Source organism: Aquabacterium sp. (genome assembly GCF_014378415.1).
In the GTDB taxonomy this organism is placed as follows: domain Bacteria; phylum Pseudomonadota; class Gammaproteobacteria; order Burkholderiales; family Burkholderiaceae_C; genus Aquabacterium.
In genome coordinates, this window is sequence record NZ_JACMNS010000018.1 from 1 (window position 1) to 57,671 (window position 57,671).

Sequence of the window (57,671 nt, forward strand, 5' to 3'; positions counted from 1 at the left end):
AAAAGGCCTCGGGCATCAAGCAGCGCTATGTGCTTGAAAAGACGGGCATCCTGGACCCGGCCCGCATGTACCCTCGTTTTGAGGAACGTGCAGACGACCAGCTGTCGCTGATGGCCGAGATCTCGGTTGATGCAGCGCGAAAGGCCATGGCCCAAGCCGGCAAACAAGGCAAGGACATCGACGCGGTGTTGTGCTCGACCGCGAACATGCAGCGAGCCTACCCCGCCATGGCGGTCGAGATCCAGCAAGCCTTGGGCGCGGGTGGCTACGGCTTCGACATGAACGTGGCCTGCTCATCGGCCACCTTCGGCATCGAGCAGGCAGTCAACGCCGTGCGCTCGGGCAGCGCCAATTGCGTGCTGGTCGTGAACCCCGAGATCACCTCGGCCCACCAGGAGTGGAAAGACCGCGACTGCCACTTCATCTTCGGTGATGTGTGCACGGCGGTGATCGTTGAGCGGGCCGACACGGCCACGTCCAGCGACCAATGGGAAGTGCTGGGCACCAAGCTGGCCACACAGTTCTCCAACAACATCCGCAACAACTTCGGTTTCATGAACCGCAGTGAAGACAGCGACCCCAACGCCCGCGACAAGACCTTCCGCCAAGAGGGCCGCAAGGTGTTCAAGGAGGTTGTGCCGCTGGCCGCTGCGCACATCGAGGCCCATTTGGCCTCGATGGGCAAAGAGCCCACACAGATTCGCCGCTTCTGGTTGCACCAGGCCAATCAAAGCATGAACCAGTTCGTCATCCGCAAGCTCATCGGTGGTGAAGCCACAGAAGACATCGCGCCGCTGATCCTGGACGAATACGCCAACACGGCTTCGGCTGGCTCGGTGATTGCATTCCACGATCACCACGCCGACCTGGTGACAGGCGATGTGGGTGTCATCTGCTCGTTTGGCGCTGGCTACTCGGTGGGCAGTGTGGTGGTGCGCAAGCTGTCATAGCTTGCCGCCACGGGCGACCACGCCTCAGTGGTCGTCGCCCATGGGCAGTTCAATGACCTGCCCGATGGGGATGGGCTCGTCAAGCCCCCTCGCCGCGTCGCGCTCGGCTTTCAGCTGCGCACGGCGTTCGGCAAAAAAATCCTTCAGCAATTTGGATGCGGGCTCGGCCAGCAAACCGCCCACGATCTGCGTGTGATGATTCAACTGCCGGTGGCTGAACAGGTCCAGCACCGAACCGGCCACGCCAGTCTTGGGGTCGGGCGCGGCAAAGATCACGCGCTTGAAACGCGCGTGCATCAAGGCCATGGCGCACATGGCGCAGGGCTCCAACGTGACGTACAACTCGCAATCGGGCAGGCGGTAGTTCTCCAGCAATTGAGCGGCGTGGCGCAGGGCCACGATCTCGGCGTGCGCGGTCGGGTCGTGCGTGGTGATGGGGCGGTTGTAGCCGGTGGCAATGACCTGGCCCTCGCGCATGATCACGGCGCCCACGGGCACCTCGCCAGCCAGCCAGGCGTTGTGGGCCTGGTCCAGCGCGATGCGCATGGCACTTTCGTCGGCAGGGGTGAAGCTTTGCCCTTCCCCGCTCACGGCTTGGGCTCGATTTGTTGATCAATGTCGGCGGGGCGGCTTTGCATCAGCTTGTTGACGTCATCCTGAACTTGCTTTTGCAACTGATGCCCCTGCTGGGGCGTGCTGACCTGCGGGGCAGTGCCCGCCAAGGCATCGCTGACGGGCGATGATGATGCCGCCGCCGCTTTGTGCGCGTTGGATGCCGTCAACTGCTGCTTGGCCACCAAGCCAACGATGGCCAGAACAACCAACAATCCCACCAATGAAAACAGGCCGCGCATTTATGTCATCCTTTTTGGGCTGGGTCGTCATTCTCCATCCCTGAGGGGATTATCGCCTGGCTCCAATTTTTGCAGATGGCCTGGGCGGTAACGCTTTAAGCCACTGGCGGCAAACGATCCAGCAGCTTGTCGAGCGTGATGGGGTAGTCGCGCACCCGCACACCGGTCGCGTTGTAGATGGCGTTGGCCACGGCGGCACCCAAGCCGCAAATGCCCAGCTCGCCGACGCCCTTGGCCTTCATGGGCGAAGAGATCGGGTCGGTCTCGTCCAGAAAGATCACGTCCTGATGGGGAATGTCGGCATGCACGGGCACCTCGTAACCCGCCAGATCGTGGTTGACGAAAAAACCGTGGCGCTTGTCCACGGCGAGCTCTTCCATCAAGGCCGCTCCAACGCCCATGGTCATCGCACCGATCACCTGGCTACGCGCGCTCTTGGGGTTGAGGATGCGCCCGGCGGCACAAACGGCCAGCATGCGCCTGACCCGGATTTCGCCGGTGACCGCATCGACGCCAACCTCCACAAAGTGGGCGCCAAAAGTCGATTGTTGGTACTTCTTGTCGAGGTCGCCAAATTCGATGCTGTCCTCGACCACCAGGCCATCTGCTCCGGCCGCCTCTGCGAGTGGAACCGCGCGATCACCGCTCTTGACCATGCCATCCGCGAACACCACATCCGGCGAGGTGATGCCGAGCTTCGCTGCCACGGTCTCGCGCAGCTTCATGCAAGCCGCGTAGACGCCCGACGTTGAGCTGTTCGCGCCCCACTGGCCACCAGAACCGGCCGACACCGGGTGGGCCGAGTCACCCAGTCGCACTGCCACCTGACTCAAAGGCACGCCCATCACCTCAGCAGCGGTTTGCGCGATGATGGTGTAAGAGCCGGTGCCGATGTCCGTCATGTCGGTCTCGACCGTGACCAGGCCCCGGTTGTCCAGGCGAACGCGGGCGCCCGACTTCATCACCACGTTGTTGCGAAAGGCCGCGGCCACGCCCATGCCCACCAGCCAACGGCCATCGCGGACCTGGCCCACCTTGGCCTGGCGCTGACCCCAGCCGAAACGCTCAGCGCCAGTGCGCAGGCATTCGACCAAGCGACGTTGCGAGAAGGGGCGCCCGGGCTTTTCAGGGTCGACCTGCGTGTCGTTCAGCACCCGAAACTCGATGGGGTCAAGACCGAGCATTTCCGCCATTTCGTCCATCGCGATTTCGAGCGCCATCATGCCCGGCGCCTCGCCCGGCGCGCGCATCGCATTGCCCTCGGGCAGGTCCAGCACGGCCAGGCGTGTAGTCGTCAGGCGATTAGCGCCGGCGTACAACAGGCGGGTCTGGTTGACGGCGGTCTCTGGCTGCCCGTTCGGCAGATCGCCGGACCAGCTTTCATGGCCGATGGCGGTGATCTTGCCGTCTTTCGTGGCCCCAATGCGGATTCGCTGGATCGTCGCCGGGCGGTGTGTGGTGTTGTTGGCGATCAAGGGCCGCTGCAGCGCCACCTTGACCGGCCGCCGCGCCGCCCGCGCGCCCAAGGCGGCCAGGAGCGCATCGGCCCGCACGAACAGCTTGCCGCCAAAGCCTCCGCCAATGAAGGGCGAGACCAGGCGGACGTTGGCCTTGGGTATGCCCAAGGTCTTGGCGACGTCACCCACGCTCCACGCGATCATCTGGTTCGAGGTCCAGACCGTGAGCTTGTCACCCTTCCACGCTGCGGTTGAAGCGTGCGGCTCCATCATGGCGTGCGACTGATTGGGCGTGGTGTAGGTGGCATCAAGCTGCACGGGCGCCCCGGCGTATGCACTGACGAAATCACCCACCTTGGACTCGCGCGCCCCCCCGAAGTCCGAAGGCTTGGGCAGCTTGGCCGCGTCCTTTTCCTTGGCAAGGTCGAACTTGCCTGGCGAGCGCGCATAGTCGATTCGGATCAGTTGTGCTGCTGCGCGCGCCTGCTCGAAGGTGTTCGCCACCACCAGGGCCAACGCCTGGTGATAGTGCTGGATTTCGGGGCCGCCCAGCAGCGTGGCCGTGTTGAAATCACCTTTGCCCAGCTTGCCGGCATTGCGCGCGGTCACGATGGTGATCACGCCGGGCGCAGCGCGGGCCGCGCTCAAGTCCATCGAAGCGATGCGCCCTTTCGCGATGCCAGCGCCCACCACGTAGCCATAGGCGGCGTTGGGCGCGACGTCATGGCGTTCATAGGCATAGGGCGCGCGACCCGAGGTTTTCAGCGGACCGTCGATGCGGTCTATCGGCTTGCCGATGACCTTGAGTTGGTCGATGGGGTTGGTCGTGGCGGGCGTGTCAAATTTCATGGTCAGGTCCTCGCTTGGAGCAGCGCTGCGGCGAGCGAGCGCTCGGCCAGGAGCAACTTGAAGGCGTTGTCGTCGGTGGGCTGCGCGCCGGCCAGCAGTTGCGCCATCACTGCGGGGGCGCCACGGGGCATCGCTGCCTCGGCCGCTTCCATGCGCCAAGGCTTGTGCGCCACGCCGCCCAGGGCCACCCGCCCAGATCCATCGCGCTGCACGATGGCCGCCACGGACACGAGTGCAAAGGCGTACGAAGCGCGGTCACGCACTTTGCGGTAAATGTGGGTGCCACCCGCGGGCTTGGGGAGCGTGACCGAGGTGATCAGTTCGTCCTGCGCCAACGCTGTTTCAATGTGAGGCGTGTCGCCAGGCAGGCGGTAAAAATCAGCGATGGGAATGACTCGCCTGGCGCCGTCGGGGCGCACGGTCTCGATGCTCGCATCCAGCACCCGCATGGCCACCGCCATGTCGCTGGGATGGGTCGCGATGCAGGCATGGCTGGCCCCGATCACGGCGTGCTGGCGCGTGATGCCGCCGATGGCGCTGCAACCGCTGCCAGGCAAGCGCTTGTTGCAGGGCTGATCAGTGTCATAAAAATAGGCGCAACGGGTGCGTTGCAGCAGGTTGCCCGCCGTCGTGGCTTTGTTGCGAAGCTGGCCTGAGGCGCCAGACAACAATGCGCGCGACAGCACCGCATGGTCGCGCCGCACGCGTGGGTCGGCCGCCAGGTCGGTGTTGCGCACCAAAGCGCCGATGCGCAAGCCGCCTTCAGGCGTCGCCTCGATCTTGTCCACTGCCAGGCCGTTGACGTCAACCAGGTGCGTCGGCGCCTCAATCTGGAGCTTCATCAGGTCGAGCAGGTTGGTGCCACCAGCGATGAACTTGGCACCGGGGTGCCGGGCCACGGCCGCAGCGGCTTCGGCGGGGGATGTCACCCGCTCGTAGGTGAAGGGTTTCATGCCTGAGCTCCCGCGACCTCGGTGATCGCATCCACGATGTTGGAATAGGCGCCGCAGCGGCAGATGTTGCCGCTCATGCGCTCGCGCAACTCTTCAGCCGACAGGATGGGTCGCGCGGTGAGGTCCGCGCTCACATGGCTGGGAACACCGCGCTTGATTTCATCCAGCACACTCACTGCAGAACAGATCTGCCCCGGGGTGCAATAACCGCACTGGTAGCCGTCGTACTTGACGAAGGCGGCCTGCATGGGATGCGAACGCTGTGGGTTGCCCAACCCTTCGATGGTGGTGACCTGCGCGCCTTCGTGCATGACCGCCAGCGTCAGGCATGAGTTAATGCGCCGACCATCCACGATCACCGTGCAGGCACCGCATTGCCCGTGGTCGCAGCCTTTTTTGGTGCCGGTCAGGTGCAGGTGTTCGCGCAGCGCGTCGAGCAAGGTCGTGCGCGTATCCAGCGCCAAGGCATGGGCTTGGCCATTGATGTTCAGTGAAACTTTTGCCAAGGGCGTCGGTAAATCCGACACTGGCGCTCGTTCTCCAGCCGTGGCCGGCGGTGCGGTCACGGCAGCCGCCGAGGCAGCCCCCGCGATGAGCAAGTCGCGTCGCGAGATGGTCGCGTCCAAGTCGAAAGGGTTGTCCATGCCGGCTCCTGTCGTTCATGTCAGGGATAAGCGCAGAAAAGGGCAAATGACGTGCCGACGGATGTTCTAGACTGCACACACTCAACCCTGCACCCCTGAATGCCTGCCGCCTCGTCGCCGTTAATCGATACGCTCACGGAGATCAACATCGTCGATTTGCTGGATTCAATCGGCCTGTTGCGTTTTCAAGGCACGCCTTTGCGCCAGCTTTTTCGGCCTGCGGCACGCCGCTTTGCCCGCACAGCGAATGAGTTCGACAACCGCGTGGGCGACCACGGCCTGGCGCAAGGCAGCGCCTGGTTGATGGGCCAGATGACGGCTGGCGTGCGCACCTCTGGCCTGGAGCACATCCCGGCTCAGGGCCCCGTTTTCATCCTGGCCAACCACCCGGGCATGACCGACACGGTGGCACTTTTTGCCAGCCTGGCGTCGCGCCCTGATTTGCGGGTGATTGCCCTGGATCGCCCATTCCTGCGGGCCTTGCCCCATGTCGCGCGGCAATTGATCTTCTTGCCCGATGAAGAATCCGGGCGCATGGCCGTGGTCCGCGCCGGCGCCAAACACCTCAAGGATGGTGGCGCCCTGTTGACCTTCCCGGCCGGAGAGATCGAACCCGACCCCGCCACCTTTGGCTCGCGACGGGCAGTGGCGTCTTTGCAGAATTGGTCCAGCAGTTATGCCCTGTTCGCCCGCCTGGCGCCCCAAACGCAGTTTGTGCCGGCGCTGGTGAGCCACGTCATCTCACCCGCGGCACAGCGCCATCCGCTCACGCTGTTGCGCCGCACGGCACAACAGAAAGAGAAGCTGGCAGCAGCGTTGCAAGTGGCCTTGCCACGCTACCGCGACCTGGTCGCCAGGGTGACCTTTGGCGCACCGCTGACAGCCGATCAAAGCGATGCGAAGGCGCTCGGTGCTTGCGTCACAGCGCAGATGCGGCAACTCATCCTGGCGCAAGGATCGGTGGCCTGAATGGCCGAGACCCTTGCCCAAGCCTGTTGGCTGACCGAACCCGGCCACGCCGAGTTGCGCACCGAGACTTTGCCGGAGCCGGGGCCTGATCAAGTGCTGGTCAGGGCCCTGCACAGTGGCATCAGCCGAGGCACGGAAACCTTGGTGTTTCGCGGCGAGGTGCCCGCCAGCGAGTTTGAGCGCATGCGCGCGCCGTTTCAGGCAGGCGACTTCCCCGCGCCCGTGAAGTATGGCTACAACAGCGTGGGCCTGGTCGAGCAAGGCCCCGCCCATTTGCTGGGGCGCACGGTGTTCTGCCTGTATCCACATCAAACCCACTATGTGGTGCCCGCCACCGCCGTGCACCTGCTGCCACAAGGCGTGCCGCCTGCGCGGGCGGTGCTGGCAGCCAATGTGGAAACGGCCGTCAATGCCCTGTGGGATGCGGCCCCTCGTTTGGGTGACCGCATCGCCGTGGTCGGAGGTGGCACCGTGGGCCTGCTGGTGGCCTGGCTGGCGGCGCGCCTGCCCGGCTGCCAGGTTCAGTTGGTGGACACGAACGAGGCCAGGCGTGCTGTCGCCGAACAACTCCATGTGGACTTTGCGTTGCCCGATGCCGCACGTGACGAGGCCGATCTGGTGATCCATGCCAGCGGGCAATCTGCAGGCTTGGCCACGGCCCTCAGCCTGGCCGCCTTCGAGGCCACGGTGCTGGAGCTGAGCTGGTATGGCGAGCGCCCGGTGAACGTGCCGCTGGGCGGTGCTTTTCACTCGCGCAGGCTCACCCTCAAAAGTTCGCAAGTGGGCCAGGTGGCGACCGCGCAGCGCGCTCGCTGGAGCCACCGCCGGCGCTTCGAGCTGGCCTTGTCACTGCTGAATGACCCCGTGCTGGATGCCTTGATCACCGACGCCGCGCCCTTTGCCGCCTTGCCTGAAGTGCTGGCCCGCCTGTCGGCATCGATCACCGACACCACCTTGTGCCACCGCATCGATTATTCGCAGCACCCCGCCGAATGACAACCCTGACCTCACCCTCCGGCAACGAAGCCGACTGGCAAGTCTTGCTGCGGGGAGAAGAGACCGGCGTGATCGATGGCGAATCCATCATCCAAATGCTCTACGGCCCGCTCTGCGCCAAGCGGCGACAGGGCTCCTTCGTGGTCGGGCATCTGGCGCAAAGCCTGGATGGACGCATTGCCACCACCTGCGGTGTCTCGCGCTGGATCAGCGGCCAGGAAGACCTGCTCCACACCCACCGCATGCGGGCCATCGCGGACGCCGTCATCGTGGGCGCCAACACGGTCCTGCACGATGACCCCCAACTCACGGTGCGCCTGTGCTCGGGCAACAACCCGGTGCGGGTGGTGCTAGACCCAGAGCACCGGCTCGATCGCCGCCAGCGTGTCTTTCTCGATGACAGCGCGCCCACCCTCTTGCTCGTCGCCGCCGACCGCGCGGGGGCTGAGCGCCAATGGGGCCAAGCCGAGGTGATCCCGGTGCCACGCGGCCAGCAGGGCCTGGACCCCTTCGAGATCCGCCGGATCTTGGCTCTGCGCGGACTGTCATGGCTGTTCGTCGAAGGCGGCGGCATCACGGTATCCCGCTTCCTGGCCGCAGGTGCGCTCGACCGCCTGCAGATCACCGTGGCCCCCGTCATCCTAGGATCAGGCCGTCCCAGCCTGGTGCTGCCGGAAATCCACGATCTGACGCACAGCCTGCGCCCTCGCACACGCCGCTTCCAACTGGGTGAGGACACCATGATCGAATGCGACTTCACCTCCGACTTCGCCCCCGCCACCCACCACTAAAAACTCATCCATCACCATGTACAGCCTTGCCGTCTCTGATCATTTCATGATCGCCCACAGTTTCCGCGGCGAAGTTTTCGGCCCGGCCCAGCAACTCCACGGCGCGACCTACAACGTCGAGATCGATTTCCGCCGCCCGACACTGGACCAGCACGGGCTGGTGTGCGACATCGGCCTGGCCTTGCAGGTGCTGCGCGAAGTGCTGGGCGAGTTCAACTACAAGAACCTGGATGAGCTGCCGCAGTTCAAGGGCCGCAACACGACCACCGAGTTGCTCGCCGGTGAGATCTTTGCCCGCGTGAAGGCCCGTGTGGCCGAAGGCGCGGTGGGGCCTGGCACGGCAGGCGAGCTGGCATCGCTGCGGGTCGTCCTGCGGGAATCGCCCGTCGCCTGGGCCAGCTTTGAGGGCGCGCTGCGCTGATGGCTTTGGCTTTTCTGGTGCCCGGGCGGCTCGATCAGCTCACGGGTGGATACCTCTACGACCGCCACATCGTCGAAGGCCTGCGTGCGCGCGGCCAAACGGTCGATGTCGTGGAGCTGCCCGGGCAGTATCCGCAGGCCGATGTGCCCACCCGTGCATCCGCCGCAGCCGCACTCGCCCAACTGCCAGACCGCAGCACGGTCATCATTGATGGACTGGCATTGCCTGGCCTCGCTGATTGCTTGCAGGCAGAGGCCACCCGCTTGAACCTGGTGGGCCTCATCCACCATCCACTGTCCCGGGAAACCGGGCTGGATGCGGCCAGCGCACGCCAATGCGCCAAGCTTGAGGCCGAACTCTGGCCACGCCTGAAGGGCGCCATCTGCCCCAGCGAACACACGGCCGGTGCGCTCTTGGCGGCAGGCCTGCCAGCGGATCGGGTGGCGGTGGTCACCCCTGGCACTCACCGCCCCCCGGCCATCGCCAGAGCAACAAGAGGGGGGCCACTGCAACTGCTGGCGGTGGGCACCATCACGCCGCGCAAAGGCCACCTGCTGTTGATCGACGCCCTGGCTCAGTTGCCTCACCTGGGCTGGCAACTGACCTGCATCGGCAGCCTGACGAGGGACCCTGCCACCTCAGCTGCACTGCAAGAGCGCATCGTTGCCCATGGCCTTGGCGAGCGCATCGCGCTGCTGGGTGAGCAAGCCGCCGAGCGGCTGGCCCAGGCCTACCAGAGTGCCGATCTCTTCGTGCTGCCGTCGTACCATGAGGGGTATGGCATGGTCTTCGCCGAGGCACTGGCCCACGGGCTGCCGATCATCGCGACCACGGCCGTCGCCATGGTGGACACGGTGCCGGCTGAGGCCTCGCTGCTCGTGCCGCCGGGCGACCTGCCTGCTCTGCGCGATGCCCTTGAGCAGGCCCTGAGCGATCGCGCCCTGCGTGCACGGCTGTCGGCCGCAGCGCAGCAAGCTGCTCGCACACTGCCCGACTGGGACGGCACTGTGCTGAGCTGGATGGCCGCGCTCAACAAGGTGAGCCGATGACTGGATTCTCGGCAGACTGGCTGCGCCAGCGCGAACCGTTCGACCTGGCCGCGCGCCACCAAACGCTCGCCCTCCAGTTTCGAGAAGCGCTGACACCGCGGCCCCCTCAGTCAGCCTTGCGCATTCTGGACCTGGCCTCTGGATCGGGCGCGAACTTCCGGGCGTTGGCCCCTGTGTTGCAAACCGACCAGGAGTGGCTCATGGTCGATCACGACCCCCTGCTGCTGGCGGCACAACGCACCGAAATCGCCCGGTGGGCGGCCCAGCATGGCTGGCACTGCCAAGATCAGGAAGGCGCGCTCTCGATCCACGTTGGCACGGCCCGCTGGCTGGTCCGCGGCCAGCAACTTGACCTGGCCCGCGACCTCGAAAGCATCGACCTGGCTTCATGCGACGGCCTCGTCACCACCGCGTTTCTGGACCTGGTGTCTGCCGCCTGGCTGGATCGGCTGAGCGCGCTGCTAATGCGGACCCACCGCCCCCTGCTGGCCACCTTGACCGTGGACGGTCGACGTACCTGGTCGCCAGGCAGGCCCGCCGACTACCTTGTGGCTGACGCCTTCTTGTCCCACCAGGGTAGCGACAAGGGCTTTGGCCCCTCGCTGGGCGCGCGGGCAACACCCCATCTGGCCGCGGGTCTGGCCAAAGTGGGCTACCAGGTCAGCACCCAAACCAGCGATTGGACCATCGGCCAGGAACACCGTGAAATGCTGCTGACCATGGCCCGAGAAGCGGCTGGCGTGGCCATCGAAGCAGAGCCGACCAACGCACCCGCCGTGTCCGCCTGGTTGGCCGAAAAATTGGCCGATATTCAACAGGGCTTGCTGTCGCTGAACGTTGGTCACCTGGATTTGCTGGCCGTGCCTGCCGTGTAAATTGACACCTGCACTTCTTTCACCACATTCGCGGGTGGAAGCCCTGTTCTTGAATGGCCATCAACACAGCCATCTCGGGCTGGGTGGTCACCACGTCGACAAAGCCTTGCTGCAAATCGAACTGCACCAGCGCGGCCGGGTCGAGTTTTTGAATGGCCTGGGTCAGCCGCTGCACGCATTGCGGGCCTGCCAGGTCGTGCAGGTTCACATGGACTTCAGAACCGATGGTCATGGTCTTGCTCCTTTGAATTGATGTCATGAAACGCCTTTGGCGTGCTTGGACTTCTTTGTCGACCTTTTCCGGTTCACCGTCAAGCCAAGGCCTCACCCGAGGTTGGGAGAAAGCATTTTTTACGGCGATTCAATCAACAGGGATTGCACAACAAAATTGCTGGCACAAAGTATGCATCCACGTTGCCCTCGGGAGACACCTCGTGGACAGACAACGCGAACGGCGCTTTCAGCCAAATACCCTGTTTAGTGCCCCGCCCATGCAAGGCGGGGATTTAGCCCGGATTCAAATCACACGGGTCAATGCTCGCGTGCCCATGAACAGTGCAGAACAACGGGTGGCGCTGCTGATCTGGATATGCTCGATCTGCATGGCTTTGCTGGCCGCATCCAAAGTCTGTGAAATGCTTTATTTGGCTTGCCTGGCGATCATCCAAGCCCTTGCCGGGGAGTGACGTGGAGCGCCAACACCGCAGCGGCCGCACCAAAGAAAAACCCCCTGCAAGCACAAGACTTGCAGGGGGATCTCTGTTCTGGCGGAGACGAAGGGATTCGAACCCTTGATGCGCTTTTGACGCATACTCCCTTAGCAGGGGAGCACCTTCGGCCACTCGGTCACGTCTCCAGCAACAGCGCAGATTATAGCCGTGAAACGGCGCCAACCCTCACGCTGGGCTCAAAACAACGCAGCTGTAATCAACGATCAATCACGCATCGCGGGCTTCTTCCAGGCCAAAAGCCTTGTGCAAGGCGCGCACCGCCAACTCCATGTACTTTTCATCAATCACGACCGAGGTCTTGATCTCGCTGGTGGTGATCATCTGGATGTTGATGCTCTCTTCTGCCAGGCAGCGGAACATCGTGCTGGCGATGCCTACGTGGCTGCGCATGCCGATGCCCACAATGCTGACCTTGCAGATCTTGGGGTCGCCCACCACCTGCTGCGCACCCAAGGTGGGCACCACAACAGTTTCCAGCAACTCCATCGTGCGAGCGTAGTCATTGCGGTGCACGGTGAACGAGAAGTCGGTCTTGCCATCGTGCGAGACGTTCTGAATGATCACGTCCACGTCGATGTTGGCCTCGGCCACCTTGCCCAAGATCTGGTAGGCGATGCCGGGGGTGTCGGGCACGCCGACCACGGTGATTTTGGCTTCGTCGCGGTTGAAGGCGATGCCAGAGACAACGGCTTGTTCCATTTTTTCATCTTCCTCAAAACTGATCAGCGTGCCCGATGCGGCTTCCACATCGAGGTCAATGTCCCACGGGGTGAAGCTGGACAACACGCGCAAGGGCACACGGTACTTGCCGGCAAATTCAACCGAACGGATCTGCAGCACCTTGGAGCCCAGGCTGGCCATCTCCAACATCTCTTCAAAGCTGATGCTGTGCAGGCGGCGCGCCTCGGGCACCACACGCGGGTCGGTGGTGTAGACGCCATCCACGTCGGTGTAAATCAGGCATTCGTCGGCCTTCATCGCGGCGGCAATCGCCACCGCCGAAGTGTCAGAACCACCCCGGCCCAGCGTGGTGATGTGGCCGTTGGGGTCCACACCCTGAAAACCGGTGATGACCACCACTTTACCGGCGGCCAGATCGGCGCGCACGCGGGCATCGTCAATGCTTTCGATCCGCGCTTTGCCGAACGACGAATCGGTCTTGATGGGCACTTGCCAGCCAGCGTAACTGACCGCCTCCAGGCCTTCGGCCTGCAGCGCGATGCACAGCAGGGCGACCGAGACCTGCTCGCCTGTCGAGGCGAGCATGTCGAGTTCGCGGGGGCTGGCGCGGTCGGAGATTTCTTTGGCCAGGCCGAGCAGGCGATTCGTGTCGCCGCTCATGGCCGAAGGCACGACCACCAATTGATGGCCAGCCCGCACCCACTTGGCCACGCGCTTGGCCACGTTGCGGATGCGCTCTGTGGAGCCCATCGACGTGCCGCCGTATTTGTGAACGATCAGTGCCATGTCAGATGAAGTTGAAGGATAACGATTACTCGGTCGAGCCTTCGATTTTAGCCCGTTCAGTCACCGCCGCCCCGCTTCCCATGATCGAGACACGTTAAATTGTCAGATTGGGCACCCAAATCAGGGTCACTTGCGGCTCGCCTGGGGCGGCCAGGACACGAGCATCCACCCCCAGGCCCCGCACGAAAACCAGGCGCCCTTGGGCGTAAACCAGGGGGCCAAAGCGCTCCCACTCGGGCACCGCCTGCGCCTGAAACTGCTTTCGCAAAGCGCGCGAGGGGCGGTTAGGGCCCAGCTGAAAATTCTCGCCGCCTTCACGCGCACGGACTTGCGCATGCGCCAGGCTGGACAAGGGCACGCCACCGCTGTCCACCGCCGACACCACCAACTCGCCGCCCCATTCGGGCAAAGCATGGCGCCCTGGCCCTTCAATGCCCAGCAACACGGCGTCAGGCGCATCGTCGTTTGAGTGCCTGGCCAGCACCGCAGGTCGGCAAATCAACACGCCACGGTACAGACAGACATCAAAAGCACCCGCGCGCCACTGGATGGACCGGCCGGTGTCCACCAGCGGGGGCAACTCCTGCGTCAGGCGCGCCACCGCACTGGCGGGCAGATGCCGCGCGGTGCGGGTGGTGAACCAGTGCCGCAACAGTTCCCGCTGATGCGGCAAAGGCAGGGCCAACAAAGCCGGAGCACTCAAAGCATCCGCCTGCTCAGGCACCAGCAAGCCGGCCAGGGACTGAGTCAGCCAGTCATCCAGGCAAGCGCGAGCATCGGCGGCCCTGGAGGCCGACTGAGCCAGCGACACCTCGGCTTGCCCGAACGCGGCCTCCAGCGCAGGCCAGACTGTCAGCCTGAGACGGTTGCGGGCAAAGCGGGGGTCGGCGTTGCTGTCGTCCTCCACATGGCTGAGTCCATGTTGAGCCACATAGGCCTCGATCGCCTGGCGCGGATGGGTCAGCCAGGGCCGGGTCCAACGGATGCCATGGCGGTCTGCCACCGCCGGCATCGCCGACAAGCCGGAAATGCCAGCCCCACGCAGGGCTTGAAGCAAAAATGTTTCAGCCTGATCACGCCGATGGTGCGCCAGCAAGACCGTGTCGGCCCCGGCTTCGTGTGCCATCTCGGTCAAAGCGCGGTAACGCGCAGCACGCGCCAGGGCTTCAACGCTGTCGCCAGCGACTTGATCCAAGCTGAGCCGACGCCAGAGCAAACTGACGGGAAGGCCCTGCAGCGCCCAGGCATCGCATTGCGCCTGGGCATGCGCCAGCCATTGATCAGCCTGCTGGCTCAAGCCATGGTGAACATGCAGCGCGACAACACGCAAGCCAGGTTGCCCCAAAGCCGCCACGGCCGTGGTGTGCAACAAGGCTGTGGAGTCACGCCCGCCACTGTAGGCCACAGCAATGCACGCGCCCTCGCCCACAACGTTCATGAGGCTCAATGCTCTTTGGTGTCGTTGTAGCGGCCGTAACTTTGCAGACGGTCATAGCGTTGCTGCAGCAAGTCCTTCACTTTAAGGTCGCTGAGCTGGCGCATGGCGTCGTTCAGGCCGCGCTTGAGGTTGGCCGCCGCCTGCTTGTGGTCGCGGTGAGCGCCACCCACCGGCTCGCTGACGATCTTGTCAACCAGGCCCAGGGCCTTGAGGCGGTGCGCCGTGATGCCCAGGGCCTCCGCAGCCTCTTCGGCCCGGTCAGCCGTCTTCCACAAAATGGACGCGCAGCCTTCAGGCGAGATCACGGAATACACCGAGTACTGCAGCATCAACACTTGGTCGGCCACGCTGATGGCCAGCGCGCCACCGGAGCCACCTTCACCAATGATGGTGGTGATGATGGGCACTTCCAGGCGGGCCATCTCGAAGATGTTGCGGCCGATGGCTTCAGATTGGTTGCGCTCTTCAGCACCGATGCCAGGGTAGGCGCCAGGCGTGTCCACAAAGGTGAACAGGGGCAGGCTGAATTTCTCGGCGACCTTCATCAGGCGCAGGGCTTTGCGGTATCCCTCGGGGCGCGACATGCCGAAATTGCGCATGCCACGCTCTTTGGTATCGCGGCCTTTTTGGTGACCCAACACCATGCAGGCCTGGCCATTGAAACGAGCCAGACCGCCCACGATGGAAAGGTCGTCCGCGTAGTGGCGGTCGCCGTGAAGCTCCTGGAAGTCGGTGAACAGCTCGTTGACGTAGTCCAGCGTGTAAGGCCGTTGAGGGTGGCGCGCGATCTGCGTCACCTGCCAGGGCGTCAGGCTTGAATAAACGTCCTTGGTCAGTAGCAGGCTTTTTTTGCTCAGCCGGTCGATCTCTTCCGAGATGTCCACGGCCGATTCGCTTTGCACGTAGCGCAGCTCTTCGATTTTGCTTTCAAGCTCCGCGATCGGTTGCTCGAATTCCAGAAAATGTCGTTTGCTCATGGCAAGTTGTCCTCAGTCACGCAGCAACAGGTTTTTATGATGCAGAGGGCAGCGGGTCAAGGCTGCGCCACAGATACCACGTTCCCACTGTGCGATAGGGGGCCCAGGCTTCCGCGATGTCGCGCGCCTCGGCACGCGACACGGGTTCGCCGCTGAAATAGCTCTGGCTGATCGCCGTGATCAAGACCGTGTCATCCAGCGGCAGCACATTGGGCCGCATCAGGTGAAAAATCAGGAACATCTCGGCAGTCCAGCGGCCAATGCCACGGATGTCTACCAGCTCCTCGATGATGGTCTCGTCCTCCATGCGCTCCCAGTGGTTCACATGGACACGGCCTTCGGCGAAATGCTTCGCCAAGTCTTGCAAATATTCGGCCTTGCGCACGGACAAACCCGCCGTGCGGAGCTGGTCAACGCTCATGGCCAGCACCGCCTGAACCGACAGGGGCGCACGCGACTCGGGCGGTTGTTGCCCCATCAAGGTCAGCAAACGAGCCCAGACCGACTGCGCCGATTTGGGCGAAATCTGCTGCCCCACGATCGAGCGCGCCAGGGTGGTGAACGCATCGCGGCGGCTGTACAGGCGACCCTGCCCGTAGTCGGCCACCAGTTTGCGCATGACCCGATCGCGCTTGGACAGGTGCTTGCACGCCTCATCCCAGTAATGGGGCGTCACCAAAGCGATCGGCAGAGGCGAAGCGTCGGCATCGGCCGCCGAGAAAAAAGCTGAGGACGGCATCAGGCTTTCACCCATGTCGTGCCTTGCGGACTGTCTTTCAACACGATGCCTTGCTGAGCGAGCTCTTCTCGGATGCGGTCGGATTCGGCAAAATTTCGGGCCTTCTTGGCAGCAGCGCGGGCTTCGATCAAAGCCTGGATCGCGGGGGCCTGCAGACCACCCAAATCACCGCCACCTTGCATGTAAGCCTGGGGGGACTGCTGAAGCAAACCCAGAACGCCCGCCAAAGCCTTGAGCAAGGCCGCAGGCTGCGCCGAGCCCGAACGATTCACTTCCGCCGCCAGGTCAAACAACACGGCCACCGCGATGGGCGTGCCGAAATCTTCGTCCATGGCCACCTTGAAGCGCGCCGCCTGAGGATGCGCCCAGTCGATGTCCCCTGAGGGCGCATCGGCCACGGTGCCCAAGGCGGTGTACAGGCGGCGCAGGCCATTGCGGGCGTCGTCCAGACCGGCATCGCTGTAATTGAAGGGGCTGCGGTAGTGGGTGCGCAGCATGAAAAAGCGCACCGTCTCGCCGTCGTAGCTCTTGAGCACGTCGCGGATGGTGAAGAAGTTGCCCAGCGACTTGGACATCTTCTCGTTGTCCACGTTCAGAAAGCCGTTGTGCATCCAGTAATTGACAAAGCGCTTGCCACTGGCCCCTTCGCTTTGGGCGATTTCGTTCTCGTGGTGAGGAAACTGCAAATCAAGCCCGCCGCCATGGATGTCGAATTGCTCGCCCAGCAAGGCGCACGCCATGGCCGAGCACTCGATGTGCCAGCCAGGGCGGCCGGTGCCATAGGCCGAGTCGTATTTGGCATCCTGCGGCTCGTCAGGTTTGGCGGCTTTCCAGAGCACGAAATCCAGAGGATCCAGCTTGCCATCGGCGGTGCGGTTGCCAGCCCCGTTCAGCTCGCGTTCACCCGCGCGCAGTTGGTCCAGCGACTTGCCCGACAGCTTGCCGTAGCCCTCAAACTTGCGCACCGCGTAGTTCACATCGCCGCTGCTGGCCTGATAAGCCAGGCCCTTGGCCTGCAGTTTGCCGATCATGTCGAGCATTTGCGGCACATATTGAGTGGCACGCGGCTCGTGCGTGGGTGGTTCGATGCCAAGGGCACTGATGTCCTGGTGCATGGCCACGGTCATCTCGCCGGTCAACTGGCGGATCGTGATGCCGCGCTCCACTGCACGGCGGATGATCTTGTCGTCAATGTCGGTGATGTTGCGCACATAAGTGACCGTCAGGCCCGAGGCCCTTAGCCAGCGCTGCGCCACGTCGAATGACATCATCATGCGGGCGTGACCCACATGACACAAGTCATAAATGGTCATGCCGCACACGTACAAACCGACCTGACCAGGAACCAGGGGGACAAACGACTCGACCTGCCGCGACAGGCTGTTGAAAATACGCAAGCTCATTGGAGAAAAATTCTGGTCAAGCGCCGAAGGCCACATCCGGTGTCGGGCGACACGGGTCATGCGGCACTTGCGGCAAAGCAACAAGTGCGCGGGGCATGCACGGGCCCCGTCAAACTTGCAACGCTCAGATACAATCCAACGAGTATAGCGGCCCGCCCACGCCCAAGGATGACAGATCCTATTCGGCTCCTGGTCGGCTGGTATCCTCGAAAAATGGCAGGCTTTTTGTCCAGCCGCTTTGTGTGCCCATCACAATCTACACAAACCCATCGGATAAATACAACTCATGCAAGCTGTTGCGCCTAAGTTTGGAATCCGCTTCACGGCCTTAGCCGCCAAGTGCCTGGCCATTGCCGCCCTGTCCATGACCGCCTTCGCGGTGCGTGCAGACGAAGTCGGCGATGTTCAAAAACTGCTGTCCGCCGGCAAGAACACCGAAGCCTTGCAGCGTGCCGACCAGTTCCTGGCCGTCCGCCCGCGCGATCCCATGATGCGTTTCCTGCGGGCCATCAGCCTGTCGCAAGCTGGCCGCATCCCGGAGTCCATCACCGCGTTCACCAAGCTGACCGAAGACTATCCCGAGCTGCCCGAACCGTTCAACAACCTCGCTGTGCTGTATGCGCAGCAAGGTCAATACGACAAATCGCGCAATGCGCTGGAAATGGCCATCCGGACCAATCCCAGCTACGCCACCGCCTACGAAAACCTGGGCGATGTCTACGCCAAGCTGGCCAGCCAAGCCTATTCCAAGGCCCTGCAGATCGACACCCGCTCCGCCGTGGCGCCCAAGCTGGCGATGATTCGCGACCTGTTTCCCAAAGAACGTGGCGGCACGGCCGTGGCTGGTCTGACCAACAGCAACACACCAACCACCACGCCAGCACTGGCGCCAGCTCCGTTGCCGCCCCCAGCCACCACCAAGCCCGCGCCCGTTCCGGCACCAGCACCGGTGCCAGCCCCCACCAGCAAGCCCACACCGCCCGCACCAACACCCGTGGAAGCCAAGGCTGAAGCGACGGAACGCGAAGTCGAATCAGCGCTGCAAGCCTGGGCCGCGGCCTGGAGCAAAAAAGACCTCAACGCTTACTTTGCGGCCTATAGCCGTGACTTCAACGGCGGCAAGACGCGCAAGGCCTGGGAACAAGAGCGCCGCGATCGTATCCAGGAAAAACGCAGCATCTCGGTCAAGCTCTCCAAGGTTAATGTGTCCATCAATGGCAACAAGGCCAGCGTTCGCTTCCGCCAGGATTACAAAGCAGACAGCCTGAACATCAGCAGCGGTAAGCGCGTGGACTTGGTTCGCACTGGTGGTGAATGGGTGATCGTGAAGGAAAGCTCCGGTTCGTGATGATTGGTCATTTGGGCCGACCGCCGCAGCATGCGGCAGGTCGGCGGTTGTCCATGCTCGTCAAGCGCATGTTGGTGGTAAGCGCAATAGGCTGGGGTCTTCTTATTGCGGGGCCTGCCCATGCGCTCAAGCCGAATCAGCAAAGCCTGCCCGCAGAGTCTCGCCTGCTGGAAATCTACCGGCTCATCGGGGCTGGACAAGGCAAACTGGCCCTGAAAATGGCCCAGACGCTGGTCGAAGATGTTCCCAACTTCCAGTTGGCCCAAATGGTGTACGGCGACTTGCTGCTGTCCCAGACAGCGCCCCTGAAAATCATGGGCAGCGCGCCGGCCGACTTGACAAACCGGGCGCCTCAACGAATCGAACAACTGCGCACGGAAGCTGAGCGCAGGCTCTTCGCCTTGCGTGAAAGGCCTCCGGCAGACGCACTTCCAGCCCAATTCATCGAAACTCCACCCACGACACGGCATGCCATTGCGGTCGATGCCAGCCGTTCGCGCCTGTACCTGTTTGAAAACGGCCCCCATGGTCTGCATGTGATCGCAGACCACTACGTGTCCATCGGCCGCCTGGGTGCTGAAAAAGCAGCCCAGGGCGACCAACGCACCCCCTTGGGGGTCTACTACATCACCAGCCGCCTGGATGGCAAGCAGCTCACTGATTTCTATGGCGTCGGCGCCTTGCCTTTGAACTACCCCAACGAGTACGACCGTCGACAGGGCAGGACCGGATCGGGCATCTGGCTGCACGGCGTGCCCAGCGACAGTTATGCGCGCAGCCCCAACAGCACCGACGGCTGCGTGGCCTTGGCCAACCCTGAACTGCAAAACATCCTGGAAAGCGTGCAACCCCGCACCACCCCTGTGGTCATTGCCAAAAGTCTGGATTGGGTGTCCCCAAAATCGGCCGAACTTGCGCGGCGTAACATGCGCAATCTCATCGAAGGCTGGCGTGTGGCACGCGCCAGTGGTGATCTTCCCCGGCTGGTATCGTTCTATTCCAACCAGTTTTCCAACGGCACCCGTGATTTCAATCAATGGCGCCAATGGCTGGAAAAAGAAGTGGTCAGCCAGCGCGGCAAGTCCCTGCAACTCAAGGATCTGGCCATTCTGGGCTGGCGTGACAAAGGCGACATCCTCGTGGTGACCTTCGGCGAAGTCTCCGACGGTCAACGCACTGGGGCCATCAAGCGTCAATACTGGGGTAAAGAAGGTGGCCTTTGGAAAATTTTCTATGAAGGAGTGATCGGATGACCTGCCTGAACAAACTCATCAACGTTGGCCTGATGGCCGCGGCGCTCAGTGGTATCACCATGGGCTCTGCCCTGGCGCAAACGGTGAAACTGTCTACCAGCGAGGGTGACATCGTCGTCCAGCTTGACGCCGCCAAGGCGCCCAAGACGGTGGAGAACTTTCTTCAGTACGTCAAATCGGGCCACTACAACGGCACCGTGTTCCACCGCGTGATCAAGACCTTCATGGTCCAGGGCGGCGGCATGACCCCTGACATGAAAGAGAAACCCACACGCGCGCCCATTCCGCTGGAAAGCCGCAATGGCCTGAGCAACGTCCGGGGCACCCTCGCCATGGCCCGTACCAGCATTCCTGACTCGGCCACTGCGCAATTTTTCATCAACGTCAAGGACAATAACTTCCTTGACTCGACCCAATCCCCCGATGGCAACGGCTACGCCGTGTTTGGCAAAGTCGTGCAAGGCATGGACGTGGTCGACAAGATCCGGATGGTGGAAACCGGCCAGAAGGGTCCTCACGGCGACGTGCCCCTCAAACCCATCGTGATCAAACAAGCTACCCTGGAGAAATAACATGACCAAAACCGTTGAACTGCAAACCACGGCAGGCGTGATCCGCCTTGAACTGGACGACGCCAAGGCACCCGTCACCGTCGAAAACTTCCTGAACTACGTTCGCGCCGGCCACTACAACGGCACGATCTTTCACCGCGTGATCAAGGGCTTCATGGTGCAAGGCGGCGGCTTCGAGCCTGGCCTGAAGCAAAAGCCCACCACCGAGATGATCCAGAACGAAGCCAACAACGGCCTCAAAAACGAGCACTATACCGTTGCCATGGCCCGCACCAGCGCGCCTCACTCGGCCAGCGCTCAGTTCTTCATCAACACCACCAGCAACGATTTCCTGAACTTCAAGTCGGAAACCGGCAGTGGTTGGGGCTATGCCGTTTTTGGCAAGGTGGTCGCAGGTACCGAAATCGTCGACCAGATGGAAAAGGTCAAGACGGGCCGCAGCGGTGGTCACGATGACGTGCCCGTGGAAAACCTGGTCATCACCCAAGCCACGGAAGTGTGATGTTGTGATTGGGGACACACTCCCCTTTCCTGCCGCCGAGGCAATCAATGCACCGCCCTCGTGGCGGTGCATTGATTTTGTGTCCGATCTGCACCTGCATGCTGGCCTGCCACGCACCGCGTCAGCATTGGCCCGCTACCTGCAAAACACGCCCGCCGATGCCGTCCTGATCATGGGCGACTTGTTCGAGGCCTGGGTGGGTGATGACATGCGCCACACCGGCTTTGAAGCCGATTGCACCGCCTTCCTGGCGGATGCTGGCCAACGCCTTCACCTGGGCATGATGGTCGGCAACCGCGATTTCTTGTTGGGCCACGACATGGTCGCAGCCTGCCATGGGCACACCCTGGCCGACCCGACCATCTTGCATGCCTTCGGCCAACAGCTACTGCTCACCCACGGCGATGCCCTGTGCCTGGCCGACCAGGCCTACCTTCGTTTTCGGGCGCAAGTTCGCCAACCCGCCTGGCGCGACGCCTTTCTGGCCAAACCGCTGACAGATCGCTTGATGGTGGCCCGCCAGATGCGCGAAGCCAGTGCCGCCCATCAACACCAACAAACACCCGACAACTGGGCCGATGTCGATGAAGCTGCTGCAGGCTCGTGGATGCAAGCCGCCCACACGCCTGTGCTGGTCCATGGACACACGCACCGCCCTGAGAGCGCGCCCTTTGGCCTGCCTGGCGGGATCCGCCACGTCTTGAGCGACTGGGATTTTGACGGCGCCCCTCGACGCGGTGAAGTGCTGCGCCTCAGCGCCCAAGGCTTTGAGCGCTTGGCACTGCCAGCAGCCACGGGCTGAAGAAGAAGCCGAAACAACAAGGGCCCAGCCAAAGCTGAGCCCTTGTCCAATCTAACCAAGCCAGACAAAAGATCACTCGGCCGTGGCAGCCTCCGCCTTGGGCTTGTCGCTCTTCTTGTTGGGCTGGATGTCCAGCTTGACTTCCATCTCGCCGCCGACACCTTCAACCACGTCGACCGTCAGGCGACCGCCATCCACCAGGCGACCAAACAGCAACTCGTCGGCCAGCGCACGGCGGATCGTGTCCTGGATCAGACGCTGCATCGGACGGGCGCCCATGAGCGGATCGAAGCCCTTCTTGCCCAGGTGAGCGCGCAAGGCATCGGTGAAGGTGACGTCCACCTTTTTCTCGGCCAGCTGGCTTTCAAGCTGCAGCAGGAACTTGTCGACCACTCGCAGGATGATCTCTTCGTCCAGCGCCTTGAAGCCCACGATGGCGTCCAGGCGGTTGCGGAACTCTGGCGTGAAGACACGCTTGATGTCCGCCATCTCGTCTCCGGCCTGGCGCTGGGTGGTGAAACCAATGGTCGACCGCTGCAAGGTTTCGGCACCCGCATTGGTCGTCATGATGATCATCACGTTGCGGAAGTCAGCCTTACGGCCATTGTTGTCCGTCAGCGTGCCGTGGTCCATCACCTGCAGCAGGATGTTGAAAACGTCCGGATGGGCCTTTTCGATTTCATCGAGCAGCAAGACGCAATGCGGCTTTTTGGTCACAGCTTCGGTCAACAGACCACCTTGGTCGAAACCAACGTAGCCCGGAGGCGCACCGATCAGGCGGCTGACCGCATGGCGCTCCATGTACTCCGACATGTCAAAGCGGATCAGCTCGATGCCCAGGATGTAGGCCAATTGCTTGGCCACCTCGGTCTTGCCGACGCCAGTGGGGCCACTGAACAGGAAGGAGCCGATTGGCCTGTCTGGCTTGCCCAATCCCGAGCGCGACATCTTGATCGCGGACGACAGGGCCTCGATGGCCAGGTCCTGACCAAACACCACGCTCTTCAAGTCGCGGTCCAGGCTCTTAAGCTTCGAGCGGTCGTCGTTGGACACGCTGGTTGAAGGCACGCGCGCGATCTTGGCGACGATGTCTTCCACCTCGGCGCGTGTGATGGTCTTCTTCTGCTTGCTCTTGGGCAGGATGCGTTGCGCCGCGCCAGCCTCGTCAATCACGTCAATCGCCTTGTCGGGCAAGTGGCGATCGTTGATGAACTTGGCGGACAACTCGGCCGCGGCTTGCAAAGCACCCAAGGCGTACTTGACGCTGTGGTGCTCTTCGAAGCGCGACTTCAGGCCCTTGAGGATCTCGATGGTTTGCTCAACCGACGGCTCGACCACTTCGACCTTCTGGAATCGACGCGACAGGGCCGCATCCTTCTCGAAGATGCCACGGTATTCCGTGAAGGTGGTGGCGCCAATGCACTTGAGCTGACCCGAACTGAGCGCGGGCTTGAGCAAGTTACTGGCATCCAGGGTACCGCCCGAAGCCGCACCCGCACCGATCAAGGTGTGAATCTCGTCGATGAACAGGATCGCGCTGGGCTGCTCTTTGAGCTGTTTGATCACAGCCTTGAGGCGTTGCTCGAAGTCACCACGGTACTTGGTGCCGGCCAGCAGCGCACCCATGTCGAGGGAATAGACCTCGGCATCGGCCAGCACATCGGGCACGTCTTTTTGCGTGATGCGCCAGGCCAGGCCCTCGGCGATCGCGGTCTTGCCCACGCCAGCTTCACCCACCAGCAGCGGGTTGTTCTTGCGGCGGCGGCACAGGATCTGAATCACGCGTTCGACTTCATGATCGCGACCGATAAGGGGATCGATCTTGCCTTCACGGGCCAGCACATTGATGTTCTGGGTGTATTGCTCCAAAGCCGACGCCTTTGGCTCGCCGCCCTCTTCCTTCTCGGTCTCGGCGGGGCTGGACTCTGAAGAAGACTTGATAGGCTCAGGGGGATCGGCCTTGCGGATGCCGTGGGCGATGTAGTTCACCACGTCCAGGCGTGTCACGCCCTGCTGGTGAAGGTAGTACACCGCGTGCGAATCCTTCTCGCCGAAGATGGCCACCAGTACATTCGCGCCGGTCACTTCCTTCTTGCCACTGCCCGAAGATTGGACATGCATGATGGCGCGTTGAATGACACGCTGGAAGCCCAGGGTTGGCTGGGTATCGACTTCGTCGGTCCCGCCCACGGTGGGGGTGTTATCGCGCACGAACTGATCAAGGTTCTTGCGCAACTCTTCCAGGTTGGCCGCACAAGCTTTCAACACCTCGGAAGCGGAGGGGTTGTCAATCAAGGCGAGCAACAGGTGCTCAACGGTGATGAACTCGTGGCGTTGCTGACGGGCCTCGACAAAGGCCATGTGCAGACTCACTTCCAACTCTTGCGCAATCATGCGGTCTCCAGAATGCACTGCAGGGGGTGCCCGGCTCTGCGGGCGGCGGCAAGAACGAGTTCGACCTTCGTGGCCGCGACGTCTTTGGTATAGACCCCGCACACACCACGCCCTTCGTGGTGGATTTTGAGCATGATTTGCGTCGCTGTCTCGATGTCGTGACGGAAATATTCCTGCAAGACGATGATCACGAATTCCATGGGCGTGAAGTCATCGTTGAGCATCACCACCCTATAAAGCTTTGGCGGCTCCAGGCTGACGGTTTCTTTTTCGGCAATGGCCAGCCCCTCTCCACCTTCACCTGGCCCTGACGGCGGTTCGGATGATTTGGGCTTTAACGGTTCAGTCATGAATTCATTCTACGAGACGCGATTGCTTTGTGTCTTCACATGTTGCGGTAACCCACCTGACTTCAAGGGGGGAAATTCACCCAGGTTTCACGACTTTTCAAAGCACCGACGGTTGGTCGGCCGTGTCCGCGCTCAACGCAGCTTGGGGCCAAACAAAGAATCTCCAGTTAATTTCACATTGCAAAATTACAACCCTGTCAAGGCAAAAAACCCAGCTGGGTCCTGGGTGCTTGACACCTGTGGATTCGGACTAGAAAATAACGACAAACTAACTAACTAACAGGAGGGAAAGCATGGCTATAGGCACTGTCAAATGGTTCAACGATGCCAAAGGGTTTGGCTTCATTGAACCCGATCAGGGTGGGGGCGATGTTTTTGCCCACTTTTCAGCCATCCAGATGGAAGGTTTTCGCACGCTCAAGCAGGGCTCGAAAGTTCAATACGAACTGATAGCCGGCCCCAAAGGCATGCTTGCGCAGAATATTCAGCCGGTTGACGACCTCACGGCGGAACAGGCTCAACCCGATGCTCTGAGTGACATGCACTTCAGGGATGTGTCCGGAGGACCTGGGCACAGCTTGCCGCACTGACGCCCCTCACCAACAAGAACCCCGCCTTGAAGGCGGGGTTCTTGTATCAAGCTGTGACTCTTGTTATCAGTCACAGCTCAGCTTGCCAGGTGCCGGGGTGCAGGTGTCTTTGCGTTTAACGGTGCCCCCGCCTTCGGTGGCGGCACGCCCCGCGCCAACCTCACCGATCACGCCGTTGCGCACTCGGGATGAAACATTGGCGCCAGTCGGTGCCTGCCCGGCTTCGGCCACGCAATCCAAACTGTTGGTTTTAGGCGTGCATTTGCCAGGCAGACGCAAAACGCGGCTACCTTCAGTCACTGGTTGGCCCGAACCAACCTGGGTCATCAGTCCACCGCGAATGCTCAGGGCGTCGCCCTGCTTCAAGGACCGTGTCACCGGCGTGCCTTCGGTTTGGTCAATGGTTTTGACTGCAGAATTTTTGGCGGCCACACCAGGAGGCATGTCGGCTTCAGACTTCATGACGGATGGAGTCTGCCCTTCCGTGGGGGATGAGACAGTCTGCGCCCAGATCGTTGAAGACAAACCGGCACAACAAGCCGCCAAAGCGACCTGAACCAGGCAACGCTGGGTGCAAGAGAAAGCTGATCGATCAGTCATGTATAGCCTCGGCCTTCAAGCTCAGAAGTTCTTGGCCAGCACGGCATTGGCGCGCGGCTGGTGGGTGTTGTTGTCTGCCAGCGGCTCGCCAGTGGCACGCCATGCCAGGTTCAGGCGCAGCGCAAAATCACTGGGGCGTGCCCAGATCATGCCCAGGCCATAGCCGCTGAGGGTGCTGCTGGTCGATGGCGACACTGAGTTCTGCGCCAGCTTGGCGTGGCCCCAATCATAAAAAGTGCTGAACGCCAGTTCATGCGCAAAGCGCCCCAACCAGGCCTCAGGCGGCAGGAAGCGCAATTCCGCAGTCACCACATGGGCGGTATCGCCAGCAGCTTCACCGGGGGCAAAAGCGCGAACGCCCGTGGGGCCACCCGCCGCGAAGCGCTCGGTCGCATCCAGGGTGGTCCCGGCAATCTGGCCTTTGTAGCGTGCGTACAGTTGCAATCGGCCGCTGACCAGGTTTTGCAGGCGGGAGTAGCCCAGACTGGCCTTGCCAAAATTGGTTTTCAGACCGGTGGTGGTCGTGTCGGCCGCATCAAACTTCATCCGCCCTTGCAGCCAACTGAGCTCGTACGTGTTGACCCCGCCATTCAGCCAGTTGTCGCGGAAATCACCGACCACCCCGAACTGAACGTCGTCACTGATCTTGCGGGACGACACGCCAGAGTCCTGATCGTCGAATCGCTTGTTTTCATAGCTCAGCAAGCTGAACACATTGAGGTTGCGCGAACGCACCACCGGGTACAGCGCAAAGCCGCTGGCCGCGACGACCGTGCCGGTCAAGTCGGAAGCAACATACTCTATGTCCAACTCGTAGCGCACCTTAGACAGGGCCGCGCCCAGCTTCAAGCCATTCGCACCGACCGGCGAGACGTAGCTCACGCCCGCGAATGCCAGGCCACCATTGAAGGAAGTCAAAGCGTTGACGGACACGGCATCGCCAAGCCCGGTGGGGCTGGCCACGGTCAGGCCGCCGCTGATGCGACCCATGCCGGTGTAGCGTGAGCCCAAGGAGTCCAACTCGAACCGGCCGCTAACACGGGCTTCGGCGGTGGGGGTGACGATCAGCGATGCGGTGCCAGGCTCGCGACCCTCGCCAATTTCAAAGCGCGTGCGAACACCTTGCAGATCGTTGACCAGGAAAACAACCCGCTCGACATCTTTCACGCGGATGACCTTGCCTGGCTTCAACGCAGCCAGGTAGCTTTCAACCACGTCGCGGTGAACAGGCACGGCGGTGTCGGGCCAGTTCAACTGCACTTGATCAAGGCGACCTTCGAGCACCGCAATGTGCACCACGCCATCTTTGGCCTGCTGTTCGGGCAGGTAGGCAAAGCCAACGTAGTAGCCCAGTTCGCGCTGCATGTACAAGGTCACGGCGGCCGTGGCATTCACCAGGGCTTCATAACTGCGACCCTTGCCGGTGAAGGGCGCGGTGATGGCGGCCAGCCTGGCGGCTGAAGCATCGGGCAAGCCATCGACTTGGTAGGCGATCACATCCAGGGCGATGTCTTCTTCGGGCTTGCCCAATTCTCGCAGGGGCGCTGTGGAAGCAGCTGCGCCTGGCGTGACGGGTTGAGCCCAGGCTCCACCGGTGGCCAGCATGATGGCCGCAGCGGCCAGAACTTTCAAATTCAAAGACGCAAAACGCACGGCAACAATCCCTTTTGAAGTGGTGATTTCGCAAGGCTGCATGGGCTTAAGGCACCGCAGTCCTCCGAGCAACCGTGAGGCCGAGATGATGGTATATCAACGCCCATTCAATTAACAGGCGCCACGGTAAAACACAACGGCGGCCACTTTCTTGGTCTTGACAGGCGGGAAAGGATGAACGTCTAGACTTCAGCATGACCGACGCCTCCCGCACCGAAACCACCACCCGCCCTGACCCCATCGCCTTCTGGGAAGCCTTTCGTTTCTGGCTCAAGCTGGGCTTCATCAGCTTTGGCGGCCCGGCCGGGCAGATCGCCATCATGCACACCGAACTGGTTGAGCGCCGCCGCTGGATCAGCGAGAAGCGCTTCCTGCACGCGCTGAACTATTGCATGGTGTTGCCCGGCCCCGAGGCCCAGCAACTGGCCACCTACATCGGTTGGCTGATGCACCGCACCTGGGGCGGCATTGTGGCTGGCGCTTTGTTCGTGCTGCCCTCGCTGTTCATCCTGGTCGCCTTGTCATGGGTTTATGTGGCGTTCGGGCAGGTGCCGGTGGTAGCGGGCATTTTCTACGGCATCAAGCCGGCGGTGACGGCCCTGGTCGTTCACGCGGCGCACCGCATCGGCACGCGGGCCTTGAAGAACGGCTGGCTTTGGGGCATTGCGGCGGCATCCTTCGTGGCCATCTTTGCGCTGGAGGCGCCCTTCCCCCTGATTGTGTTAATCGCCGCCCTCATCGGGCATCTCGGCGGCCGAATGGCCCCACAGATTTTTGTGGTGGGTGGCGGGCATGGCAGCACCCAGCACACCTATGGGCCCGCGTTGATCGATGACGACACCCCAACGCCAGCGCATGCGCGCTTCACCCGAAGCCACCTGGCCAAGGTGTTGATCATCGGGTTGGGCTTGTGGGCTGGCGCGATGGCCCTGCTGTTAGTTACCCATGGCGTGCAAGGCACACTCACGCAGATGGGCTGGTTCTTCACCAAGGCCGCCCTGCTGACTTTTGGCGGCGCCTATGCCGTGCTGCCCTATGTCTACCAAGGCGCGGTGGAGCACTACCACTGGCTGACGGGCCCCCAGATGATCGACGGTCTGGCCTTGGGCGAGACCACACCCGGTCCGCTGATCATGGTGGTGGCGTTTGTCGGGTTTGTGGGTGCCTGGACGCAGCAGGTGTTCGGGCCCGATGCCTTGATGCTGGCTGGCGTCGTGGCGGCCAGTGTGGTGACCTTTTTCACCTTCCTCCCATCGTTCATCTTCATCCTGGCTGGCGGCCCCTTGATCGAATCGACGCATGGCAAGCTGAAGTTCACCGCACCGTTGACGGCCATCACGGCAGCCGTGGTCGGGGTGATCCTGAACCTGGCGATGTTCTTTGCGTACCACGTGCTGTGGCCCCAAGGCCTGAGTGGGCGCTTCGATTGGGTGTCTGCCGTGATTGTGCTGGGCGCCGCGGTGGCCTTGTTCCGCTTCAAACTGGGCGTCATGCCTTTGCTGGGCCTGTGCGCCCTCGTTGGCCTGGCCAGCACCTGGCTGCGCTAGTCGGCCAAACCGCAGTCAGCTTGGAGCTTGCTTTCCAGCGGCGCAGCATCAAGGCGTTGGTGACCACACTAACGCTGCTGAACGTCATGGCCGCACCAGCGATCACCGGGTTAAGCAGGCCCATGGCGGCCAGCGGGATGCCCACCAGGTTGCAGGCAAACGCCCAGAACAGGTTCTGGCGTATCTTGGCGTAGGTGCGCCGACAGATGTCGATGTCGATGGCGATGCCCACGTCCGCAGCGGCGACGCCCGGGGCATCGTTGATGCCATCGCCCGCCATCGCCACGCGCAGGCCCGACGCCTTGAGCTCATTCACGATGGACGCCTTGTCTTCAGTAGCCTGCTTTTCCAACGGCGGCCGACAGTTTGTGCCTGATCAACCCATTTCGAGGTCTCCCGATGTTTGAATTCCAAGTTCCCGACATGTCGTGCGGCCATTGCGTCAAGGCCGTGACCCAGGCTGTTCAGTCGGTTGACGGCCAAGCCAAGGTTCAGGTTGACCTGGCGAAACACCAGGTCACCGTCGAGACGACGCACGAACGCCAGGCCATCGCGGCGGCATTGGCCGAGGCGGGCTACCCGGTGCAATGACCTTCGTGGCCCTTGGGTTCGCGAACTGACATTCAAACTGAGGTGACGACACCTTGTCGACTTGGCGGGCGAGCCGCACCACAGGACCGGTCCACTCATCGGCCACCCCCGCTTTCAGGTCCTTGCGCACCTTGCGCAATTTCTCGTCATTCTGGGCTTGATCATTGCAGCGCTTGCCCTGGGCTGCAATGCCCACTTGAAGCGGCTGCTTGACCTCCAGACTTGCGTTTTGTCACCAAGCTGACGCCAACCTCGGGTCTGATGCGGTGGCATGCATCTGCATGAACCAGACCAAGAGTGACATGACCAAAGCAATGATTCTGGCAGCCGGCCAGGGAACACGCGTCCGGCCCCTGACCAAGCGAACACCCAAGCCCATGATTCCGATCCTGGGCAAGCCGGTACTGGAGTACCTCATCGAGCTCTTGGCTCGATATGGGGTCAAAGAGATCATGGTGAACGTGTCTTCCAATCATTGGAAGATCGAAAACTACTTTGGTGATGGCCACCGCTGGGGGGTCGAAATCGGCTACTCCTACGAAGGGGTGCGTGAGCATGGCGAGATCATGCCGAAAGCTCTGGGTTCGGCTGGCGGCATGCGCAAGATCCAGGACTTCAGTGGGTTCTTTGACGAGACCACCATCGTGCTTTGCGGAGATGCCATCATCGATTTGGACATCCATGCTGCACTGCTCGAACATCATGCCAAAAAGGCCATGGCCAGTGTCGTGACCTTGGCGGTACCAGACGATCAGGTCAGCAACTATGGCATCGTCGTGGCTGACCGTGAAGACAGGGTCACTTCCTTCCAGGAAAAACCCAAGACCGGAAAAGCCAAATCGAACTTGGCCAGCACGGGCATCTACATTTTCGAGCCCGCCATTTTAGAGTTCGTGCCCCCTGGGGTGGAGTTCGACATTGGCAGCCAGTTGTTTCCTTTGTTGGCCGAACAAGGCTTGCCGTTTTATGCGCAACGCCGAACCTTCAACTGGATCGACATTGGCCGTGTCAGTGACTACTGGTCTGTATGCCAGCGTGTACTTCGCGGAGAAATTTCCGACATGCGGATGCCGGGAAAAGAGGTTCGGCCGGGCGTTTGGGTTGGCCTGAACACGCGCATTGACTGGAACACAGTCAACATCACAGGACCTGTCTACATCGGCTCAGGATCGTGCATAGATTCTGGTGTGACCATCGAGGGCCCGAGCTGGATTGGACACGGCTGCACCCTGCGCAAAAACAGCACTGTGGTGAGAAGCACCTTGTTTGAATACACGCGCCTGAGTGAAACCGCTACCTTCAACGAGGTTGTTGCATCACCGCAGTATTGTGTAGACCGCCATGGGCATACCACCTACCAAGGCGATGAAAGCACCACTTTGCGTTGGGGCGACGCACGCGCCTGAGAAAACAGCCAGGCAAGGGGGGGCACTCTGGCGCGGTGCTTCAATCGGATCATGCGTGATCCATCAATGCGTCATGTCACCTTGTTCTGATGCACGCCAAGCCTTTCAACTTGGAGCGTGTCATGTCATTCCTCAAATCCGCCCTGCTGGTAACACTGACCACCGCGGCGCTGGCAGCACATGCCACGTCAACACCCTTGGCTGCTGATGATCAGTGGCAGACGTTCGGCGTCGATAGCTACTCGGCCCTGTCCGGTGGCACCGAGTGGATCGACAACGACTACACCAATGAAACCGGTTACGGCACGGCGCTGGATTTCAATTTCACCATCGGTGCTGGCTTCGTGGGACAGTTGACCGTGGTCGATGCCAGCATGGCAGGCGACGTCTTCAATGTGTTCAACCAAGGCCAACTGTTGGGCAGCACCAGCAGCGTAGCCGTTCAGCTGTACGGCAGCGCCCCCGACGTCGGCGATGACCATGACGCGGCCTTGCTGAGCAGCGTCTTCAGCCGTGGCTTGTTCGCCCTGGGGGCTGGCAATTACAGCATCAGCGGTGTGCTGACGCAGTCGCTGATGCTTGACGACGGCGCGGGTAGTTTAAGCCCGATCAATGCCACCTCTGGCGCCCTCAAGCTGAGCGTGAGTGCTGTCCCCGAACCCTCGACCCTGGTGTTCGCCTTGCTGGGCCTGGCCTGGCTCGTCGCCCCGCGTCGCACCTATTCGCGCTGATTCCTCACGCTGATCCACATCCATTCGGGAGTTTCAACATGATCGTTCGTACCTTGTGCGCCAGTCTGGCGCTGGCTTTTTCTGCTGCCGTGATCGCCCAGACCACCGCCCCCAAGCCCCCTTTCACCGTCAAGATCATTGGCTTCAATGACTACCACGGCAACCTCGAAACGCCAGGCACTTTCGGTGCCAACACCCTGGTGCCAACAGCCAGCCGTCCGGCAGTCGGTGGGGCCGAGTACATGGCAGCCTATGTGGCCCGCATGAAGGCGAGCAACCCGTTGAATGTCGTCGTCGGTGCGGGTGACTTCATTGGCGCCACGCCGCTGATCTCAGCCCTGTTCTTTGACGAGCCAGCCGTGGAAACGCTCAACCAGATCGGCGTGGAATTCAACGCTGTGGGTAACCACGAGTTCGACAAGGGCAAGACCGAACTCAAGCGACTGCAAAGCGGCGGCTGCAAATTCACCGGCAACGTCCAAGAGGCCAACAGCTGCAGGGGCTTTGGCTCCGCCACCCCAGGCACCTTCGACGGCGCCAAGTTCACATGGCTGTCAGCCAACGTGGTGGAAACCGCCACATCCAAACCGCTGCTGCCCGCTTATGGCGTGAAGACATTCAATGGCGTGAAGGTGGCCTTCATCGGCATGACGCTCAAGGGAACCCCGGGTATCGTCACGCCCGCTGGCGTGGCTGGGTTGAGCTTTCAAGATGAAGCGGACACCGTCAACGCCCTGATCCCGCGTCTGCGCGCCCAAGGCATCGAATCCATCGTGGTGCTGTTGCACCAGGGTGGTTTCCAGAACCAAGTCACTGGCGTGTCGAACCAAGCCATCACCAGCGACATCAACGGTTGCACCGGTGACTTGAAGAACACTGATGGCACCGATTCCGACCTTCGCGCCATCGTCAAGCGCTTGGACAATGCGGTGGACTTGGTGATCAGTGGCCACACGCACGCGGCCTACAACTGCTCGGCCAACACCATCGATGTGCGAGGTACCTCACTGAGCAATGCCGTGACGACAGCCCGCACGGCCGGCTTGCCCAACAAGGCAGGTCGCCTGGTCCCTGTGACCAGCTCCAGCGCTTTTGGCCGCGTCTTGACGGAGGTGGACGTGACCATCAACCCCACCACTCGCGACATCGTCGCCGTGAGTCCACGCAACGTGTTGGTGGACCGCACCGATGCCGCGATCAACAATGCCATTGCGGCCCATCCTGAGGTTAAAAACGTGGTGAACGCCTACAAGGCCGCCGCGTCGCCTTTGGCCAATGCGGTCATCGCCAGCATCACTGCCCCGATGAACAACGCGGCCAACACGGCCGGCGAGATGGAAGCAGGTGACTTGATCGCGGATGCCCAACTGGCCGCGACGCAGCCCACAAGCCTGGGCGGTGCCGTGATCGCCTTCATGAACGCAGGTGGCGTGCGCAGCCCCGGCTTCGTCAATGGCACCAATGCCTACCCCTACGACCTGACCTACGGCAATGCTTTCACCACCCAACCCTTCGGCAACAGCCTGGTGACGTTGACCCTGACCGCCCAGCAAATCAAGGATGTACTTGAGCAGCAGTTCATTGGGTGCAATGGGCAGACGGCCAACCGCATCATGCAGATCTCCAATGGCCTGAAGTACACCTGGAACTCGGCCGGCACCTGCGGCACCCGCATCACCGAGGTGACACTCACTCCGACGGATGTGACCGTGACCCCGCCCGTGGTCACAGGCCCTACTGAGGTCCTGGTCCTGGGGGGCGTGGTTCACAGTCCAGCCAAAACCTACCGCGTGACCGTGAACAACTTCATGGCCACCGGGGGCGACGGCTTCGGCGTCTTTGTGGGTGGTGCGGCCCAACTTGGTGGCGCGCAAGACATCGATGCGCTGACCGCTTATCTGACCGGATTCAAGAGCCCGAACCCGGCCTACAACCCCGCGAGCGCGGTGCTGGCCAAGCCTCGGATCACCCGCCAGTGATCACCCGACGATGGCCGCTGCGGGTGTGGGCCGTGGCGCTGAGCGTGTTGGCCTTGTCGGCGACGGCAGATGCGGAGCAAAAAAAGGCGCCGCCTGCCAAGCGCCATGCCCACGAGCACTCTGAGGCAGGCAGCACACCGCAATCGCTGGCCGAGCGTCGGCGCCTGCTGTCAAAGGGCGAGAGTTGCCTTCGTGAAGGTGACGTTGAGTGTGCGCGGCAGGCATTCGAGCAAGCCGCATTGCAAGCACATGAAGCCCACATCGAGTTGGGCATTCTGCGCACCCAGATGCAGGCTGGTGAGTACCGCCAGGCACTCGCCTTTGCGGCCCACACCGCCGGCGTCCATGCTGACGAGGTAGAAGGCCGAGTGTTTTACGCTTGGCTGTTGAACCTGGGCGGCCAGGTGGCCGTGGCCAATCAGACGCTCAAGCAAGCCGAAGCCAGCGAGCCTGATCACCCCATGGTGAAAGCGGCGCGCCACCGCTTTCAAACAGGCGCGCTGTTGGCGGACGGCGCCTTGTTGTCCCTGCCAGCCCGCTTGGCACCTTTCGCCACGGGCCTGACCGTGGGCCGGGATGCCCGAACGACCGGCACCGCGCTGCTGCTCGCCGATGGGCGCCATGCGCTGGCACCGCAAGCGGCTTTGCCGTCCTCTGGCGGAATCTGGTTGCGCAATGGCCTGGGACAAACAGTCGCGGCCTTGGTGGATCATCAGGACGAGTCTCTGGGGCTGGTGTTGCTGACATTGTCGGCAGCCCTGCCCGTTGCAGGAGGAGCAATCGTTCCGCCAAATGACGCATTTTCCGGCTCGCCGGTGTTCGCCATGGACTACCCGAATGACCCAGCTGGGCAGCCTGCCTGGCCAGTCATGCGACCGGGTTTCCTTGGCGGCCCTGTCGCAGGCTCCTTGGCAGGCACCCTGCGCCTGGGCGTGGAGTTGCCCGACAACGGCCCACACGGGGGCCCGGTGTATGACCAGGGTGGCCGGTTGGTCGGACTGGCGCTGGGACAGGCCTCAGGCAGCACGGCAGCGTCCGATCGCCTGATCTCCGTCGGGGCTTTGCGCGACCGATTCGGTGAGCACTTTGGCACGCAGGCGGTTGAGTTGCGACCAACCCCAATCGGGGCAGATGATGTGTACGAACGCGCGATGACGACCAGCCTGCAGGTGCTCGTGGTTGCACCTTGATTTGCAACCAGCCCAAGATCTGCCCCTGGTCCAGGCGTTCTCAAGGTCTGCGCGACAGCGCTCCCCATGGCCGCCCGCCACACTCATTGAGATGATGCCGAGTTATTTCATGTGCTCCCGCCTTGTTGTGAAAGGCGGCTCCAGCCGCCGAGTTCTGGCTGCGCATGACAAGCCGTTTGCGGCGAAGTTTCGCTTCTGGCGTGTTCCGCACCCGCCGTCGTTGACAAGGAGGCACGCCCACCACTACAGTGACAAACGGTATGATGGCCCGCAGCTGTCTGCTGCTCAATGCCCCCCCTCGACCACACGCCCATGACCCGCGACTTCAAACAAATGATCTGCCGACTGATGGTCGGGATCATACTGTTTGCGCAAATGAGCATCGCCGCCTACGCCTGCCCGGGGGTCTCGGCCCAAGGCGCCGCGCAGGCCAGCACCATGGAGGGCATGGCCAACTGCGAACAGATGGCGGGCTACCCCGACAAGACCTTCGCCAACCTCTGTGCCGAGCATTGCCACCAGGGTCAGCAAAGCGACCACACGCAGTTGCCCAGCTTGCCCGCCGTGGTACTGGTCAGCCTGTACCCGGTTGGCCAGACGGCTGGCGGCTCTGAGCCTTCATGGCGGGCTCTGACGACGGGCCTGCGCCCTGACCCGGCGCCTCCGCCCCTGTCGATACTCCACTGTTGCTTCCAAATTTGATCTTCCGAACGACGCGGCGTTGAGGACCTCACCGGTCACTCGGACGCCACGGTCGCGCTGCCGCGTGTCTGAACTTTGTTCGCACGCCTGTCAGCAGGCGCGCCTTTGCGCTTCGTTTTGGAGACCTCATGTTCACCGATTTTTTGCCCCTTGCCCAGCGGGGCGCGATCCTGCTGCTGGCAGGCAGCGCCTGGGCCTTTAACGCCCACGCCCAGGACACCTTGGATTTCGACCAGGCGCTTGGTCTCTCGCAAGCGCGGTCCCGCCAGTTGGCCGCACAGGATCATGCGGTCGCCGCAGCCCGGGACATGGCCGTCGCGGCAGGCCAGCGGCCCGATCCCACCTTGACGCTGGGCATCAGCAACCTGCCCATTGACGGCCCCGACCGCTTCAGCCTGGGGCGCGACTTCATGACCATGAGGTCGGTCGGCGTCATGCAGGAGTACACCCGCGAAGACAAACGACTGGCCCGCTCCCGCCGTTTCGAGCGAGAGGCGCAAGCCAGCGAGGCCAGCCGCGCGCTGGCGCTGTCCAACCTGCAACGCGACACCGCCGTGGCCTGGCTGGAGCGCCATTTCCAGGAACGCATGCTGGCGCTGCTCAAAGCTCAGCGGGACGAGACCCGCCTTCAGGTCGAGGCGGCCGAAGCGGCCTACCGGGGTGGCCGGGGGGCCCAGGCCGATGTGTTCGCTGCCCGCTCGGCCCTCGCCCAACTCGACGACCGCATCGAGCAAGCCGAACGCCTGGTGCGCACCGCCAAAACGCTGCTGGCGCGCTGGACGGGCGATGATCTGAACAAGCCGCTGGGCGCACCGCCCGACACCAGCAGTGTCCGCCTGCAACAGGCGAATCTGGAGAATGAACTGGCCATCGGCCACCCCGAAGTCGCCGTGATGGCCAGGCAAGAGGAGGTGGCCCAGGCCGATGCAGACCTCGCCCGCGCCAACCAACACGCCGATTGGAGCGTGGCATTCATGCTCAGCCATCGTGGCCCGGGCTACTCGAACATGGCCTCGCTGAGCGTGTCGGTGCCCCTGCAATGGGACCAGGCCAACCGCCAGGACCGGGAACTGTCCGCCAAGTTGGCCATCACGGACCAGTGGCATGCCCAGCGCGAAGAGGCCGTGCGCGACCACCTCGCCCAGGTGAGGGCCACGCTGCAAGCCTGGCAAAGCGGCCGTGACCGCTTGAGCCGCTACGACGCCACCCTGATGCCCTTGGCGGCTGAGCGCAGCAACGCCACGCTGGCCGCCTACCGTGGCGGCGGCATGCCCCTGGCCTCGGTGCTGGAAGCCCGGCGCATGGCGTTGGACACCGGCATGGAGCGCCTGAGCCTGGAGATGGAGACCGCCCGCCTGTGGGCCCAGCTCAACTTCCTGATCCCCGCCGACCACGACGTGGCCACGCCTCGGCCCTGACCTTTGCCATGGAAAACAACATGAAAACCAAACACCTGGTGATCGCACTGGCCGCCGCGTCGGTGCTGGCTGCAAGCGGCTATGGCTTGTATGCCCTGGGCATGAAAAATGGCAGCGGCATGGCGGCCACGGCTGACGCAGCCGCCCCGGCGAAAGCGGCAACAACGCCCGCCTCGACCATGCCGACACAGGCGGTGCCACAAGGCATCGCCGAGGGCGAAGAAGCCACCCGCCGCCACATCGCCTCAGGCATCAAGGCTGGCGACGTGGACCCCATCACCGGCAAGCAGGTCCTGTACTACCACGACCCCATGGTGCCGGGCAACAAGTTCGACAAGCCCGCCAAGTCGCCTTTCATGGACATGATGCTGGTGCCCGTCTACGCCGACAGCGAGGGCGACCAGGGCAAGGTCACCATCAGCGCGCGCATCCAGCAGAACCTGGGCGTGCGCACCGCCGAGGTCGTGGAGGGCACGCTGTCGCCTCAGGTCTCGGCCGTGGGCAGCATCGCCTACAACGAGCGCGACCAGGCCACCGTGCAGGCCCGTGCCACCGGCTACGTGGAGCGGCTCCATGTGCGCGCGACCCTGGACACCGTGAGCCAGGGGCAACCCCTGCTGGACCTCTACGTGCCCGAGTGGATCGCGGCTCAGGAGGAGTTCCTGTCCGTTCGTCGCATGAAGGGCACCGACCTCGCGCCCTTGGTCGATGGTGCTCGCCAGCGCATGCGCCAAGTCGGCATGTCGGACGACCAAATTCGCCTGGTCGAACGCAGCGGCCAAACCCAGCCGCGCATCACTCTTCGCGCACCGATCAGCGGCGTGGTCGCCGAACTGATGGCCCGCGACGGCATGTCGGTGATGCCCGGTGCCACCTTGCTGCGCATCAACGGCGTCTCCAGGGTCTGGGCCAATGCCGAGGTGCCCGAGAGCCAGGCGGCGCAACTGCGGCCCGGCGCCAAGGTCCAGGCCAGGAGCCCAGCGGTGCCAGGCACCCTTTTTGAGGGCACCGTGCAGGCCCTGGTGCCCGAGGTCAGCGCGGCCACCCGCACGATAAAGGCCCGGGTGGAGTTGGCCAACCCCGGCGCGCGGCTGGTGCCGGGCATGTTAGTGACCATGCAGTTCATGGACATGCGAGCGGACAAGGTGTTGCTCGTCCCCACCGAGGCGGTGATTCAGACCGGCAAGCGCACGGTCGTGTTGCTGGCCGAGGAGCAAGGGCGGTTTCGCCCGGTGGAGGTCGAGTCAGGCATCGAGAGTGCGGGACAGACCGAGATCAAGCGCGGGCTGGAGGCCGGCCAGCGCGTGGTGGTGTCCGCCCAATTCTTGATTGATTCAGAGGCCAGCCTCAAAGGGGTCGAAGCCCGCCTCAACAAGGCCCCGGTGCCCACGGCCGCCAACACATCGCCCCGCCATGAAGGCCAAGGCAAGGTCGAAGCCATCGGCCGTGATGCGATCACGCTGTCGCACGAAGCCATCGCCTCGCTCAAGTGGGGACCGATGACCATGGACTTCAAACTGCCGCTCAAAGGTGGTCTGCCGCGCAACCTGGAGGTCGGCGACCCGGTGAATTTCGAGTTCTACATGGATGCCGACGACACGCCCCAACTGACCAGCGTGAGCCCCAAAGCGCCCGACCCCAAGCCGCCAGCCACCCCCACTGCTGGGAGCAAGCCATGATCGCCCGGCTCATCCGCTGGTCCATCGTCAATCGCTTCCTGGTGCTGTTGGCCACCGTCATGCTCAGCGCCTGGGGCGTGTACGCCGCCTTGAAGACACCGCTGGACGCCCTGCCCGACCTGTCCGACGTGCAGGTGATCATCCGCACCACCTACCCCGGCCAAGCGCCACGCATTGTGGAGAACCAGGTGACCTACCCGCTCACCACCACCATGCTGTCCGTGCCCGGGGCCAAGACGGTGCGGGGCTATTCTTTCTTTGGCGACTCGTTTGTCTACGTTTTGTTCGAGGATGGCACCGACCTGTACTGGGCACGCTCGCGCGTGCTGGAGTACCTGAACCAAGTGCAATCCCGCCTGCCTGCCAGCGCCAAAGCTTCGCTGGGGCCGGATGCCACGGGCGTGGGCTGGATCTACCAGTACGCGCTGATCGACCGAAGCGGCACACAGGACGCCGGGCAACTGCGGGCGCTGCAGGACTGGTTCCTGAAGTACGAACTCAAGACCGTGCCCAACGTGGCCGAGGTGGCCTCGGTGGGCGGCATGGTGCGCCAGTACCAAGTCGTGCTCGACCCGGACAAGCTGGCCGCCTACAAGATCCCGCACACCAAGGTTGTCGATGCCATTCAGAAAGCCAACCAGGAAGCCGGTGGCTCGGTGTTGGAGTTGGGCGAAGCCGAGTACATGGTGCGCGCCTCCGGCTACCTGCAATCGCTGGAGGACTTTCGGCAAGTGCCACTGATGACGACGGATGCCGGTGTCTCGGTGCGCCTGGGCGACGTGGCCCGCGTCCAGATCGGGCCGGAGATGCGCCGGGGCATTGGTGAACTCGATGGCGAGGGCGAAGCCGCAGGCGGCGTGATCGTGATGCGCTCGGGCAAGAACGCGCTGGAGACGATTGCGGCGGTCAAGGCCAAACTCAAAACGCTGCAAGCCAGCCTGCCCAAGGGCGTGGAGATCGTGCCGGTGTATGACCGCTCCAGTCTGATCGAGCGTGCGGTGGAGAACCTCTCCCACAAGCTGCTGGAAGAGTTCGCCGTCGTGGCCGTGGTGTGCTTCATCTTTTTGTTCCACCTGCGATCAGCTTTGGTCGCGATCATTTCCTTGCCGCTGGGCATCCTGGCCGCCTTCATCGTGATGCACTACCAGGGGGTGAACGCGAACATCATGTCGCTGGGGGGCATTGCGATTGCCATCGGTGCCATGGTGGACGCGGCCGTGGTGATGATCGAGAACGCGCACAAGCACCTGGAGCACTGGGCTCATGACCACCCTGACCAGACGCTGGAGGGGCCCGAGCGCTGGCGCGTCATCGGGGATGCGGCCGCTGAAGTCGGGCCCGCCTTGTTCTTCTCGCTGTTGATCATCACCCTGTCCTTCATCCCGGTGTTCACGCTGGAGGCGCAGGAGGGGCGGCTGTTCTCGCCGCTGGCGTTCACGAAGACCTACGCCATGGCGGCAGCCGCTGGCTTGTCCATCACGCTGATCCCGGTGCTGATGGGCTACCTGATCCGAGGCCGCATCCCCGACGAGAAGAGCAACCCGCTCAATCGCTTCCTGATCGCCGCCTACCGACCGCTGCTCAACGCGGTGCTGCGAAGTCCCAAGCTGACCCTGGTCATCGCAGCGGTGCTGCTGGTGCTCAGCTTGTGGCCCTTGCAGCACATTGGCGGCGAGTTCATGCCGCGCCTGGACGAAGGCGACCTGCTCTACATGCCCACCGCCCTGCCCGGCTTGTCGGCGGGCAAAGCCAGCGAGTTGCTCCAGCAGACCGACCGCTTGATCAAGACGCTGCCCGAGGTGGCCAGCGTCTACGGCAAGGCAGGCCGTGCCGAGACCGCCACCGACCCGGCGCCCATGGAGATGTTCGAGACCACCATCCAGTTCAAGCCGCGTGACCAGTGGCGCGCAGGCATGACGCAGGACAAGCTGGTGGACGAGCTCGACCGCATCGTCAAGGTGCCGGGCCTGGCCAACATCTGGGTGCCGCCCATCCGCAACCGCATCGACATGCTGGCCACGGGCATCAAGAGCCCCGTGGGCGTCAAAGTTGCGGGCACCGACCTGGCCACCATCGATCGCCTCACCGGCGAGATCGAGCGGGCGCTCAAAAACGTGCCCGGCGTGAGCAGCGCCTTGGCCGAACGCTTGACGGGTGGTCGCTACATCGATGTCGACATCCGCCGCGACGCTGCGGCGCGCTTTGGCATGAACATCGCCGATGTGCAGTCGGTCATCAGTTCGGCCGTGGGTGGCGAGAACATTGGCGAGACCGTCGAAGGCCTGCAGCGGTTCCCGATCAACCTGCGCTACCCGCGCGAAACACGCGACTCGCTAGAGAAGCTGCGCACGCTGCCCATCGTCAACGAACGCGGCCAGCGCCTGGTCTTGTCGGATGTGGCCGACATCCGCATCACCGATGGGCCGCCCATGCTGCGCAGCGAGAACGCGCGCCTGTCTGGCTGGGTCTATGTCGACATCCGGGGGCGCGATCTGCGCTCGGCGGTGCAGGACATGCAGCGTGCCGTGACCGCCAAGGTGACGCTGCCGCCGGGCTATTCGATTTCGTGGTCTGGCCAGTTCGAGTTCCTGGAGCGGGCCACGGCCAAGCTCAAGGTGGTGGTGCCGTTCACGCTGCTGATCATCTTCGTGCTGCTGTACCTGACCTTCGGCGCTTTGGATGAAGCCCTGTTGATCATGGCCACCCTGCCCTTCGCCCTGATCGGCGGCATCTGGCTGCTGTACCTGCTGGGCTACAACCTGTCGGTGGCTGGGGCTGTGGGCTTCATCGCCTTGGCGGGCGTGTCCGCCGAGTTCGGCGTCATCATGCTGCTGTACCTCAAGAGCGCCTGGAACGAGCGCATTGAGCGAGGCGAGGTGACGACCGAGGACCTGCTGGACGCCATCCGCGAAGGGGCCGTTCTGCGTGTGCGGCCCAAGGCCATGACCGTGGCAGTGATCCTGGCAGGCCTGTTCCCAATCATGTGGGGAACGGGTACAGGCTCCGAGGTCATGCAGCGCATAGCAGCGCCCATGGTGGGCGGGATGATCACGGCGCCCTTGCTGTCGATGTTCGTGGTACCGGCCGTTTACCTGCTGATGAGGCGTCGGCGAAAACCGTCCACCTCAAGTCCTCCAGGCAGGGGGATGGGCTAGGAAAAATTCACCGTGAATTCAACGAAAAACCCCTTTTCTTATCTTTACCCCCCAAGCAAAAGACGGCCACGCGCATGCGGCAAACTGCAAGCAAAACAACAAACAGGCCACCTTGTCATGACCCCCAATGCGATCCAGTCCTCCGTCAAAAACCAGACCGGAAAAGTCACCCCTTGGTTGATGGGCGTCGTTCTCGCACTGGGTGCATCAGGTGCCTGGTGGTACTCGCAGCACCGTGGCCAGGCAGGTCAAGACGGTGCCGGCCCGGCCAGCAGCGCGCCCCAAGGCAAAAATGCACCGCGTTTTGGCGGCGTCAACAAGGTCCAGCCCGTGTCGGTGGCCTTGGTCAAGCGGCAGGACATCCGGGTCACCGTGAACGCGATCGGCACCATTGCCGCGGCCAACACCGCCGTGGTCAAGGCCAAAATCGACGGTGAACTCAAAGCCATCTACTTTCAGGAAGGCCAGGTGGTGAAGGCCGGTGCCTTGCTGGCCGAGATCGACCCACGCCCGTTTCAGATTGCACTGGCGCAAGTTCAAGGCCAACTGGCCCGCGATCAGGCCCAGTTGCAGAACGCCAAGCTGGATGCCGAACGCTTTCGTGATCTGCTGAACAAGGATGGCATCGCCAAGCAGCAGGTCGACACGCAAGATGCGCTGGTGCGCCAGTTGCAAGGCACCGTGCAATCGGACCAGGCCCAGGTTGACAGCGCCAAGCTGCAGCTCTCTTACACCCGCATCACCGCGCCGATTTCGGGCCGCCTCGGGCTCAAGCAGGCCGACCTGGGCAATGTGCTGCATGCCAGCGATGTCAACGGCCTGATCTCGATTGCGCAAACGCAACCCGTGAACGTGGTGTTCGCGGTGCCCGACACCCAATTGCCCCAGATCACCAGCCAGCTCAAGGCCGGCCAGGCCCTGCCCGTCGAAGCGTGGGACCGTGAGCAGAAGCTCAAGCTGGCCGATGGCAAGGTGGCCAGCACCGACAACGCCATTGACCTGGCCACTGGCACGATCAAACTCAAGGCCTTGTTCCCCAATCTGGACGGCGGCTTGTTTCCGAACCAGTCGGTGAACGTGCGCCTGCAACTCAAGGTCTTGCAAGGCACGCTGGCGGTGCCGAGCGCAGCGGTGTTGCGCGGCGCCAAAGGCACCTATGTGTACCTGGTCAACGCCGACAAAACGGTCAGCACCAAGGCGATCCGAGCTGGCGCCAACGATGGCGACTGGGTCAGCGTGCAGGGCGACTTGCAACCCGGCCAGCAAGTGGTGGTTGATGGCACGGATCGTCTGCGGGAAGGCGCTCAAATTGACATCATCACGCCAGGTGCCACCGCTTCAGCAGCCTCGTCACCCAAGCGCCGTCATCGCGAATCCTCGAACTGATCCTGGGTCTGCATGAATCCCTCCAAAATATTCATCGAACGCCCGGTGGCCACGGCGCTGCTGATGCTCGCCATCTTGCTGGCGGGCCTGCTGGCGTTCCGGCTGCTGCCGCTGTCAGCTTTGCCCGAGGTCGACTACCCCACCATCCAGGTGTCCACGCTGTACCCGGGCGCCAGCCCCGACGTGATCGCCTCATCGGTCACCGCACCACTGGAGCGGCAGTTCGGCCAGATGCCCGGCTTGAACCAGATGTCGTCGACCAGCTCCGGTGGCGCCTCGGTGATCACGCTGCGATTCACGCTGGAGGTGTCGCTGGACGTGGCCGAACAGCAAGTCCAGGCGGCCATCAACGCGGGCACCAGCTTGCTGCCCAGCGACCTGCCGATGCCGCCCACTTACAGCAAAATCAACCCGGCCGACGCGCCCATCCTGACCATCGCCGTCACCTCGCCATCGCTGCCGGTAATCAAGGTGCACGACCTGGTCGAAAGCCGCATGGCGCAGAAGATCTCGCAAGCGCCCGGTGTGGGTTTGGTCAGCATCGCCGGGGGCCGGCGGCCCGCCGTGCGCATTCAGGCCAACCCGGTAGCCCTGGCCGCAGTGGGCATCTCGCTGGACGACCTGCGCACCATCATCGGCAACGCCAATGTGAACCAGGCCAAGGGCAGCTTCGACGGCCCCGCGCGCGCCTCCACCATCGACGCCAATGACCAGCTCAAGGCGGCCAGCGACTACGCCAACCTGATCATTGCCTACAAGTCGGGCACCCCCATCCGCTTGAAGGACGTGGCCACCTTGGTGGACGATGCCGAAAACCTGCGCCTGGGTGCTTGGGCCAACACCACGGCGGGCGTGATCCTGAACGTGCAGCGGCAACCTGGTGCCAACGTGATCGAGACGGTCAACCGTGTCAAGGCGCTGTTGCCGCAGTTGCAGGCCACCCTGCCCGCATCGATTGATGTGAAGGTGCTGAGTGACCGCACGGTCACCATCCGCGCGTCGGTCGAGGACGTCGGGTTCGAGCTGATGCTGGCCATCGTTTTGGTGGTCATGGTGATCTTCGTGTTCTTGCGCAGCCCCTCGGCCACGCTGATCCCGGCGGTGGCCGTGCCTTTGTCGCTGATGGGCACGTTCGGCGTGATGTACCTGGCGGGGTTCTCGATCAACAACCTGACCTTGATGGCGCTCACCATCTCGACCGGCTTCGTGGTGGACGACGCCATCGTGATGATCGAGAACATCGCGCGCCATGTAGAGGCCGGCGACAGCCCCATGGAAGCCGCCTTGAAGGGCTCCAAACAAATCGCCTTCACCATCATCTCGCTGACCATCTCGCTGCTCGCGGTGCTGATCCCGCTGCTGTTCATGGGTGACGTGGTGGGCCGCCTGTTCCACGAGTTCGCCATCACGCTGGCCGTGTCCATTTTGATCTCGGCCGTCGTGTCGCTCACCCTGACGCCCATGATGTCGGCCCGGCTGCTCAAGCACTCGCCCGAAGACAGCCACGGCCAGCTCTACCAAGCCGTGGGCCGCATGTTTGACCGCACCATCGCCGGCTATGGCCGCATGCTCAACTGGGTGCTGGACCGCCAGGCCCTGACCTTGCTGGGCTTCGGCCTGACCTTGCTGATCACCGTGCTGTTGTACATGGTGGTGCCCAAGGGCTTCTTTCCGCTGCAAGACACTGGCGCCATCCAGGCCATCACGCAGGCCTCCCAATCGATTTCCTACGGCGCGATGGCCGAGCAACAACAGCGCCTGGCCGAGATCATCCTGAAGGATCCTGCAGTCGACAACCTGTCGTCCTTCATCGGCGTGGATGGTGCCAACGCCACGCTCAACACCGGACGCATGCTGATCACGCTGAAGCCCAAAGCAGAACGCGGCATGTCGGCCAGTGAGGTCATCGCGCGGCTGTCGCAGTCGGCCCGCAACTTGCCAGGCATCTCGCTCTACATGCAGCCCGTGCAAGACCTGACCATTGAAGACCGCGTTTCCAAGACGCAGTACCAGGTCACCTTGAGTTCGCCCGACACCAACGACCTGTCTGCCGCCACCGCGCTCATGCTGACGCGCATGCGGGCCTTGCCCCAGCTGAGCGACGTGGCCACCGACCAGCAGGACGAGGGCCTGCAAGCCTTTGTCGACATCGACCGCGACGCCTGTGGGCGCCTGGGCGTGACCGTGGCCGCCATCGACTCGGCGCTGTACAACGCCTTCGGGCAACGCATCATCTCCACCATCTTCACGCAGTCCATGCAGTACCGCGTGATCCTGGAAGTGGCGCCCAACTACCGGCTGGGTCCGCAGTCATTGGAGAGCCTGCATGTCTCGGGCACCAATGGCGTGCAAGTTCCCTTGTCGTCTGTGGCCCGCGTTAGCGAAAGGGCCGCGCCCCTGGTGATCAACCACGTGGCGCAGTTCCCGGCGGCCACCTTGTCCTTCAACCTGGCACCGGGTGTGGCGCTGGGCGATGCGGTGGACGCTATCAAGGCCGCGCAGGCCAAGATGACGCTGCCCGCCAGTGTCGAGTCCAACTTCCAGGGCGCAGCCCGGGCTTTTGAAAGCTCGCTGAGCAACACACTGATGCTGGTGATCGCGGCCGTGGTGACGATGTACATCGTGCTGGGCGTGCTCTATGAAAGCTACATCCACCCGCTGACCATCCTGTCCACCCTGCCATCGGCCGCCGTGGGTGCTTTGCTGGCCTTGATGATCTTCAAGCTGGACCTGGGCATCATCGCCGTCATCGGCATCGTGCTACTGATCGGCATCGTCAAGAAAAACGCCATCATGATGATCGACTTTGCACTGGAGGCCGAACGCGACCAAGGCCTCAACCCGCGCGATGCCATCTACCAGGCCTGCCTGCTGCGGTTCAGGCCCATCCTGATGACCACGATGGCGGCCCTGCTGGGCGCCCTGCCCATGATGCTGGGCACCGGCGTGGGCAGCGAGTTGCGGCACCCGCTGGGCGTCACCATGGTCGGCGGGTTGATCGTCAGCCAACTGCTCACGCTGTTCACCACGCCGGTCATCTACTTGGGGTTCTCGGCGCTGGTGCGCCGATTCAAGGCATGAACATCTCGGCGCCATTTATCACCCGGCCGGTGGCCACCACCTTGCTGACCATCGGCACGGCGCTGGTGGGGATTTTGGCGTTCTTCCTGTTGCCCATTGCGCCGCTGCCACAAATTGACTACCCGACGATTTCGGTGTCTGCCTCCTTGCCGGGGGCCAGTGCCGAAACCATGGCCGCCACCGTGGCCACCCCCCTGGAGCGGGCCTTGGGCAGCATCGCTGGCGTCACCGAGATCACCTCCAGCTCGTCACTGGGCAGCACACGGGTGACCTTGCAGTTCGACCTGGACCGGGACATCAACGGCGCGGCCCGCAATGTGCAAGCGGCCATCAATGCCGCCCGGGCCCTGCTGCCCACCGGCCTGCCCAGCAACCCGACCTACCGCAAAGTCAACCCGTCCGACCCGCCCATCATGATCTTGTCGCTGACGTCCAGCACGCTCAGCACGGCGCAGATGTACGACGCGGCCTCCACCGTGCTGGCGCAGCGCTTGGCTCAGATCGACGGCGTGGGCGATGTCTCCATCGGCGGTGGTTCGCTGCCCGCCGTGCGCGTGGACCTGAGCCCCAGCCAATTGGTGGCCAACGGCATTTCGCTGGACCAAGTGCGCATGGCCTTGGTCAACACCAACGCCAATCGCCCCAAAGGCACGGTAGAAGATGGCCTGCGGCAATGGCAAATCGGGGCCAACGACCAGTCCCGCACCGCCGCCGAATACGAGCCCATCATCCTGAGCTACCGCAACGGCGCCGCCGTGCGCCTGCAAGACGTGGCCAGCGTGAGTGACTCGGTGCAAGACGTGCGCGCTTACGGCCTCGCCAACGGCAAGCCCGCCATCATCTTGCTGCTCAGCAAGGCGCCAGGCGCCAACATCATCGAGGCCGTGGACCGCGTCAACGCCTTGCTGCCCCAACTGCGTTCGTCCATCCCCGCCGCCATCGACCTGGGCGTGGTGATGGACCGCACGCACACCATCCGCGCTTCGCTGCACGAGGTCGAGAAAACCCTGGCCATCTCTATCGGACTGGTCGTGGTGGTCGTCTATGCCTTCTTGCGCAATGCCCGCGCCGTGTTGATCCCATCGGTGGCCGTGCCCGTGTCATTGGCCGGCACCTTGGGCGTGATGTACCTGCTGGGCTACAGCCTGGACAACCTGTCTTTGATGGCACTGACCGTGGCCACCGGCTTCGTGGCGGACGATGCCATCGTTGTGTTGGAGAACATCACCCGCCACATGGAGCGCGGCAAGACCGCTGTGCAGGCCGCCCTGGATGGCGCCCGAGAGATCGGCTTCACCGTGTTGTCCATCAGCCTGTCCTTGATCGCGGCCTTCATCCCGATTCTGTTCATGGGGGGCATTGTCGGCCGCCTGTTCCGCGAATTCGCGGTCGTGCTGTCGGTCGCCATCCTGATCTCGATGGTGGTCTCCCTGACCACCACGCCCATGATGGCCGCCGCCTTGTTGCGGCCACAACAGGCCATCCGCCAAGCCCCGGGCCGAATGGCGCGCAGGCTGACGGCTTTGCAAGCGGCGGTGCAACGAGGCTACCGCCGATCTCTGAGCTGGACGCTGCGGCACCAGCCTCTGGCCCTGCTGGCTTTGATCGGCGTGATCGGGCTGAACGTTCACCTCTACCGCGTCATCGACAAAGGCTTCTTCCCCACGCAGGACACAGGCCGCATCATGGCCAATGTCCAGGCCGACCAGGGCAGCTCCTTCCAGTCGATGAAGATCAAGCTGGACAGCTTCATGGACATTGTTCGCAAAGACCCGGCTGTGGACACCGTCACGGGCTTCACCGGCGGGGGGCAACGCAACTCCGCCAACATGTTCATCGCACTCAAGCCTTTGAGCCAGCGCGATGCCACCGCCGAGCAAGTCATCGACCGCCTGCGCACGCAAGTGACCAGAGTGCCGGGCGCGAACCTGTTCATGAGGTCGGCCCAAGACATCCGCATCGGCGGGCGCCAGTCGAACTCCGAATTCCAGTACACCCTGCAGGCCGACGAGCTGCAAGACCTGCGCACCTGGGAGCCCAAAATCCGCCAGGCCCTGAGCAAGCTGCCCCAGCTTGAAGACGTCAGCAGTGACCAGGAAGACCGTGGCCAGCAAACCTCGCTGGTGATTGACCGGGACGCGGCCACGCGCCTGGGCCTGACCATGCGCAACATCGACAACACCTTGAACAACGCCTTTGGCCAGCGGCAGGTAGGCGTCATCTTCAACCCCTTGAACCAATACCGCGTGGTGATGGGCCTGGCGCCCGACTACCTGCAAAGCCCTGAAGCGCTCAAAGGCTTCTATATGACCTCGGACAGTGGCGAGCAAGTGCCGCTCAGCACGGTGGCCCGGGTGGAGCCCACGCTGGCGCCACTGTCGGTCAGCCATGACAAGGGCACACCGGCGTCCACCATCAGCTTCAATTTGCCGGCGGGCGGATCGCTGTCGCAGGCCACCGATGCTGTCAACAACGCGGTGGCCGAACTGGGGGTGCCGGTGTCCGTGCGCGGTACCTTTGAAGGCACGGCCAACGCCTTCCAGGCTTCGCTGAAAAGTCAGCCGCTGCTCATTCTTGCTGCTGTGATCACGATCTACCTGGTGCTCGGCATCCTGTATGAAAGCCTGATCCACCCGATCACCATCTTGTCCACCCTGCCCTCCGCAGGCGTCGGTGCGCTGCTCGCCTTGATGCTGTTCAAGACCGAGTTCTCCATCATTGCCTTGATTGGCGTGGTGCTGCTGATCGGCATCGTCAAGAAAAACGCCATCATGATGATCGACTTTGCGTTGGCGCAGCAAAAGCGGGCCCGCGCACGCGGCGGCGAGATCAGCGCGGCCCAGGCCATCCACCAAGCCGCGCAGCTTCGCCTGCGACCCATCCTGATGACGACCCTGGCCGCCCTGTTTGGCGCCATCCCCTTGGCCTTGGGCACGGGCGGCGGCGCCGAGCTTCGCCAGCCACTGGGCATTGCCATCGTCGGCGGCCTGGTGCTCAGCCAGTTGCTGACGCTGTACACCACGCCCGTGGTCTTCGTGTGCATGGACCGCCTGAGCCGTCGTCGCCAAAGGCCAGACCTGGTCCCCCACGCCCTGCCCTCTGCCGCCTGAGACCCCAATGCCTGCCTCCTGCCTTCAACGCCTTCCTGTCATCGCCACACCATGGGTCTTCGCCTTGCTGCTGGGCGGCTGCGCGGTGACTCGGGTTGATCCACCAACCCCGGCACCCTCGCCCTCCCAATTCAAGGAAACCGCGCTGTGGCAACGCGCGCCCAGCAGCGCGGTCGGCAAGGTGCCTGACGAATGGTGGACGCTGTTCAATGACCCGATGCTGAACGAGCTGCAAAGCCAGTTGGTCATCGGCAACGAGAACCTCAAGTCCGCCGTGGCCCAAGTGGCCAGCGCGCGTGCCGAGCTGGGAGCCAGCCGGGCCGCGCAGTTGCCAACCCTGTCAGCAGGCCTGTCGGGATCGCGCAGCGACAGTGGCAGCCAGAGCAGCAGCGCGAGCAATCAACGGGGCCCACAAAACAGCGTCTCGCTGTCGGCCACCGCCGCTTGGGAGTTGGACCTGTGGGGCCGCCTGTCGCAAGCCACCAGTGGCAGCGAGGCCCGCTATCAAGCCAGTGTGGCCGACTTGGCCTCAGCCCGCTTGTCCGCCCAAGCCACCCTGGCACAAACGTATTTGTCCATGCGCGCGGCCGAAGCCCAACAGGCCTTGATCGAACGCAGCATCGCGGGCTACCAGCGTTCGCTGGACCTCACGCAAGCCCGCTACCAGTCGGGCGTGGCCGCGCAGACCGATGTGTTGCAGGCACAAACTCAACTCAAGACCGCGCAAGTGCAGGGCCTGGAAGCGGCCACTCAGCGGGCCCAGCTGGAACACGCGCTGGCCGTGTTGTTGGGTAAAGCGCCCTCTGCATTCAGCATCGCGGTCAATGCCGCCCTGCCGCAGGCGCCCGAGGTGCCCACGGTCTTGCCCGCCACATTGCTGGAGCGCCGGCCCGACATCGCCGCGGCGCAGCAACGCGTGAATGCGGCCTATGCCCAGATCGGGGTGGCCGACGCGGCCTTCTTCCCGGCGCTCACCTTGTCGGCCACGGCGGGCTACCGCAACACCAGCCTGAGCAACTTGCTGAGCGCGCCCAACCTGTTCTGGTCCATCGGACCGGCGCTGGCGCAGACATTGTTGGATGGTGGCGCCCGCCGCTCTGCCAGCGACCAGGCTCGGGCCAATGCGGACCTGGCCACGTCCTCCTACCGCCAGACGGTGCTGACCGCGTTTCAGGAAGTGGAAGACAACCTGGTGCTGGCCAGCCAACTGCGGGCAGAAGCACAGATGCAGCAAGAGGCGCTGCAATACGCGCAGCGCAACCTGGACATCACCAACGAGCAATACCGCGTGGGCACGGTGAGCTACCTGAACGTGGTGACGGCGCAGACCTCGGCTTTGAGCAGCGAACGCACCTTGCTGGACGTGCGCAATCGCCAACTGGCTGCTGTCAATCAGTTGCTGAAGAACATTGCTGGGCGCTGGCAGGACGACAAGGCCCAGTGACTTTTGGCGTCAATCAAACTTGATCGTCAATGAGCTCTTCGCCGTTGGTGTTGCGCATGGCCTGCTCGACCACCGCCCGCGTCAAAGTCGGCGCAAAGGTTTCGATCAGCGCGAAAATGTAGGCTCGCAAGAAAGCCCCACGCCTGAACGCAATGCGCGTCATGTTGACCGCGAACAAGTGCCCGGCGTCAATGGCGCAAAGGTTGCGATCACGCTCTTCGTCATAAGCGATCGAGGCCACCACGCCCACCCCCATGCCCAGCTCGACGTAAGTTTTTATCACGTCAGCGTCCATCGCGCTCAGCACGATGCGGGGTTGGATGCCCTCTTTGGCAAACGCCTCGTCGATGTGCGAACGGCCGGTGTAGCCCGCGTCGTAGGTCACCATTGGGAAGCGCGCCAGGCGTTGCAGTGTCAGGGGCTCTCCGTCCAGCAAGGGATGCCCATGCGGCACCACCACGCTGTGCGTCCAGCGATAGCAAGGCAGGGTCACCAACTGATCGTACTGGTCCAGCGCCTCAGTGGCCACGCCAATGTCGGCCTCACCGCTCAGCAGCATCTCGGCCACCTGGCGCGGTGAGCCTTGGTGCAGGCTCAAGGTCACTTGCGGGTACAGCTCACGGAAATCGCGCACCACCGACGGTAAGGCATAGCGCGCCTGCGAGTGGGTGGCTGCGATCGACAGCGGGCCGGCGTCGTGCTGAGAAAAATCGCGCGAGGCATTGCGCAGGTTCTCGGCGTCGGCCAGCAGGCGCTCGATGATGGGCAGCACCTCAGCGCCCGGCACCGTCAGGCCCGTCAGGCGTTTGCCCGCGCGCACAAACAACTCGATCCCCAGCTCGTCTTCCAGCTCGCGGATCTGGCGGCTGACACCCGGTTGCGATGTGTGCAGTGCGTTGGCAACCTCGGTCAGGTTGAAGCCACGGCGCACCGCCTCTCTCACTGATCTCAATTGTTGGAAATTCATAAGCCCTCGGGCATCAGGAAATGGTGTCGGCAAAGCGGCGCACGCGGCGCGGCTTCAGGTGAACCGTGGCACCGGTGACCAGGATGCCGCTGTCGCGCAAGGCCGCGAACTCGCCACGGGGCAATTCCACATCGACCTCACCTTCGCCATCGACCCGGCGAAACTCCAGGCGAGTGTTCGGCCCCACGGTCAGGACGTGCGCCAGGGTGACGGCCAAGCTGCCTTCTTCCGGATGGGCCAGCACCTGGATCTCGTGCGGACGCACATAGCTCACGTCATCCGTGCCACCGGTGCCAGCCGACTCGGCCACGGCACCTGGCGCATGGTCACGGCCATGGAACAGGTTCACGTCACCCAGAAACTTCAGCACGAAGGGCGTGGCCGGGTGGTCGTAAACCTCGTCCGGCGGGCCGTCTTGCTCGATGCGGCCCTGGTTCATGACCACGATGCGGTCGGCCACCTCCATGGCTTCTTCCTGATCGTGGGTCACGAACACGCTGGTGATGTGGACTTCATCGTGCAGGCGGCGCAGCCAGCGGCGCAGTTCCTTGCGCACCTTGGCATCAAGCGCCCCAAAGGGCTCGTCCAGCAACAGCACCTTGGGCTCCACCGCCAGCGCACGCGCCAGCGCAATCCGTTGACGCTGGCCACCCGACAACTGGTGCGGGTAGCGGTCGGCAATCCAGTCCAGCTGCACCAGCTTGAGCAACTCGGTCACCTTCTTGCGGATCGTCGCCTCATCAGGACGTGTTTCCCGAGGGCGCACGCGCAGACCAAAGGCCACGTTCTCAAAGATGCTCATGTGCCCGAACAGCGCATAGTGCTGGAACACGAAGCCGACCTGGCGATCGCGCACCGACACATTGGTGGCATCGGCGCCATGGAACAACACCGAGCCGCTGTCGGGCTGCTCCAGGCCGGCAATGATCCGCAGCAGCGAGGTCTTGCCCGAGCCCGAAGGGCCCAACAGCGCGACGAGTTCGCCCGAGGGGATTTCAATGTTCAGGTTGTCACACACCGTGACCGACCCAAATCGTTTGACGAGGTTCTTGACTTCAATGCTCATGCGGAAACTCCAACATCCTTGACTTGGGCCAGCTCTTGCCTGACCTGACGCTCAACGATGAATTTCAAAACCAGGGTCACCAGTGCCAGGCTGGCCAAAATCGAGGCCACCGCGAACGAGGCGGCAAACTGGTACTCGTTGTACAAAATTTCAATGTGCAAGGGCAAGGTGTTGGTCTGCCCACGGATGTGGCCGGATACCACCGACACCGCACCGAACTCGCCCATGGCCCGAGCGTTGCACAAGATCACGCCGTAGAGCAAGGCCCACTTCACATTGGGCAGCGTCACCTTGAAGAAGGTCTGCCAACCCGAGGCGCCCAGTACGCGCGCGGCTTCTTCCTGCTCCTGGCCTTGCGCCTGCATCAGCGGGATCAACTCGCGCGCGATGAAGGGGAAGGTCACGAAGATGGTGGCCAACACGATGCCGGGCACCGCGAAGATCACCTTCAGGTCGTGGTCGCGCAACCACTCGCCCCACCAGCCTTGCAGGCCGAACACCAGCACATAGACCAGACCGGCGATCACCGGTGACACCGAGAATGGCAAGTCGATCAGGGTGAGCAACACGCTCTTGCCACGGAAGTCGAACTTGGCAATCGCCCAGGCGGCTGACACGCCAAACACGAGGTTCAAAGGCACGGCGATGACGGCGGCGGTGAGCGTCAGCACGATGGCCGACAAGGCATCGGGCTCGCTGATGGAGGCCACGTAGACCTCCCAGCCCTTTTTGAAGGCTTCGAAGAACACCGACACCAGCGGCAGGAACAGGAACAAGGCCAGGAAGACCAGCGCGAGGCCAATCAGCAGGCGGCGCACCCAGGCGGGCTCGGTGCGGCTGGCGGAAACATTGGGAGGAGACTGCGACATGTCACTGGCCTTGACGTTTACGGGTCCATGCTTGCAGGGCGTTGATCGCCAGCAGCATGACAAAGGACATCATCAACATGACCACGGCGATGGCGGTGGCCCCCTGGTAGTCGTATTGCTCAAGCTTGGTGATGATGATCAGCGGCGTGATCTCGGACACCATGGGCATGTTGCCCGCGATGAAGATGATGGAGCCGTACTCGCCCAAGGCACGGGCAAAAGCCAGCGCGAACCCGGTCAGCAAGGCCGGTGTCAGGATGGGCAAAATCACCCGGGTGAAGGTTTGCAAGCGCGTGGCGCCCAAGGTGGCCGAGGCTTCTTCAAGCTCGCTGGCCAGGTCTTCCAGAACGGGTTGCACCGTGCGCACCACGAAGGGCAGGCCGATGAAGGTCATCGCCACGAAGACACCGATAGGCGTGAAGGCCACCTTCAAGCCCAAGGGCTCCAGGTATTGGCCGATCCAACCGTTGCCGGCGTACAAGCCCGTCAAGGTGATGCCCGCCACCGCCGTGGGCAAGGCAAAGGGCAGGTCTACCAGCGCATCGATGATCCGCTTGCCAAAAAATTCGTAACGCACCAGCACCCAGGCGACCAGCAAGCCAAACACGGCATTGACCACCGCCGCCGCCAAAGAGGCGCCAAAGGTCAGTTTGTACGAGGCCACCACCCGAGGCGAAGCCACGGCCTCCAAGAAGGCCGACCACGTCATCGTGAACGTCTTCAGGAAGGCGGCAGACAAAGGTATCAGCACGATCAGTGTCAGGTACATCAGCGTCAGGCCCAGCGCCAGGTCGAAACCCGGCAGCACGCTGGGCTTGCGCAATAGAGTTTTGGAGAAAATCATGAATCAGCCGTTTGATACTGCCACGGTCACTTCTTGCCCACGCCCAGGATCTGGTCGTAAGCGGCGCCATCGTTGAAGTGGTCCTTCTGGGCCTTTTGCCAACCGCCAAAGACCTCGTCCACGGTGAAGGTCTTGACCTTGGGGAACTCTTTGGCGAACAAGGCCTGGGCCTTGCCGGTGCGGGGGCGCAGGTGGCTCTTGACCGCGATGGCCTGGCCTTCGTCCGACCACAGGTACGTCAAGTAAGCCTCGGCCTGCTTGCGCGTCTTCTTGCGGTCAACCACCTTGTCGACCACGCTGACGGGGTTCTCGGCCAGCACAGTCCACTTGGGGTAGACCACTTCGAAGTCGCCGCCGAACTCGGTCAGGATCAGGGGCACTTCGCTCTCGAAGGTGACCAGGGCATCGCCAATGTTGCGCTGGGCGAAGGTGGTGGTAGCAGCTCGGCCGCCGCCATCGAACACCGGCACGTGGGCAAAGATCTTGTGGACCAGGGCCTTGGCCTTGACCGCATCGCCACCTGTCTTGATCACCGAGCCCCAAGCTGCCAGGTAGGTGTAGCGGCCATTGCCCGATGTTTTGGGATTGGGGATCACCACCGAGATGCCGGGGCGGGCCAGGTCATCCCAGTCCCTGATGTTCTTGGGGTTGCCCTTGTGCACCAGGATCACCGTCACCGAGGCGGTGGGCGAGCTGTTGTTGGGAAAGCGCTTGGCCCAATCGGCCGGGATCAACTGGCCGCGCTCGGCCAGCAGGTCGATGTCATTGGCCTGGTTCATGGTGATGACGTCGGCTTCCAGGCCATCAACCACGCTGCGGGCCTGCTTGCTGGAGCCGCCGTGCGACTGGTTGATGGTCAAGGTCTCGCCGGTCGTCTGCTTCCAGTACTTGGCAAAAGCGACGTTGTAATTCTTGTAGAACTCGCGGGTGACGTCGTAGCTGGCATTGAGCAAAGCCGTGTCAGCCCAGGCAGAGCCGGCCAGCGCCGAGGCGGTCAGGACGCCGACGGCGACATGGAAAATTTGTTTCTTCAAAGAAAAACGCATGACAAGACCTTATTTGATGCAGCAAGCGAATGTTAAAGAGCCCGCTTCTTCATAAGAAGTACGCTTTTGTCAGTTGCTTATTCGAAAAGTGATTATGCAAGACAAAAAATAGGCGGCTCTGACCTGAATCAGAACCGCCCAAAACACTCCCCCACTCGCTAGAAATGGGTCAGGATTTACTTCTTGGTGTAGATCTGGTCAAACACACCGCCATCGGCGAAGTGCGTCTTTTGGGCCTTGGCCCAGCCACCGAAGGTGTCGTCAATGCTGAACAGGTTCAGCTTCGGGAACTGCTTGGCGTACTTGGCGGCCGCAGTCTTGTCCAGTGGACGGTAGAAGTTTTTGCCGGCGATGTCTTGGCCTTCTGGCGAGTACAAGTACGCCAGGTAGGCCTTGGCCACCTCACGGGTGCCACGCTTGTCCACCACCTTGTCGACCACGGCCACGGGTGGTTCGGCCAGGATGCTGATCGGTGGGTAAACCACGTCAAACTTCCCGGCACCAAACTCTTTCAAGACCAGGCCAGCTTCGTTTTCCCAACACAGCAACACGTCGCCTTGGCCGCGTTCTGCAAAGGTCACGGTCGATCCACGGGCACCGGAATCCAGCACAGGCACGTTTTCGAACAAGCGCTTGATGTAGTCACGGGCCTTGGCATCGGTGCCGCCAGCTTGCTTCAGGGCGTAGCCGTAGCCAGCCAGGTAGGCCCAACGCGCGCCGCCAGAAGTCTTGGGGTTGGCGGTGATCACACCCACGCCCGGCTTGATCAGATCGCCCCAGTTCTTGATGCCCTTGGGGTTGCCCTTGCGCACCAGAAAGATGATGGTGGATGAGTAGGGTGTGCTGTTGTTCTTGAACTGCTTTTGCCAGTCAGCGGCCAGCAGGCCCTTATCGGCGATGGCGTCAACGTCATAGGCCAAGGCCAAGGTCACCACGTCGGCTTCCAGGCCATCGATCACCGAGCGGGCTTGCTTGCCCGATCCGCCGTGCGAGGCCTTGACGGTGACGCTGTCACCTGTCTTGGCTTTCCAGTGCTTGGCGAATGCCTCGTTGTACTCTTTGTAGAGCTCACGGGTGGGGTCGTAGGACACGTTCAACAGGGTGATGTCTTTGGCTTGGGCGACCGCAGGAGCCAGAGAAGCCACCCCGGCCACGGCCGTCAAGGCCGCGAGCGCGAGAACGTTGAAGGTGCGACGAGTGCGGGTAGAGACTGCTTGCATGTTGGGTCGACTCGTGTGTTGTGGTGAATCAATGCACGAATCGTAAAACCTGCCGCATCAAAGCGAAACGAATGAATATGCCTTTGCATATTCACTTCATCAACTAGGCGCACCCAATGACCAACCTTTAATCATTGCGCTCAACCCATCTTGCGCCGCTTTGGGTTCGAGGCCACAGTGCGGCCTTCGCTGGCGTTTTACAACCCCACGGGTGAAGTTGACACACTGGTGAACACCTTGCACCGTTCGGTCAGTTCAACCCGGTGCCTGAATCTTGGTCAGCGGGTTCATGGCCTGCAACTGCGACGACGAACTGGTGTAGGTCGTCAGGTCAGGCTGGTCACCGCTCCAACTCGGGTCGGGGATCGAATCGAACACCTGGCGCAAACGCTGTCCCCACGAGCTGCGGATCATGCGGAAGTAGGCGTTGGTGTCGTCGATGTTGATGACCTTGTCGCTCTTCAAGGCATCAGCCTCGTAGACCAACAGGTCCAGCGGCAAACCCACAGAGAGGTTGGACTTCAAGGTCGAATCCATGGAGATCAGCGCGCACTTGGCGGCCTCTTTCAGCGGCGTGCTCGGCGTAACCACGCGGTCGATCACCGGCTTGCCG

At 62.7% G+C, this 57,671-nt stretch carries 49 protein-coding genes, 1 tRNA gene and 3 pseudogenes (1 of these 53 running past the window's edge); 29 read left to right on the plus strand and 24 right to left on the minus strand.

All coding sequences use genetic code 11. From position 1 onward, the window contains the following. Nucleotides 1-950: beta-ketoacyl-ACP synthase III (locus tag H7225_RS02140; protein WP_290659079.1), on the plus strand; the 950-nt coding region annotated here is incomplete at its 5' end. Between the two features lie 24 nt (nt 951-974). Here the strand turns inward: H7225_RS02140 and tadA are convergent. The 5 genes from tadA to paoA all read right to left on the minus strand — a co-directional run bounded on the left by tadA (nt 975) and on the right by paoA (nt 5,707). Beyond that, the gene (tadA, locus tag H7225_RS02145) at nt 975-1,541 is read right to left on the minus strand and encodes a tRNA adenosine(34) deaminase TadA (RefSeq protein ID WP_290659081.1); all 567 of its coding nucleotides are present in this window, start codon (nt 1,539-1,541) and stop codon (nt 975-977) included. Then, nucleotides 1,538-1,804 (minus strand): hypothetical protein, encoded by a 267-nt coding sequence (locus tag H7225_RS02150; protein WP_290659082.1) that lies wholly within the window; start codon nt 1,802-1,804, stop codon nt 1,538-1,540. The genes tadA and H7225_RS02150 overlap by 4 nt, the downstream gene beginning before the upstream one ends. Nucleotides 1,805-1,899: 95 nt before the next feature. Next, nucleotides 1,900-4,110: an aldehyde oxidoreductase molybdenum-binding subunit PaoC gene (paoC, locus tag H7225_RS02155; protein WP_290659084.1), complete on the minus strand. Its 2,211-nt coding sequence runs from the start codon at nt 4,108-4,110 to the stop codon at nt 1,900-1,902. Nucleotides 4,111-4,112: 2 nt separating this feature from the next. Beyond that, on the minus strand, nt 4,113-5,063 hold the full coding sequence (locus H7225_RS02160; RefSeq protein ID WP_290659086.1) for a xanthine dehydrogenase family protein subunit M: 951 nt from the start codon (nt 5,061-5,063) through the stop codon (nt 4,113-4,115). After that, a complete protein-coding gene (gene paoA / locus H7225_RS02165; RefSeq protein WP_290659088.1) occupies nt 5,060-5,707 on the minus strand; it encodes an aldehyde dehydrogenase iron-sulfur subunit PaoA in 648 nt (215 codons plus the stop codon). Before paoA ends, H7225_RS02160 begins: the two co-directional genes overlap by 4 nt. 99 nt (nt 5,708-5,806) lie before the next feature. Here paoA and H7225_RS02170 point away from each other — a divergent pair, with 99 nt between their 5' ends. The 6 genes from H7225_RS02170 to H7225_RS02195 are packed head-to-tail and all read left to right on the plus strand — an operon-like array spanning nt 5,807 to nt 10,808. Beyond that, on the plus strand, nt 5,807-6,676 hold the full coding sequence (locus tag H7225_RS02170; protein ID WP_290659090.1) for a 1-acyl-sn-glycerol-3-phosphate acyltransferase: 870 nt from the start codon (nt 5,807-5,809) through the stop codon (nt 6,674-6,676). Then, nucleotides 6,677-7,672, plus strand: a complete 996-nt coding sequence (locus tag H7225_RS02175; RefSeq protein ID WP_290659092.1) for a dehydrogenase — start codon at nt 6,677-6,679, stop codon at nt 7,670-7,672. After that, nucleotides 7,669-8,463 carry a RibD family protein gene (locus tag H7225_RS02180; RefSeq protein ID WP_290659093.1) on the plus strand — a complete coding sequence of 265 codons (795 nt, stop codon included), beginning with the start codon at nt 7,669-7,671 and terminating at the stop codon, nt 8,461-8,463. The genes H7225_RS02175 and H7225_RS02180 overlap by 4 nt, the downstream gene beginning before the upstream one ends. 16 nt (nt 8,464-8,479) lie before the next feature. After that, on the plus strand, nt 8,480-8,884 hold the full coding sequence (locus H7225_RS02185; RefSeq protein WP_290659094.1) for a 6-carboxytetrahydropterin synthase: 405 nt from the start codon (nt 8,480-8,482) through the stop codon (nt 8,882-8,884). After that, nucleotides 8,884-9,933 carry a glycosyltransferase family 4 protein gene (locus tag H7225_RS02190; protein WP_290659096.1) on the plus strand — a complete coding sequence of 350 codons (1,050 nt, stop codon included), beginning with the start codon at nt 8,884-8,886 and terminating at the stop codon, nt 9,931-9,933. The genes H7225_RS02185 and H7225_RS02190 overlap by 1 nt, the downstream gene beginning before the upstream one ends. Then, a complete protein-coding gene (locus H7225_RS02195) occupies nt 9,930-10,808 on the plus strand; it encodes a hypothetical protein (protein WP_290659098.1) in 879 nt (292 codons plus the stop codon). Before H7225_RS02190 ends, H7225_RS02195 begins: the two co-directional genes overlap by 4 nt. A gap of 19 nt (nt 10,809-10,827) precedes the next feature. Here the strand turns inward: H7225_RS02195 and H7225_RS02200 are convergent, their stop codons facing one another. Continuing rightward, nucleotides 10,828-11,040: a hypothetical protein gene (locus tag H7225_RS02200; RefSeq protein WP_290659099.1), complete on the minus strand. Its 213-nt coding sequence runs from the start codon at nt 11,038-11,040 to the stop codon at nt 10,828-10,830. A 202-nt stretch (nt 11,041-11,242) separates the two neighbouring features. Between H7225_RS02200 and H7225_RS02205 the strand changes: the two genes are divergently transcribed. Then, the gene (locus H7225_RS02205; RefSeq protein WP_290659101.1) at nt 11,243-11,494 is read left to right on the plus strand and encodes a hypothetical protein; all 252 of its coding nucleotides are present in this window, start codon (nt 11,243-11,245) and stop codon (nt 11,492-11,494) included. A gap of 79 nt (nt 11,495-11,573) precedes the next feature. On the opposite strand, the gene H7225_RS02210 is transcribed toward H7225_RS02205, so the two are convergent. From H7225_RS02210 to cysS, 6 genes are all read right to left on the minus strand, one after another. After that, a tRNA-Ser gene (locus H7225_RS02210) sits at nt 11,574-11,664 on the minus strand. Between the two features lie 82 nt (nt 11,665-11,746). Then, nucleotides 11,747-13,006, minus strand: a complete 1,260-nt coding sequence (locus H7225_RS02215) for an aspartate kinase (protein WP_290659103.1) — start codon at nt 13,004-13,006, stop codon at nt 11,747-11,749. A 94-nt stretch (nt 13,007-13,100) separates the two neighbouring features. Beyond that, nucleotides 13,101-14,444, minus strand: a complete 1,344-nt coding sequence (gene tilS, locus H7225_RS02220; RefSeq protein WP_290659104.1) for a tRNA lysidine(34) synthetase TilS — start codon at nt 14,442-14,444, stop codon at nt 13,101-13,103. Nucleotides 14,445-14,449: 5 nt separating this feature from the next. Next, nucleotides 14,450-15,421 carry an acetyl-CoA carboxylase carboxyltransferase subunit alpha gene (locus tag H7225_RS02225; RefSeq protein ID WP_290659105.1) on the minus strand — a complete coding sequence of 324 codons (972 nt, stop codon included), beginning with the start codon at nt 15,419-15,421 and terminating at the stop codon, nt 14,450-14,452. A gap of 34 nt (nt 15,422-15,455) precedes the next feature. Beyond that, on the minus strand, nt 15,456-16,175 hold the full coding sequence (locus H7225_RS02230) for a DNA-3-methyladenine glycosylase (RefSeq protein WP_290659106.1): 720 nt from the start codon (nt 16,173-16,175) through the stop codon (nt 15,456-15,458). Next, nucleotides 16,160-17,563 carry a cysteine--tRNA ligase gene (gene cysS / locus H7225_RS02235; protein WP_290659108.1) on the minus strand — a complete coding sequence of 468 codons (1,404 nt, stop codon included), beginning with the start codon at nt 17,561-17,563 and terminating at the stop codon, nt 16,160-16,162. Before cysS ends, H7225_RS02230 begins: the two co-directional genes overlap by 16 nt. A gap of 286 nt (nt 17,564-17,849) precedes the next feature. On the opposite strand from cysS, the gene H7225_RS02240 reads away from it, so the two are divergent. From H7225_RS02240 to H7225_RS02260, 5 genes are all read left to right on the plus strand, one after another. Further along, nucleotides 17,850-18,911: a tetratricopeptide repeat protein gene (locus H7225_RS02240; protein WP_290659110.1), complete on the plus strand. Its 1,062-nt coding sequence runs from the start codon at nt 17,850-17,852 to the stop codon at nt 18,909-18,911. A 53-nt stretch (nt 18,912-18,964) separates the two neighbouring features. Then, nucleotides 18,965-20,164, plus strand: coding sequence for a L,D-transpeptidase family protein (locus tag H7225_RS02245; RefSeq protein WP_290659112.1), 1,200 nt, complete (start codon nt 18,965-18,967; stop codon nt 20,162-20,164). A 32-nt stretch (nt 20,165-20,196) separates the two neighbouring features. After that, nucleotides 20,197-20,736, plus strand: a complete 540-nt coding sequence (locus H7225_RS02250) for a peptidylprolyl isomerase (protein WP_290659164.1) — start codon at nt 20,197-20,199, stop codon at nt 20,734-20,736. A 1-nt stretch (nt 20,737) separates the two neighbouring features. Continuing rightward, on the plus strand, nt 20,738-21,238 hold the full coding sequence (locus tag H7225_RS02255; RefSeq protein ID WP_290659114.1) for a peptidylprolyl isomerase: 501 nt from the start codon (nt 20,738-20,740) through the stop codon (nt 21,236-21,238). A 79-nt stretch (nt 21,239-21,317) separates the two neighbouring features. Continuing rightward, nucleotides 21,318-22,040 carry a UDP-2,3-diacylglucosamine diphosphatase gene (locus H7225_RS02260; RefSeq protein WP_290659116.1) on the plus strand — a complete coding sequence of 241 codons (723 nt, stop codon included), beginning with the start codon at nt 21,318-21,320 and terminating at the stop codon, nt 22,038-22,040. Nucleotides 22,041-22,112: 72 nt separating this feature from the next. On the opposite strand, the gene clpA is transcribed toward H7225_RS02260, so the two are convergent. Next, nucleotides 22,113-24,434, minus strand: a complete 2,322-nt coding sequence (gene clpA / locus H7225_RS02265) for an ATP-dependent Clp protease ATP-binding subunit ClpA (RefSeq protein WP_290659117.1) — start codon at nt 24,432-24,434, stop codon at nt 22,113-22,115. After that, nucleotides 24,431-24,784 carry an ATP-dependent Clp protease adapter ClpS gene (gene clpS / locus H7225_RS02270; protein WP_290659119.1) on the minus strand — a complete coding sequence of 118 codons (354 nt, stop codon included), beginning with the start codon at nt 24,782-24,784 and terminating at the stop codon, nt 24,431-24,433. The genes clpA and clpS overlap by 4 nt, the downstream gene beginning before the upstream one ends. A 293-nt stretch (nt 24,785-25,077) precedes the next feature. On the opposite strand from clpS, the pseudogene H7225_RS02275 reads away from it, so the two are divergent. After that, nucleotides 25,078-25,272 (plus strand): annotated as a pseudogene (locus H7225_RS02275) (cold-shock protein); the annotation flags it as partial. A gap of 168 nt (nt 25,273-25,440) precedes the next feature. On the opposite strand, the gene H7225_RS02280 reads toward H7225_RS02275, so the two are convergent. Both H7225_RS02280 and H7225_RS02285 read right to left on the minus strand, forming a co-directional pair. After that, complete coding sequence (locus H7225_RS02280) at nt 25,441-25,836, minus strand: hypothetical protein (protein WP_290659123.1); 396 nt, start codon at nt 25,834-25,836, stop codon at nt 25,441-25,443. Between the two features lie 159 nt (nt 25,837-25,995). After that, nucleotides 25,996-27,627, minus strand: coding sequence for a ShlB/FhaC/HecB family hemolysin secretion/activation protein (locus H7225_RS02285; protein ID WP_290659125.1), 1,632 nt, complete (start codon nt 27,625-27,627; stop codon nt 25,996-25,998). A 194-nt stretch (nt 27,628-27,821) separates the two neighbouring features. On the opposite strand from H7225_RS02285, the gene chrA reads away from it, so the two are divergent. After that, nucleotides 27,822-29,174, plus strand: coding sequence for a chromate efflux transporter (gene chrA / locus H7225_RS02290; RefSeq protein ID WP_290659127.1), 1,353 nt, complete (start codon nt 27,822-27,824; stop codon nt 29,172-29,174). Here the strand turns inward: chrA and H7225_RS02295 are convergent. Further along, nucleotides 29,116-29,508, minus strand: a pseudogene (locus H7225_RS02295) (hypothetical protein); the annotation flags it as partial. The gene chrA and the pseudogene H7225_RS02295 overlap by 59 nt on opposite strands. A gap of 65 nt (nt 29,509-29,573) precedes the next feature. Between H7225_RS02295 and H7225_RS02300 the strand changes: the two are divergent. From H7225_RS02300 to H7225_RS02360, 13 genes are all read left to right on the plus strand, one after another. After that, on the plus strand, nt 29,574-29,765 hold the full coding sequence (locus H7225_RS02300; RefSeq protein WP_290659129.1) for a heavy-metal-associated domain-containing protein: 192 nt from the start codon (nt 29,574-29,576) through the stop codon (nt 29,763-29,765). A gap of 281 nt (nt 29,766-30,046) precedes the next feature. Next, entirely contained in the window at nt 30,047-31,171 is a 1,125-nt protein-coding gene (locus tag H7225_RS02305; protein WP_290659130.1) for an NDP-sugar synthase, read from the plus strand. A gap of 122 nt (nt 31,172-31,293) precedes the next feature. After that, entirely contained in the window at nt 31,294-31,902 is a 609-nt protein-coding gene (locus tag H7225_RS02310; RefSeq protein ID WP_290659132.1) for a PEP-CTERM sorting domain-containing protein, read from the plus strand. A 38-nt stretch (nt 31,903-31,940) separates the two neighbouring features. Beyond that, the gene (locus H7225_RS02315) at nt 31,941-33,881 is read left to right on the plus strand and encodes a bifunctional metallophosphatase/5'-nucleotidase (RefSeq protein WP_290659134.1); all 1,941 of its coding nucleotides are present in this window, start codon (nt 31,941-31,943) and stop codon (nt 33,879-33,881) included. Further along, nucleotides 33,878-35,071 carry a hypothetical protein gene (locus tag H7225_RS02320; RefSeq protein WP_290659136.1) on the plus strand — a complete coding sequence of 398 codons (1,194 nt, stop codon included), beginning with the start codon at nt 33,878-33,880 and terminating at the stop codon, nt 35,069-35,071. Before H7225_RS02315 ends, H7225_RS02320 begins: the two co-directional genes overlap by 4 nt. A gap of 348 nt (nt 35,072-35,419) precedes the next feature. After that, a complete protein-coding gene (locus tag H7225_RS02325) occupies nt 35,420-35,773 on the plus strand; it encodes a hypothetical protein (protein ID WP_290659137.1) in 354 nt (117 codons plus the stop codon). 128 nt (nt 35,774-35,901) lie between these two features. Further along, nucleotides 35,902-37,191 carry a TolC family protein gene (locus H7225_RS02330; protein WP_290659139.1) on the plus strand — a complete coding sequence of 430 codons (1,290 nt, stop codon included), beginning with the start codon at nt 35,902-35,904 and terminating at the stop codon, nt 37,189-37,191. Nucleotides 37,192-37,211: 20 nt separating this feature from the next. Then, a complete protein-coding gene (locus tag H7225_RS02335; RefSeq protein WP_290659141.1) occupies nt 37,212-38,870 on the plus strand; it encodes an efflux RND transporter periplasmic adaptor subunit in 1,659 nt (552 codons plus the stop codon). Further along, nucleotides 38,867-42,025, plus strand: a complete 3,159-nt coding sequence (locus tag H7225_RS02340; RefSeq protein ID WP_290659142.1) for an efflux RND transporter permease subunit — start codon at nt 38,867-38,869, stop codon at nt 42,023-42,025. Before H7225_RS02335 ends, H7225_RS02340 begins: the two co-directional genes overlap by 4 nt. A 117-nt stretch (nt 42,026-42,142) precedes the next feature. Continuing rightward, a complete protein-coding gene (locus tag H7225_RS02345; protein WP_290659144.1) occupies nt 42,143-43,411 on the plus strand; it encodes an MdtA/MuxA family multidrug efflux RND transporter periplasmic adaptor subunit in 1,269 nt (422 codons plus the stop codon). 12 nt (nt 43,412-43,423) lie between these two features. Continuing rightward, nucleotides 43,424-46,492, plus strand: a complete 3,069-nt coding sequence (locus tag H7225_RS02350; protein ID WP_290659145.1) for an MdtB/MuxB family multidrug efflux RND transporter permease subunit — start codon at nt 43,424-43,426, stop codon at nt 46,490-46,492. Continuing rightward, nucleotides 46,489-49,602 carry a multidrug efflux RND transporter permease subunit gene (locus H7225_RS02355; protein ID WP_290659147.1) on the plus strand — a complete coding sequence of 1,038 codons (3,114 nt, stop codon included), beginning with the start codon at nt 46,489-46,491 and terminating at the stop codon, nt 49,600-49,602. The genes H7225_RS02350 and H7225_RS02355 overlap by 4 nt, the downstream gene beginning before the upstream one ends. Before the next feature lie 7 nt (nt 49,603-49,609). Further along, on the plus strand, nt 49,610-51,046 hold the full coding sequence (locus H7225_RS02360) for an efflux transporter outer membrane subunit (protein ID WP_290659149.1): 1,437 nt from the start codon (nt 49,610-49,612) through the stop codon (nt 51,044-51,046). Nucleotides 51,047-51,059: 13 nt separating this feature from the next. Here H7225_RS02360 and H7225_RS02365 read toward each other — a convergent pair whose 3' ends face one another. The 6 genes from H7225_RS02365 to H7225_RS02390 all read right to left on the minus strand — a co-directional run bounded on the left by H7225_RS02365 (nt 51,060) and on the right by H7225_RS02390 (nt 57,058). Then, entirely contained in the window at nt 51,060-52,013 is a 954-nt protein-coding gene (locus H7225_RS02365) for a CysB family HTH-type transcriptional regulator (protein WP_290659150.1), read from the minus strand. Nucleotides 52,014-52,026: 13 nt separating this feature from the next. Continuing rightward, on the minus strand, nt 52,027-53,079 hold the full coding sequence (locus H7225_RS02370; RefSeq protein WP_290659152.1) for a sulfate ABC transporter ATP-binding protein: 1,053 nt from the start codon (nt 53,077-53,079) through the stop codon (nt 52,027-52,029). After that, nucleotides 53,076-53,948 (minus strand): sulfate ABC transporter permease subunit CysW, encoded by an 873-nt coding sequence (gene cysW / locus H7225_RS02375; RefSeq protein ID WP_290659154.1) that lies wholly within the window; start codon nt 53,946-53,948, stop codon nt 53,076-53,078. The genes H7225_RS02370 and cysW overlap by 4 nt, the downstream gene beginning before the upstream one ends. Before the next feature lies 1 nt (nt 53,949). After that, nucleotides 53,950-54,792, minus strand: a complete 843-nt coding sequence (gene cysT / locus H7225_RS02380) for a sulfate ABC transporter permease subunit CysT (protein ID WP_290659156.1) — start codon at nt 54,790-54,792, stop codon at nt 53,950-53,952. A 26-nt stretch (nt 54,793-54,818) separates the two neighbouring features. After that, entirely contained in the window at nt 54,819-55,838 is a 1,020-nt protein-coding gene (locus tag H7225_RS02385) for a sulfate ABC transporter substrate-binding protein (RefSeq protein WP_290659158.1), read from the minus strand. A gap of 176 nt (nt 55,839-56,014) precedes the next feature. Continuing rightward, on the minus strand, nt 56,015-57,058 hold the full coding sequence (locus tag H7225_RS02390) for a sulfate ABC transporter substrate-binding protein (RefSeq protein ID WP_290659160.1): 1,044 nt from the start codon (nt 57,056-57,058) through the stop codon (nt 56,015-56,017). A gap of 123 nt (nt 57,059-57,181) precedes the next feature. Here H7225_RS02390 and H7225_RS02395 point away from each other — a divergent pair. Then, a pseudogene (locus tag H7225_RS02395) lies at nt 57,182-57,304 on the plus strand (aminotransferase class V-fold PLP-dependent enzyme); the annotation flags it as partial. Between the two features lie 9 nt (nt 57,305-57,313). On the opposite strand, the gene H7225_RS02400 reads toward H7225_RS02395, so the two are convergent. Then, nucleotides 57,314-57,671, minus strand: partial view of a proteasome-type protease gene (locus H7225_RS02400; RefSeq protein ID WP_290659161.1) — the 3' portion only. The gene runs 470 nt beyond the window's last position; 358 of the gene's 828 nt are visible here — the last part of the coding sequence; its start codon lies off the right edge, out of view — the gene reads right to left on this strand; the stop codon is at nt 57,314-57,316.

Excerpts from the sequence above, each read along its gene's own strand:
- H7225_RS02305 (WP_290659130.1), top strand. The coding sequence starts at position 30,047 with ATGAACCAGACCAAGAGTGACATGACCAAAGCAATGATTCTGGCAGCC.
- H7225_RS02335 (WP_290659141.1), top strand. The coding sequence starts at position 37,212 with ATGAAAACCAAACACCTGGTGATCGCACTGGCCGCCGCGTCGGTGCTG.
- paoA (WP_290659088.1), bottom strand. The coding sequence starts at position 5,707 with ATGGACAACCCTTTCGACTTGGACGCGACCATCTCGCGACGCGACTTG.
- H7225_RS02180 (WP_290659093.1), top strand. The coding sequence starts at position 7,669 with ATGACAACCCTGACCTCACCCTCCGGCAACGAAGCCGACTGGCAAGTC.
- H7225_RS02340 (WP_290659142.1), top strand. The coding sequence starts at position 38,867 with ATGATCGCCCGGCTCATCCGCTGGTCCATCGTCAATCGCTTCCTGGTG.
- H7225_RS02385 (WP_290659158.1), bottom strand. The coding sequence starts at position 55,838 with ATGCGTTTTTCTTTGAAGAAACAAATTTTCCATGTCGCCGTCGGCGTC.
- clpA (WP_290659117.1), bottom strand. The coding sequence starts at position 24,434 with ATGATTGCGCAAGAGTTGGAAGTGAGTCTGCACATGGCCTTTGTCGAG.
- H7225_RS02390 (WP_290659160.1), bottom strand. The coding sequence starts at position 57,058 with ATGCAAGCAGTCTCTACCCGCACTCGTCGCACCTTCAACGTTCTCGCG.
- clpS (WP_290659119.1), bottom strand. The coding sequence starts at position 24,784 with ATGACTGAACCGTTAAAGCCCAAATCATCCGAACCGCCGTCAGGGCCA.
- H7225_RS02185 (WP_290659094.1), top strand. The coding sequence starts at position 8,480 with ATGTACAGCCTTGCCGTCTCTGATCATTTCATGATCGCCCACAGTTTC.
- H7225_RS02225 (WP_290659105.1), bottom strand. The coding sequence starts at position 15,421 with ATGAGCAAACGACATTTTCTGGAATTCGAGCAACCGATCGCGGAGCTT.
- H7225_RS02170 (WP_290659090.1), top strand. The coding sequence starts at position 5,807 with ATGCCTGCCGCCTCGTCGCCGTTAATCGATACGCTCACGGAGATCAAC.
- H7225_RS02250 (WP_290659164.1), top strand. The coding sequence starts at position 20,197 with ATGGCCGCGGCGCTCAGTGGTATCACCATGGGCTCTGCCCTGGCGCAA.
- cysW (WP_290659154.1), bottom strand. The coding sequence starts at position 53,948 with ATGTCGCAGTCTCCTCCCAATGTTTCCGCCAGCCGCACCGAGCCCGCC.
- H7225_RS02200 (WP_290659099.1), bottom strand. The coding sequence starts at position 11,040 with ATGACCATCGGTTCTGAAGTCCATGTGAACCTGCACGACCTGGCAGGC.
- H7225_RS02190 (WP_290659096.1), top strand. The coding sequence starts at position 8,884 with ATGGCTTTGGCTTTTCTGGTGCCCGGGCGGCTCGATCAGCTCACGGGT.
- chrA (WP_290659127.1), top strand. The coding sequence starts at position 27,822 with ATGACCGACGCCTCCCGCACCGAAACCACCACCCGCCCTGACCCCATC.
- H7225_RS02245 (WP_290659112.1), top strand. The coding sequence starts at position 18,965 with ATGCTCGTCAAGCGCATGTTGGTGGTAAGCGCAATAGGCTGGGGTCTT.
- H7225_RS02230 (WP_290659106.1), bottom strand. The coding sequence starts at position 16,175 with ATGGGTGAAAGCCTGATGCCGTCCTCAGCTTTTTTCTCGGCGGCCGAT.
- paoC (WP_290659084.1), bottom strand. The coding sequence starts at position 4,110 with ATGAAATTTGACACGCCCGCCACGACCAACCCCATCGACCAACTCAAG.
- tilS (WP_290659104.1), bottom strand. The coding sequence starts at position 14,444 with ATGAACGTTGTGGGCGAGGGCGCGTGCATTGCTGTGGCCTACAGTGGC.
- H7225_RS02215 (WP_290659103.1), bottom strand. The coding sequence starts at position 13,006 with ATGGCACTGATCGTTCACAAATACGGCGGCACGTCGATGGGCTCCACA.
- H7225_RS02160 (WP_290659086.1), bottom strand. The coding sequence starts at position 5,063 with ATGAAACCCTTCACCTACGAGCGGGTGACATCCCCCGCCGAAGCCGCT.
- cysT (WP_290659156.1), bottom strand. The coding sequence starts at position 54,792 with ATGATTTTCTCCAAAACTCTATTGCGCAAGCCCAGCGTGCTGCCGGGT.
- H7225_RS02175 (WP_290659092.1), top strand. The coding sequence starts at position 6,677 with ATGGCCGAGACCCTTGCCCAAGCCTGTTGGCTGACCGAACCCGGCCAC.
- H7225_RS02240 (WP_290659110.1), top strand. The coding sequence starts at position 17,850 with ATGCAAGCTGTTGCGCCTAAGTTTGGAATCCGCTTCACGGCCTTAGCC.
- H7225_RS02315 (WP_290659134.1), top strand. The coding sequence starts at position 31,941 with ATGATCGTTCGTACCTTGTGCGCCAGTCTGGCGCTGGCTTTTTCTGCT.
- H7225_RS02255 (WP_290659114.1), top strand. The coding sequence starts at position 20,738 with ATGACCAAAACCGTTGAACTGCAAACCACGGCAGGCGTGATCCGCCTT.
- H7225_RS02310 (WP_290659132.1), top strand. The coding sequence starts at position 31,294 with ATGTCATTCCTCAAATCCGCCCTGCTGGTAACACTGACCACCGCGGCG.
- H7225_RS02360 (WP_290659149.1), top strand. The coding sequence starts at position 49,610 with ATGCCTGCCTCCTGCCTTCAACGCCTTCCTGTCATCGCCACACCATGG.
- H7225_RS02325 (WP_290659137.1), top strand. The coding sequence starts at position 35,420 with ATGGTCGGGATCATACTGTTTGCGCAAATGAGCATCGCCGCCTACGCC.
- H7225_RS02300 (WP_290659129.1), top strand. The coding sequence starts at position 29,574 with ATGTTTGAATTCCAAGTTCCCGACATGTCGTGCGGCCATTGCGTCAAG.
- H7225_RS02355 (WP_290659147.1), top strand. The coding sequence starts at position 46,489 with ATGAACATCTCGGCGCCATTTATCACCCGGCCGGTGGCCACCACCTTG.
- H7225_RS02345 (WP_290659144.1), top strand. The coding sequence starts at position 42,143 with ATGACCCCCAATGCGATCCAGTCCTCCGTCAAAAACCAGACCGGAAAA.
- H7225_RS02365 (WP_290659150.1), bottom strand. The coding sequence starts at position 52,013 with ATGAATTTCCAACAATTGAGATCAGTGAGAGAGGCGGTGCGCCGTGGC.
- cysS (WP_290659108.1), bottom strand. The coding sequence starts at position 17,563 with ATGAGCTTGCGTATTTTCAACAGCCTGTCGCGGCAGGTCGAGTCGTTT.
- H7225_RS02330 (WP_290659139.1), top strand. The coding sequence starts at position 35,902 with ATGTTCACCGATTTTTTGCCCCTTGCCCAGCGGGGCGCGATCCTGCTG.
- H7225_RS02195 (WP_290659098.1), top strand. The coding sequence starts at position 9,930 with ATGACTGGATTCTCGGCAGACTGGCTGCGCCAGCGCGAACCGTTCGAC.
- H7225_RS02350 (WP_290659145.1), top strand. The coding sequence starts at position 43,424 with ATGAATCCCTCCAAAATATTCATCGAACGCCCGGTGGCCACGGCGCTG.
- H7225_RS02280 (WP_290659123.1), bottom strand. The coding sequence starts at position 25,836 with ATGAAGTCTGAAGCCGACATGCCTCCTGGTGTGGCCGCCAAAAATTCT.
- H7225_RS02150 (WP_290659082.1), bottom strand. The coding sequence starts at position 1,804 with ATGCGCGGCCTGTTTTCATTGGTGGGATTGTTGGTTGTTCTGGCCATC.
- H7225_RS02370 (WP_290659152.1), bottom strand. The coding sequence starts at position 53,079 with ATGAGCATTGAAGTCAAGAACCTCGTCAAACGATTTGGGTCGGTCACG.